The 57,671-nt window shown below is 35.9% G+C and carries 29 protein-coding genes and 1 pseudogene (2 of these 30 running past the window's edge); all 30 read left to right on the forward strand.

The features are described from left to right. Positions 1–1,049, forward strand: the final stretch of a protein-coding gene (locus CDH49_RS09780) for an alpha-N-acetylglucosaminidase (protein WP_100615333.1). It extends 1,138 nt beyond the left edge of the window; 1,049 of the gene's 2,187 nt are visible here — the last part of the coding sequence; its start codon lies beyond the left edge, outside the window; it ends in the stop codon at positions 1,047–1,049. A 63-nt stretch (positions 1,050–1,112) separates the two neighbouring features. Beyond that, positions 1,113–2,456: a sugar MFS transporter gene (locus tag CDH49_RS09785; RefSeq protein WP_100615334.1), complete on the forward strand. Its 1,344-nt coding sequence runs from the start codon at positions 1,113–1,115 to the stop codon at positions 2,454–2,456. Positions 2,457–2,489: 33 nt separating this feature from the next. Beyond that, positions 2,490–4,418 (forward strand): glucosamine-6-phosphate deaminase, encoded by a 1,929-nt coding sequence (nagB, locus tag CDH49_RS09790; RefSeq protein ID WP_100615335.1) that lies wholly within the window; start codon positions 2,490–2,492, stop codon positions 4,416–4,418. Positions 4,419–4,573: 155 nt separating this feature from the next. Further along, positions 4,574–7,582: a SusC/RagA family TonB-linked outer membrane protein gene (locus CDH49_RS09795; RefSeq protein WP_100615336.1), complete on the forward strand. Its 3,009-nt coding sequence runs from the start codon at positions 4,574–4,576 to the stop codon at positions 7,580–7,582. Positions 7,583–7,606: 24 nt separating this feature from the next. Then, positions 7,607–9,220, forward strand: a complete 1,614-nt coding sequence (locus CDH49_RS09800) for a RagB/SusD family nutrient uptake outer membrane protein (protein WP_100615337.1) — start codon at positions 7,607–7,609, stop codon at positions 9,218–9,220. Between the two features lie 213 nt (positions 9,221–9,433). Then, positions 9,434–11,728: a GH92 family glycosyl hydrolase gene (locus CDH49_RS09805; RefSeq protein WP_239970638.1), complete on the forward strand. Its 2,295-nt coding sequence runs from the start codon at positions 9,434–9,436 to the stop codon at positions 11,726–11,728. A gap of 207 nt (positions 11,729–11,935) precedes the next feature. Continuing rightward, a complete protein-coding gene (locus CDH49_RS09810) occupies positions 11,936–14,215 on the forward strand; it encodes a GH92 family glycosyl hydrolase (protein ID WP_100615339.1) in 2,280 nt (759 codons plus the stop codon). Between the two features lie 7 nt (positions 14,216–14,222). After that, positions 14,223–14,789: a hypothetical protein gene (locus tag CDH49_RS09815; protein ID WP_100615340.1), complete on the forward strand. Its 567-nt coding sequence runs from the start codon at positions 14,223–14,225 to the stop codon at positions 14,787–14,789. Positions 14,790–14,818: 29 nt separating this feature from the next. Continuing rightward, positions 14,819–17,782, forward strand: coding sequence for a glycosyl hydrolase 115 family protein (locus CDH49_RS09820; RefSeq protein WP_100615341.1), 2,964 nt, complete (start codon positions 14,819–14,821; stop codon positions 17,780–17,782). Between the two features lie 7 nt (positions 17,783–17,789). Beyond that, complete coding sequence (locus CDH49_RS09825; protein ID WP_100615342.1) at positions 17,790–19,625, forward strand: metallophosphoesterase family protein; 1,836 nt, start codon at positions 17,790–17,792, stop codon at positions 19,623–19,625. 55 nt (positions 19,626–19,680) lie between these two features. Beyond that, on the forward strand, positions 19,681–23,718 hold the full coding sequence (locus CDH49_RS09830) for a hybrid sensor histidine kinase/response regulator transcription factor (protein ID WP_100615343.1): 4,038 nt from the start codon (positions 19,681–19,683) through the stop codon (positions 23,716–23,718). Between the two features lie 121 nt (positions 23,719–23,839). Continuing rightward, the gene (locus CDH49_RS09835) at positions 23,840–24,712 is read left to right on the forward strand and encodes an inositol oxygenase family protein (RefSeq protein ID WP_100615344.1); all 873 of its coding nucleotides are present in this window, start codon (positions 23,840–23,842) and stop codon (positions 24,710–24,712) included. A gap of 74 nt (positions 24,713–24,786) precedes the next feature. Next, complete coding sequence (locus CDH49_RS09840) at positions 24,787–26,367, forward strand: solute:sodium symporter family transporter (RefSeq protein WP_100615345.1); 1,581 nt, start codon at positions 24,787–24,789, stop codon at positions 26,365–26,367. Between the two features lie 37 nt (positions 26,368–26,404). After that, a complete protein-coding gene (locus CDH49_RS09845) occupies positions 26,405–27,547 on the forward strand; it encodes an acyltransferase family protein (RefSeq protein ID WP_100615346.1) in 1,143 nt (380 codons plus the stop codon). Between the two features lie 1,387 nt (positions 27,548–28,934). Then, positions 28,935–30,941 (forward strand): glycoside hydrolase family 97 protein, encoded by a 2,007-nt coding sequence (locus CDH49_RS09850; RefSeq protein WP_100615347.1) that lies wholly within the window; start codon positions 28,935–28,937, stop codon positions 30,939–30,941. Positions 30,942–31,111: 170 nt separating this feature from the next. Continuing rightward, positions 31,112–33,505 carry a glycoside hydrolase family 31 protein gene (locus CDH49_RS09855; protein ID WP_100615348.1) on the forward strand — a complete coding sequence of 798 codons (2,394 nt, stop codon included), beginning with the start codon at positions 31,112–31,114 and terminating at the stop codon, positions 33,503–33,505. Between the two features lie 72 nt (positions 33,506–33,577). Next, the gene (locus CDH49_RS09860; RefSeq protein WP_100615349.1) at positions 33,578–35,812 is read left to right on the forward strand and encodes a glycoside hydrolase family 3 C-terminal domain-containing protein; all 2,235 of its coding nucleotides are present in this window, start codon (positions 33,578–33,580) and stop codon (positions 35,810–35,812) included. Positions 35,813–36,023: 211 nt separating this feature from the next. Then, positions 36,024–40,043: a hybrid sensor histidine kinase/response regulator gene (locus CDH49_RS09865; RefSeq protein WP_100615444.1), complete on the forward strand. Its 4,020-nt coding sequence runs from the start codon at positions 36,024–36,026 to the stop codon at positions 40,041–40,043. 446 nt (positions 40,044–40,489) lie between these two features. Further along, positions 40,490–43,675 (forward strand): SusC/RagA family TonB-linked outer membrane protein, encoded by a 3,186-nt coding sequence (locus tag CDH49_RS09870; RefSeq protein WP_100615350.1) that lies wholly within the window; start codon positions 40,490–40,492, stop codon positions 43,673–43,675. A 25-nt stretch (positions 43,676–43,700) separates the two neighbouring features. Further along, complete coding sequence (locus CDH49_RS09875) at positions 43,701–45,275, forward strand: RagB/SusD family nutrient uptake outer membrane protein (protein WP_100615351.1); 1,575 nt, start codon at positions 43,701–43,703, stop codon at positions 45,273–45,275. An 18-nt stretch (positions 45,276–45,293) separates the two neighbouring features. After that, entirely contained in the window at positions 45,294–46,826 is a 1,533-nt protein-coding gene (locus tag CDH49_RS09880) for a glycan-binding surface protein (RefSeq protein ID WP_157805296.1), read from the forward strand. A 140-nt stretch (positions 46,827–46,966) separates the two neighbouring features. Then, positions 46,967–47,239, forward strand: a pseudogene (locus CDH49_RS15800) (BACON domain-containing protein); the annotation flags it as partial. Positions 47,240–47,410: 171 nt separating this feature from the next. Then, entirely contained in the window at positions 47,411–48,415 is a 1,005-nt protein-coding gene (locus tag CDH49_RS09885; RefSeq protein ID WP_239970643.1) for a glycoside hydrolase family 5 protein, read from the forward strand. Between the two features lie 167 nt (positions 48,416–48,582). Next, a complete protein-coding gene (locus CDH49_RS09890; protein WP_100615354.1) occupies positions 48,583–50,115 on the forward strand; it encodes a glycoside hydrolase family 43 protein in 1,533 nt (510 codons plus the stop codon). Positions 50,116–50,327: 212 nt separating this feature from the next. Continuing rightward, complete coding sequence (locus CDH49_RS09895; RefSeq protein ID WP_239970639.1) at positions 50,328–51,776, forward strand: cellulase family glycosylhydrolase; 1,449 nt, start codon at positions 50,328–50,330, stop codon at positions 51,774–51,776. 152 nt (positions 51,777–51,928) lie between these two features. Continuing rightward, entirely contained in the window at positions 51,929–53,395 is a 1,467-nt protein-coding gene (locus CDH49_RS09900; protein WP_100615356.1) for a cellulase family glycosylhydrolase, read from the forward strand. A gap of 127 nt (positions 53,396–53,522) precedes the next feature. Continuing rightward, positions 53,523–55,301 carry an NPCBM/NEW2 domain-containing protein gene (locus tag CDH49_RS09905; RefSeq protein ID WP_100615357.1) on the forward strand — a complete coding sequence of 593 codons (1,779 nt, stop codon included), beginning with the start codon at positions 53,523–53,525 and terminating at the stop codon, positions 55,299–55,301. Positions 55,302–55,371: 70 nt separating this feature from the next. Beyond that, positions 55,372–55,827 carry a hypothetical protein gene (locus CDH49_RS15745; protein WP_193434727.1) on the forward strand — a complete coding sequence of 152 codons (456 nt, stop codon included), beginning with the start codon at positions 55,372–55,374 and terminating at the stop codon, positions 55,825–55,827. 15 nt (positions 55,828–55,842) lie between these two features. Beyond that, positions 55,843–57,474, forward strand: a complete 1,632-nt coding sequence (locus CDH49_RS09915) for a glycoside hydrolase family 43 protein (protein WP_239970640.1) — start codon at positions 55,843–55,845, stop codon at positions 57,472–57,474. A 59-nt stretch (positions 57,475–57,533) separates the two neighbouring features. Next, positions 57,534–57,671 carry the beginning of a glycoside hydrolase family 43 protein gene (locus CDH49_RS09920; protein WP_100615359.1) on the forward strand. Its footprint extends 1,236 nt past the window's final position, so 138 of the gene's 1,374 nt are visible here — the first part of the coding sequence; the start codon lies at positions 57,534–57,536; the stop codon falls past the right edge of the window.

A 57,671-nucleotide genomic window follows, 5' to 3' on the forward strand; every position in this document is an offset into this window, starting at 1 on the left:
AGGTTCCTGATGACAGATTAATCATTCAAGATTATGCCAATGATAGGTACAAGGTATGGGAACATCAAGAAGCCTTTTATGGAAAACAATGGACTTATGGGTATGTTCATAATTACGGAGGTTCCAATCCGGTTTACGGTGATTTGAATTTTTATAATTATGAGCTTAAGCGTTTATTAGATAACCCAAACAAAGGAAACTTGGTGGGTTATGGCGTCATGCCAGAGGGATTGAATAATAACCCAGTTGTTTACGAATACATTTATGATCTTGCATGGGCACAAGGGAAAGAACCCGTAAACCAATGGTTGAAAACGTACTTAAATGCTAGATATGGGAACACGTCCGATAGGGTTTTTGAAGCATGGAAATTATTAATGGAATCTGTTTATAGTACTAAATATTGGGAGACCCGTTGGTGGGATAGTAGAGCAGGAGCCTATTTGTTTTTTAAAAGACCAACTATAAAGATTACTGAATTTAAAGGAAATCCGGGTGATAAAGAAAAGCTGAAAAAGGCTTTGGATATGTTGATTCAAGAATCTAAAAACTTTGATGAAAATAGCCTTTTTTATTATGACTTATTGGATGTATCCAGACATTATTATTCTTTATGTATTGATGATTTATTGGTAGAATGTGTTAAGGCTTATAACGCAAAGGAATTAACAAAAGGAGATGAATTGTACAAAAAAATAGAGAAACAATCTTTAGATATAGATACCATGCTTTTAGGTCAACCCATAAATAGTTTAAATCACTGGTTAACATCTGCCTACAATTATGGAGATTCTGCGGAAGAATCTAAATTCTATTTAAAAAATGCCAAAATGCTCATTACTTTATGGGGAGGTGAAGGTCATTTAAATGATTATGCCTCCAGATCATGGCAAGGCATGTATAAAGAATTTTATTGGCCAAGGTGGAGCATGTTCTTACAGGCACTAAGAGAATCTACTGTAACTAATCAACCTTTTGATGAATTAAAAGAAAGACAATTGATAAAGGAATGGGAAATAAATTGGTGTCATAGTGATGATATGTATTAATCCAATACTTAAAATTATAGACAGTTAACAAAATAATATCTATTAATAATATAAACTAACCTTATGTCTACAACCAAACCTCATACAATTTCCAATAACCATTTAGTTCCCATTATAATCATTGCAGGATTATTTTTCATTTTTGGTTTTGTAACATGGATAAATGGGGCTCTCATCCCTTTTATGAAAACCATAAACGAGTTAACCGATGCGCAATCTTATTTTGTAGCTACGGCATCCTATATTTCCTTTGTGGTGATGGCGTTGCCTGCTTCTTATATTCTAAATAAAATCGGGTATAAAAAAGGCATGTCCTTAGGTTTAATCATAATGGCGGTTGGTGCTTTAGTCTTTATTCCTGCCGCGGAAGCGCGAACCTATTGGATTTTTTTAACAGGTATTTTTATTCAGGGAATAGGCATGACACTCTTACAAACGGCAGCCAATCCTTATATTACCATACTAGGTCCTATAGAAAGTGGTGCAAAGCGTATTGCCATTATGGGAATTGCAAACAAAACAGCGGGAGCTTTAGGGTCATTGATTTTTGGTGCTTTATTGTTATCTGGTATAGATGAAGTTAAAGAGAAATTATCAAGCGTATCTGTAGAAGAAAAAGACGTGCTTTTAGATACTATGGCAGATAGTGTGTTTATGCCTTATCTTGTTATGGCTTTGGTTTTATTTGTTTTAGGAATATTAATCAGAAAAGCCCCCTTGCCCCATGTTGAAGCCGCTGAAGCTGAAGAGGTAAAGGATGGGGAAACAACCAAAACAAGTATTTTTCAATTTCCCAATTTATGGTTAGGTGTGTTAACCTTGTTTGTGTATGTAGGTGCAGAAGTCATTGCTGGCGACACTATCATTGCTTATGGTATTTCTTTAGGGTTCTCTGCGGCAGATGCAAAATTCTTTACCACATTAACCCTTTTGGCAATGGTGGCCACTTATGCCATAGGAGCTCTTTTAATTCCTAAATATTTAAAACAAAGCACAGCACTTAAGATGAGTGCGGTATTGGGCATAGTTTTTAGTGTGTGTATTTTATTGACTTCAGGATTAACCTCTGTACTGTTTGTTGCATGTTTAGGGATTTCAAACGCGTTGGTTTGGCCAGCCGTATGGCCTTTGACATTAGAGGGTTTGGGCAAGTTCACTAAAGCGGCATCGGCTTTACTTATTATGGCAATTTCAGGAGGGGCTATCATACCACCTTTGTACGGACGCTTGGTAGATACCAATAAGCAGAACCTTATGGCAGAAGGGGTTGGAGAAGTTGAGGCGTTAGCATCGGCAGCCAATAGTAGTTATTGGATATTGATTCCTTGTTATGCCTTTATATTGATTTTTGCAGTATGGGGACACACATATAAAAGTTGGTCTAATAGGAAAAGGTCATTAAAATAATCAAAATATATAATCAAAAATAAATCAAAAACAATGTTAAAGAGTGGTATAGATAAGGCAACAAGTTTTGAAAAACGATTCGAGAATATAGGGACTGTAGTTTACCAAAATTCAACAGAGGCCTCCAGATCCGTTGCCAAGGAAATAGCGGATTTAATAAAAGTAAAACAGGCCCAAAAACAGCCTTGTATATTGGGGTTGGCAACTGGTTCGTCCCCAAAGGGATTGTATGCAGAACTGGTACGTTTGCACCGGCAAGAAGGGCTTAGTTTTAAGAATGTCATCTCCTTTAACTTGGATGAGTATTACCCCATGGAGCCAGATTCCATCAATAGCTATGTGCGGTTTATGAAAGAGCAGCTTTTCAACCACGTGGACATACTTGCCGAAAATTACCATATTCCAGATGGCACATTAACAAAGGAGGCCATTTCAGATTATTGCAGTCATTACGAAGCAAAAATAGAAGCCTTAGGAGGTATCGATTTGCAGATTTTGGGCATTGGCGGCAATGGTCACATTGGCTTTAACGAGTCAGGTTCGCTCCAAAACTCAAAGACACGCTTGGTGGCTTTAGACCACATAACAAGGGTTGCGGCAAGCAATGATTTTTCAGGATTGAATAACACACCGCGTACGGCGATTACCTTAGGAGTGAAAAAGATCATGGAGGCAAAACGGGTGATATTGATGGCCTGGGGTGAAGGAAAATCGAATATTATAAAAGCTTCCGTTGAAGGTACGGTTACCAATTTGGTACCAGCATCATTTTTGCAGGAGCATAATAACGCCATGTTTGTTTTGGATAAAGCAGCGGCATCCAAATTAACACGTATCAATACGCCGTGGCTGGTTGAAAAAGTAAATTGGACGGATAAGCTCATCAGAAAAGCTGTTTTAGGTTTGGCGCTTCATTTAAAAAAACCAATCTTGATGTTAACCGATGCCGATTATATTGAGAACGGCATGAGCGACTTATTGGCAGATTCTGGACCAGCATACGATATTAATATTAAAATTTTCAATAAACTTCAAAATACTATTACGGGCTGGCCAGGAGGCAAACCAAATGCCGATGATATCAAACGACCAGAACGTGCAGAACCAGCTAAAAAGCGAGTACTTATTTTTAGTCCACATCCAGATGATGATATCATAAGCATGGGGGGCACTTTCAAGCGCCTTCAGGAACAAGGGCATGAAGTACATGTAGGTTATCAAACTTCGGGCAATATAGCTGTTGCTGATGATGAAGCTCTCAGGTTTGCCAGTTTTGTTTGTGATTATAATACTAAGTTCAGTATAGAAAGTAAAGAGGCCAAAGCAATATATAAAAAAGCTGAAGCATTTCTTAAGAATAAAAAAGCAAGTGAAATAGATATTCCTGAAGTTAGGTACATTAAAGGTTTGATACGAAAAGGCGAAGCACAATCTACCTGTTATTTTGTGGGTTTACCAGATAACCAAATCCATTTTATGGAACTTCCCTTTTATGAAACGGGTACCATAGAGAAAAAACCGTTGGGAGAGGAAGATATCCAAATAACAATGGATTTAATAGAAAAAATTAAACCCCATCAAATTTATGCTGCGGGTGATTTGGCAGATCCGCATGGCACCCACAAAGTATGCTTGGATGCCGTATTTGAAGCTGTGAAACGTTTAAAACCTAAAAAGTTCATGGATGATTGTTGGGTTTGGTTGTATCGTGGTGCTTGGCAAGAATGGGGCATTGATGAAATTGACATGGCCGTGCCTATGGGGCCAGACCAAGTTCTAGAAAAGAGGAAAGGAATTTTCAAACACCAGTCCCAAAAAGATGGCGTGGTATTCCAAGGAGCAGATAGTAGGGAATTTTGGCAACGTGCCGAGGACAGAAATAGGGAAACTGCCGATTTGTATGACCAATTAGGCCTGTCACACTATGCAGCCATGGAGGCTTTTGTAAGATGGATATATTAATCTTAAAAAATCAAAAAAATAGTGGTGATTTATACTAATAAAATGGCATTATTACAAGGATTAATGAAAATATCCATACAATTGAATAAGATGTCCATTACTTAACAAGTCTTTAACAATAGTTTAGCACAACTAATTAATTAAACAATCTCAATATGGAAAAACTTAAACTTTTATTATTAGCCTTTTTTATAGGCTTCTCATTTAATTCTTGGGCGCAATCGACAGAAGTGTCTGGGGTGGTTTTAGATGAGCAAGGTGTGCCTTTATCTGGTGCCAGTGTGCAAGAAAAAGGTACAACTAATGGTGCTGCTGCAGATTTTGATGGGGCATTTAAATTATCTGTTTCCAATAGAAATGCTACATTACTCATTTCTTATGTTGGTTATGTAACAAAAGAAGTTGCATTAACTGGAGCAACCAGTTATACAATTAATCTACAACCAGACGCTACTGGCTTAGATGAAATTGTATTGGTAGGTTATGGGGAAGGATCTCGTAAAAATCTAACAACCTCTGTTACTTCGGTAAAAGCCGAAGAATTAAATAGAGGCGCCATTAGTGATGTTGGACAATTATTACAAGGTAAAGTTTCGGGATTGAATATTTCGGCAAGTGGCAACCCTAACAGAAATTCATCAGTTGTTTTACGTGGAGCTTCTACATTAAATAGTTCACAAGGGCCATTTTATGTAGTTGATGGTATTCCAGGTGTTGATATCTCGGTTATTTCACCAGATGATATCGCTACTATTGATGTTCTTAAGGATGCTGCAGCAACAGCTATTTATGGTAATCGTGCCGCAAATGGTGTTATTATGGTTACTACAAAAAAGGGGAGTCAAGATAAAGCTCAAATTAGTTACAATGGCTATTTTGGCTTTGAGAGGGTTTCCAATCAACTTGATATGATGGATTCAAATCAATTAAGGGCCTTTTTAGCTGAAAATAATTTAAGTTTTACTCCTGAAAATGATAGAGGAACCAACACCAATTGGCAAAAAGAAATTTTAAGATCAGGTGGGGCGCTTTCAAGTAGTCATAATATAGCTTTAAGAGGCGGAGGCGAGCATGGTAATTATTCTGCAAGTTTAACATCACTAAAAAGAGAAGGTGTTATTAAAACAAGTGAATTTTCACGTATTATAGCGAATTTATCCATTGAGCAATTTGCTTTTGATGATAAAGTTAAGTTTGGTTTGAATGTTACCAATTCAAATACTACCAATAATAATGTTGCCCAGCTTAACACGGTGCTTTTGCAATCTATTAGCCATCTTCCCGTTTCTCCAGTTAGAAATGATGATGGAACGTATTTTGAAAATTTCAATAATTCAGGATATTTTAACCCAGTAGCTCTCATAGAGAATGGAGATGATGATACCAAATCAAATAATTTAATTGGTAACTTCACGATAGAGGCAAAACTTCCTTTTGATCTTACTTATAACTTGAATGTTGCACATCAAAAAGTAAGTGCTTTACATGGTGAGTTTTATAATAGTTATTATGCGCAATATAATACGGCCAATTTTTACAACAATCCAGATCCACCACAAACAAAATCTTTGGTGAATTTTGGTGTAAATGGTTCGGCTTTAAGAAACTTCTATCAAAACACTAACAATATAGTTGAGAGTTATTTAACTTGGGATAAGACTTTAGGAGATCATGATATAAAAGCCGTAGTAGGTTATTCATGGCAAGAAAACACTTTAGGTGATGGTTTTCAGGCAACTACAACTAATTTTCCTGTAGATAATGTAAGCTATAATAACTTGGCTTTAAGTAATTATACTTCGGTAAATGGTTATGTAGTAAATTTTGGAGATAGTAGAGCATATCAAAAAACACGTTTAATTTCTCAGTTCGGACGTTTGAATTATAATTATAAGGATAAATATCTTTTACAAGGAACCATTAGAAGAGACGGGGGCTCCATGTTTGGAGCAAACAACCAGTGGGGTTATTTTCCTTCAGTAGGTGGTGCTTGGAGAGTGGATAAAGAAGATTTTATGCAAAACCAAAATATTTTTACTGATTTAAAATTCCGTGCTAGTTATGGTGTAACTGGTAACTCTTCAGGATTTAATGCTTATACAGCTCAATTTATTTCAGGAAGCCTTGGAACCTTCTATTATAATGGACAACAAATTGGGGCTTATGGGCCAAGTCAGGCTGCTAATCCAGATTTAAAATGGGAAAAAACATCCACCACGAATTTAGGTGTTGATTTCTCCATATTTAATGGAAATTTAACAGCGTCGATTGATGTTTACGATAAGGAAACTACCGACATGATTTTTAATTATAATGTTAATCCAGTACTCGTTCCAGTGGGATCAATTGTAGCTAATGGCGGTTCTATATCCAATAAAGGTATTGAGGTTAGTTTAGGTGCAACTCCAGTTAAAACGGAAAACTTTAGATGGTCTACTAATTTAAATTTAGCCCACAATAAAAATGAGATTACAAAATTAACAAATCCGTTTTTTATAGGTGGAGATTCCATTAGAAGGGTACAACCAGATGGTGGAGGGCAAACTGGGGCTACTTTACAAATTTTTAAAGAAGGTAAACCTCTAGGACAATTCTTTACACTTCATTACGCTGGAAAAGATTCTGATGGTGTTTCTCAATATTATGACAGAAACGGAGATTTAACAACAACGCCATTGAATGGTGTGGATTATCATTATATGGGAAATGCACAACCAAAATTGCTATTGGGTTGGTCTAATAATTTTGAGTACAAAAATTTTGATTTGAACATCTTTATACGTGGGGTATTTGGTAATAAGATTTTTAATGCAACCCGTGCAGATTTATTCAGGCCAAGTACAGCCATGTCCAATAATATTTTAGTGGATGCTGCGAATGAATCCCCAGAGGATCTTAATGCCTATAAATATTCTTCACGTTTTATTGAAGATGGAAGTTATATTAGATTGGATAACATGACATTGGGATACAACATTCAAAATGTTAGCCCATTTATTAAGAAGTTACGTGTATACAGTACGGTAAATAATTTGTTTGTAATTACTAAGTATAGTGGAGTTGATCCAGAGGTAGAACAAGGAGGAACTGCTCCAGGAGTAGATTCAAATAACTTTTACCCGAAAACCCGAACCGTATTGGTAGGTTTTAATGTGATATTCTAATAATAAATATAAATATTTTAAACTATGAAAAAAATACTTAAATATATAGGACTATCAATAGCACTTATTGGTTTGTTATGGTCCTGCGACAATCTGGAAGTGCCAATAACAACGCAGTTAACACCTGATGTATTTCCACAAAATTCAGAACAATACATACAGGCAGCAGGCCCTGTTTATGCCGCATTTCGTGGAGAATTTGCATTTGCTTGGTGGTGGACAAGTACACTAACTACAGACGAAGCTATTTTACCGGCAAGAGGGGGAAACTGGTTTGACAATAGAAACTATATAAGCTTGCATATGCATGATTGGACAGAGGATTCAGGTAACTTGTCAAGTCTGTGGGATTGGACATCTAAAGTTGTGGGCATTAGTAATCAAGCTATTTCAATTTTAGACAAAACCATGCCTGAAGGTGGAGAGAAGTCAACCATGATTTCAGAAGTAAAAACGATGAGAGCCATCAGTTACTTTATGATGATGGATGCCTTTGGAAATGTGCCTTTAGATACTGTTTATGGGGATTTTAGTTCTCGTGCTAAGTCTGATAGAAAAGTGGTGTTTGAATTTGTTGAAAAAGAACTTAAAAAAGCCATTCCTAATTTAAGGGCAGAATCTGATATATCAACCTATGGAAGACCAAATAAGCAAACTGCAAATGCCTTACTGGCAAAAATGTATTTAAATGCAGAGGTTTATACAGGTACGGCACGTTACAATGATTGTATTGCTGCTTGTGATGCCGTCATTAATTCTGGTTTATATGCTATAGAACCAAGAAGTACATATTTACAAATGTTTTATCCAAATAATGGACCACAAATGAAAGAATTTATCTTTGCGGTACCTTTCGATCCTACAGCGTCAACTACTGGTTTTAATGGTCAAATGTTTCATTCTCGTTATGATGTCCCCAGATCTTTACAAGCTAAATTCGGTCTTTCTTTCAGGCCAAGTGCACCAAGGAGTACGCTACCAGAATTTTATGCAAATTTTGATGATCCTAATGATATTCGTAATGATCAATGGCTCACCGGTTTGCAATTTATGAATGATGGCGTAACGCCTGTAATGGTTACTACAACCAAAAGAGGATATGACCAATTTTATACGGGTTCAGATGGGGGAGATTCTTATACTTACCAAGTTGAGTTAACACCAGATATCGTACTTCGTCAAAGTGTTGCTTTGTTTGATTTAGGAAATGACGAGATTGCTTGGAATATGGGTTATAGAAATATTAAGTTCTATCCAGATGCTACGTCAACAAATCGTAATCAAAATAACGATGTGCCATTTTTACGTTATTCAGATGTAATCTTAATGAAAGCTGAAGCTATTCTTAGAGGTGGTACTGCTACTTTGGGAGATACACCACTGTCTCTTGTTAATATGATTCGTTCTAATCGTACTACATCTCCAGCATGGTCTGGTGTTACATTAGAAGATATCTACAAGGAAAGAGCTCGTGAATTTGCACACGAAGCATGGCGTAGAAATGATATGATTCGATTTGGCGAGTTTGAAGGACAATGGGGTTTCAAAACAAATGCAGATACCTATCGTCGTATTTTTCCTATACCAACAAACGCTTTGGTTTTAAATCCTGCTCTAACCCAAAACGATGGATATTGATTAGTCAAAAGTTTTTAAATTAAGTTGATTGGAATTTAAGAAGGAGAGGAAGGCTAAAATTTCTTCTCCTTTTTTAGTTAAAGACAACAATTTGAAATTGATTTTTTAATCCTTTTTTCTTTATCTCAATTTGGGACCTTATCATCTTATTTCCAAGTTTGTTCAAGAAATATTTCACAATGTGAATATAATAGAAGTATAAAATTAAATAGAATGATTATTAGATATATAGGACTCCTTCTTTTTCTTGTTTTTTTTGCGTCTTGTAAAACCAAAAAACAAATTTCTATTGAAAAAGAAACCTTAGTAGATAAGGTATATCCTTTTTTAGATACTGAAAATTCAAGATGGTTTTTCTTTTCATCCGCTAGCCGTCCTTTTGGAATGGTTAATTTAAGTCCGGATACGCAAATTGAAGGCGATTGGGGCACTGGGTATCGCTACAATACGGACACCATAAAAGGCTTCAGTCATATTCATTGTTGGCAACTATCTGGGATTTCTGTGATGCCAGTCGTAACAAGTAATTCAAATAAGGAATCCATTTTTACCGATTTCTACTCAAAATTCAGCCATGAAACCGAAAATGCAACTCCTGGATACCATTCACTGGTATTGGATAGATATCAAATAACAGCGGAGTTAACGAGTACAAAGAGGGTCGGTTTTCATAATTATACGTTTCCAAATTCTGAGGAAAAAGATATTCTTTTTAATCTAAACACTGTTTTAGGACCTTGCGAAAATGTAGAAGGGGTTTTAGAACAGACTAATGATAATGAACTCACAGGGTCTTTGGTAATGGCTCCAACACATAGACGTCCGAAGCCTTTTAAGGTTTATTTTAAAATTAGTATAAATACGCCCATTACAGTAATACAAAAGGATACTACAACGGCTAATTATTTAATAAGTCTAGGGGGATCAGACAGAACAGTATTGATGAAAATCGGGATTTCCTATACGTCCATTGAAAATGCTGCCAATAATATGGAAGCAGAGTTGCCCCATTGGGATTTTGATAAAGTGGTTGATGATTCAAAAACAGAATGGGATGGCATGTTATCGAGAATTCAAGTCGAAGGAGGAACCGATACAGATCAAAAACGATTTTATACTGATTTATGGCATGCTTTGCAAGGCAGAAGAACCATTAGCGATGTTAATGGGGCCTATCCAGATAATACAGGTAAAACGTTTAGAATTGGTCAGTTGCCATTAGATTCAGTTGGTAAACCTAAATTTAACCATTACAATTCCGATTCGTTTTGGGGCGCACAATGGACTATCAATACCCTTTGGGGATTGGCATATCCTGAGATTATGGAAGAGTTTGTACATTCCTTAATGCAATATTATAAAGATGGGGGTATGATTCCTCGTGGCCCATCGGGGGGGGATTATACGTTTGTAATGACGGGAGCATCGGCAACACCATTCATCGTGAGTGCTATTCAAAAAGGAATCATAAAAGAGAATTTGGAATTTATTTATATGGCACTCAAAAAAAACCACATGCTTGGTGGTATTATGGGAAAAGCCGGTTACGAGCATACTACGGATATAGGAGGTGGTTTAAAATATTATTTAGAAAAAGGCTATGTGCCCTATCCGCTTCCTGATGGCGATTTTGGTTTGCATCAGGATGGAGCTAGTCAAACTATGGAATATGCTTATCAAGATTGGACTTTAGCGCAATTGGCTAAGAAATTGAATCACGAAGAAGATTACAATTATTTTATGGCCAGATCTAAAAATTATCAACATGTGTTTGATAACTCCATAGGTTGGATGCGTCCTAAAAATATAGATGGAACATGGTTGGAAAACTTTGATCATTATCAATATGAAAATGGATTTATAGAATCAAATGCAGCACAATCTACCTGGTTTGTTCCACATGATATGGATGGTTTAGCACTATTGATGGGCGGAAAAGACAAAGCTATGGAAAAATTAAATACACAATTTGAAACAGCCAAAGCATTAAAGTTTACTTCAGGGACATCACATGATGCCGAACTGCACCCAGAGTATAGTCGCATTCCAATCAATTTCGGAAATCAACCTTCCATACAAACCTCATTTATATTTAACCAATTAGGTAGACCGGATTTAACGCAGTATTGGACAAGAAGTGTTATCAAAGAAACATTTAGTGGATTAGCACCAAGTACAGGTTACAATGGCGATGAAGACCAAGGCTTAATGGGTAGTTTGAATGTGTTGCTTAAAATGGGATTGTTCCAAATGAATGGCGGTACAGAAGACAATCCAGCATATCAAATAGGGAGTCCTATTTTCAACAAAGTGACCATACAATTACATCCAAAATATTATTCAGGTGAAACATTTGTTATTAAGGCACCTGATAATAGTGCAGAGCAGATTTATATAAATAAGTTAGAACTAAATAATAAACCATTAAGACACCTAAATATATCTCATGATGCCATTACAAATGGTGGTGAGTTGTACTTGGAAATGTCTAGCAAACCGAATCAGTAATGAACTAATCTTGACTTTTTTGATTGAAGCGAAAAATAGAGATTTTTTTCCAGATTTTAGATTTTTAGCACTTCATAGCAGCGCTATGGAGTAAAAAAAAGGTAAAATATGGGGTAAAAAGATCATTTTGCAGCCAATTGAAAAAAGTCAAGATGAGTTCAATAAGAATAAATTTTAAAATCGTTGCCAATTAAAACTTTTAAATAGATGACATTAAAGATTAAACAATTTATTATTGGAATAAACTTATGCTTTGTTATGCAGGGTTATGCTCAAAATCAGTTGCATACCTATGTAGATCCCATGATTGGGTCTGAAGGGGTTGGACGCGTATTTATTGGGCCATCCTCTCCCTATGGAATGGTAAAGCCAAGTCCTGACTGTACCGTAAGTCCGAATAGTGGTTGGTTGCCAATGCCAACGGAAGTAACAGGATTTAGTCAAGTACATGTTAGTGGTACTGGCGGCGGACCAAAATATGGAAACATACAAATCATGCCATTTTCTGGCGAATTAAATAAGATAGACCAAACCTCATTCAGACAGGAAGAAAACGTGAAACTCGGCTATTATGAAACTGTTTTTAAGGAAAATCAAATAAAAACAGAAATAACCACAGGAGAAAAAGTATCATTTTATCGCATTACATATCCTGAAACTGCCACTAAAGAATTGAAGATTGATCCAGGATTTTTCTTGGGAGAACCAAAAGAGCCTGATCCAGATGCAAGGGAAGCCCAGCAGTTTGTGGGATCTCAAATCGAAATAGTTTCAGACACAGAAGTTAGGGGCTATAGCCGAATTAGAGGTGGTTGGAATAACGGTCGTGCCTATACCGTTTATTTTTGGGCCGTTTTTGATCAGCCCATTGCAAAACAGGTCACTTGGAAAGATGGAAAATTTTATCCCAATGCATCGGCTCAATTTGATTCGGGTAAAAAAACAGGTGCTTTATTGTCTTTTGGAAAAGAAGGTAAACAAGAACTTAATGTCAAAATTGGTATCTCGTTTTTAAGTTCGTTAAAAGCAAAAAATAATATAGAAGTGGAAATTCCGCATTGGAATTTTAATAGCGTTTTATCAGTTTTAGAAAATAAATGGGAACAACTGTTAAGTCGTATCACACTATCGACAGACACTTCAGAAGATTATAAAAAAATGTTTTATACGGGCTTATATCACACCATGATCATGCCTGTTGATAGAACAGGAGAGAACCCTTTATGGACCAATGATGAACCGTATTACGATGATTTTTATTGCATTTGGGACACCTTTAGAACCTCTAGTCCATTAATCACACTAATAGACCCAGACCGGGAAGTTGAGATTATTAATGCCATGTTGAATATTTATAAGCGTGACGGCTATTTGCCCGAAGGCAGAAGCGGTAATGATAACGGACGAACTCAAGGAGGCTCTAACGCTGAAACAGTCATTGCCGATGCTTTTGTGAAAAATTTAAAAGGAATAGATTATGAATTGGCATTAAAAGCCATGCTAAAAGACGCCGAAGTGCCTCCAGGTGGTAATGAAGAAAAAGAAGGCCGTGGCGGATTAGTCGCTTATTTACGATTGGGGTATATTCCTTACGGCATCGACCGTGCAGGCAATCGAACTATTGATTATGCTTACAATGATTATAATATTGCCACAGTTGCCAAGGGTTTAAATCATGAGAATATTTACGATAGATATATAAAACAAGCTGATAATTGGAAAAATTTATGGCGTGCAGATTATGAAGATAATGGTTCTATAGGATTTATTATGCCCAAAGATATTTCAGGAAATTGGTTAGATGATGTGGTTTTTGGCGAGTCAAAAATTCAAAAACCAACTTTTAAATATACGCCAACAATTACTGAATCGCCTTGGTATGTTTGCCATTGGTGTGTATTCTTCTACGAAGGCACTTCTTGGGAATATTCGTTAAGTATCCCTCATGATATTCCTGAAGTTGTTGCTAGATCTGGAGGAGATTTAGCTTTTAAAAACAGATTGGATACGTTTTTTGAAAAGGAATTGTATGATGTATCAAACGAACCTTCTTTTTTAGCACCTACCATGTACCATTGGATTGGTCGCCCAGACTTAAGTAGCGATAGAATACATGCCATCATAAAAAATAATTTCAATAGTTCACCAAAAGGTTTGCCGGGTAACGACGATTCAGGAGCCATGTCTTCTTGGTTGGCTTTTCACATGATGGGATTGTATCCCAATGCAGGTCAGCCTTATTATTTAGTAAATACGCCTTTGATTAAAGAAACCACATTGCAATTAAAAGGAGGCAAATCTTTTAAGATGTCTACTAAAAATCTGAGTGATAAAAAGAAGTATATCAAATCTGCGACATTAAACGGAAAACCCTATAATAAAGCATGGATTTTACATGAAGACATCATTAATGGTGGCGAATTAATTTTAGAAATGACATCAAAACCATCAACTTGGGGAACCACTATGTTACCACCAACAAAATAATTAGATTATGAAAAATATTATTATAACTATCATTTTTTGCGTAACATATCACATAGTAATGGCGCAAAGCAACGTGCCAGCAATTAAAAATAACAACACTTTGCATTATATCTGTAAGTTGCACGGACAAACAAGAACGTTGACGCTCACTACAGAAATGACTTCGGATACGTTGGTATTAAACTTGGAAACGAGAGGCGTAAAAAGTAGTATCAGAACGATGCCGGAAGCGGTTAAAAGCGGCACTGAATTGAGTTTTAATCAAGGGGAAAATGCACCCATTCTGGTATTGAAACCAACGGAAACGTTTTTTATGATTTCGCAATCAGCTTATCAGGATTTATTAAAAAACAATCAATTTGTTTATAATAATACAACGTATGTTTTGGATAAAAGTGACGAAAAGAATCCTGTAGTTATTGATGGAAAAGCATTAAACACGTTGCATGTAGTCGCACAAATTGATAATACTGAACTATGGATTTTAGAAAATCCTGATTTTCCATTGCTTTGTAAAGTGGACAAAAACCCATTAGGTATCAATTTTACGCTTACGGAGATTGTTGGTCAATAACGTTTTAATCAAAAGGATAAGGTCTAAATATGAATAAGTTATATGTTTTTCTGATACTGGTTTTATTCCAATTTTCTATTTTGAATGCTCAAAAAAGCAATGATTTTATAGTTGTTAAAGGAAATGAGTCGTGCCAAATAGTCATTGATAAAAAAGATGCCAAAGTCGTTGAAATTGCCGCAAATATATTGGTAAATGATATAAAGAATAGTACAGGAAAAACCATTAAAGTTTCGAATGGTATAGGCTCTAATATCATTTTTGCTGGCACTATTGGGAAGAATAAATTCATAGACCAACTCGTTCGCTCCAATAAAATAACTATCGATTCTATCAAGGGGAAATGGGAACGTTATAGTATCCAAGTCGTTAAAAATCCTTTTAAAGGCGTTAATCAAGCCTTGGTAATCGTGGGTTCAGATAGGAGAGCAACTGCTTATGGTTTGCTTGAAATTTCTAGAATGATTGGGATCTCGCCGTGGGAATGGTGGGCAGATGTGACGCCTGAAAAGAAAGATGAAATTGTCATTTCTGTTGAAAACAAAACATATAAAGGGCCATCCGTAAAATACAGAGGCGTGTTTTTAAATGATGAAGATTGGGGCTTGCAACGTTGGGCAGCATTAAATTTTGAACCGGAAATAGGGGATATGGGTCCAAAAACCTATGCGAAAGTTTTTGAGTTATTGTTACGTTTAAGAGCCAATACCATTTGGCCTGCTATGCATTCAAGCACCAAACCATTTTATTTCTATCCCAAAAATAAACAGGTGGCAGATGATTATGCCATTGTTACAGGCACATCACATGCGGAACCCATGTTGAGCAATATCAATACAGAATGGAACCATAAAACAATGGGTGAATATCGTTATGACACCAATTCGGAGGTCATAAAAAATTTGTTTACCAAACGCATAAAAGAAGCTGCTCCATTTGAAAACATGTATACCACAGGAATGCGCGGGGAACACGATTCTCCTATGATTGTTGGTGAAGATGATACCGATCAACAAGTCAAATTATTGGAAAATATTATTACCGACCAAAGGGCGATTTTAAAGAAAGAACTAAAAAAAGACCCAAAAGAAATACCACAAGCTTTTATTCCGTATAAAGAAGTGTTGACTTATTATCAAGAAGGTTTACAACTTCCAGAAGACATTACACTGGTTTGGACGGATGATAATTATGGCTATATGCGCCAGTTTAGTATGCCCGAAGAACAAAAGCGATCAGGAGGTGCAGGCGTGTATTATCACACCTCCTATTGGGGGCGTCCACATGATTATTTATGGTTAAACTCCACCAATCCTGTTTTAATGTGGGAAGAAATGTCTAAAGCCTATGAATTTCAGTCCCGAGATTTATGGATTCTCAATTGTGGTGATATCAAACCACATGAATATAATATCGAATTGTTCTTAGATATGGCGTGGGATATGGATGCTTTTGAAAAAAGTAGCGCCGTGAAAAACCATATGAATACGTGGGCAGCAAGAGAATTTGGAAATGAACATGCCACAGCAATCACCGATGTTATGTTCGAAAACAACCGGTTGGCTTTTATAAGACGCCCAGAGTTTATGGCGTGGAGCCAAGTGGAACCCATTACAAAATCGGGTGTTACGGAATTGACTCAGTTTCATTATGGTGATGAAGTTAAAACGCGAATAAAAGCCTATCAAGCCATTGAAGATGAAGTAGAAAAATTATATCCTACTATGGCTACTCATCGTAAAGATGCTTTTTATCAGTTAGTGTATTATCCTATGATAGCTGCTTCAAAAATAAATCAAAAATGGTTGTACCGTTTTAAAAATGATTTTGATGCCAAACAAGGTAAAATTAGTGCCAATTATTATGCAGAGGAATCTGCCAATGCTTTTAATCGCATTCAAAAAGAAACCCAATATTATAATGAAACCTTGAGTCAAGGAAAATGGCACCATATCATGACCATGGAACCTAGGTTTCTTCCTGTATTTAGCAAACCATCTTATGTATTTGTTGAACCAAAAGAGGAAGCAACTTTAGGTTTGGCATTAGAAGGTTACGAAATGGAAGTCAATCATAAAATCATTAATAGTTTTGCTGATGTTTTGCCCATTTTTAATAGATATACCGATAGCCAATATTTTATTGATGTGTATTTAAAAGGAGAAGGAGGCGTCACATGGAAAGCGGTGCCAAAAGCCGATTGGATTAAAATTTCAGAAGTTGAAGGGACATTAAATAGTAAATCCGAAAATCCCACAAAACGTTTATGGGTAAGCATCGATTGGGAAGAAGTACCCCAGGGAGAAAATAAAAAAGAAGCACCTTTGGGACATGATTTCCAATTGATTCCACCAAGTTATAAAGTAAATAGTGCCATTGATTTTATTTCGGCCGATAGTACGATAACAGTAGGGGTTTCGGTTTATAATCCGAAATTCAAAACATTGGAAAATTATGAAGGATTTGTAGAAGACAAAGGTTTTGTGTCGATATATGCTGAAAATTTCACGAGAAATAAAGCTGGGAAACAAGCGGAATGGGAGGTGTTTGATGGTATTGGTTATACAGGAAAAGTAATTACGGCGTTGCCGAGAAGCGTTGATTCGGAAACCGAATTAAAATTAATTCAACAAAATAATCCTGTACTGGAATTTGATTTTTATACCTTTAATTTCGGAGAAGCAGATGTTCGGGTCCAAGCAATACCTACACATGCTGATTATGAAGGACGTGGTGTGCGTTGTGCTGTTGCTATAGACGATGCCACCCCTGCTATTATTGATTTTCAAACTTCAGGTAGAAGTGAGGCATGGATGCAAAATGTGCTTAAAAATGCCAGTGTGCAATCGGCAAAACAAATCATTAACAAGGCAGGAAAGCATACCTTGAAAATTTGGATGGTAGATTCGGGTGTGATGCTAGATCAGGTGTTGATTGATTTAGGTGGTTGGAAATCGAGTTATACATTTCCGAAAGAGACTTTTAAAAAATAAATAATTTATGCGATTCCAAAGATGTTTTTTTAATGTGCTGTTTTTGCTTATTCTGGTTTCTTGTAAAACAGAACAGCAAGCCATAGAGAAAAATGAACGTATTGCTTTTATAGCCGATGCGCATTTAAGTGATATTTTTGGCACATTTCAAGATAACGATTATAAAGGCATTCCAAATCCGGTAACGGGTGAGTATGCCAATATCAGAACCATGGGTTCGCAATTACAATCCACCCGAATTTTCAATGAAAATTATTTTGCGTTTATAGCCGCCTTAGAAGATATTTCTAAAAAAGGAATAAAAATAGTGGCGTTGCCTGGCGATTTTAGTGATGATGGCCAACCGGTGCATCTAAGAGGTTTAAAGCGTATTTTAAATGAATATACTGAAAAGCATGGCATGTCATTTTTTATTACCACAGGGAATCATGATGCGGTAAAGCCTTTTTCCCAAGATGCTGGTAAAACCGATTTTTTGGGACAAGGAGGCAAAGAACAGATTATCACTAGTTCAAGAACTCAATTAACGGTTGGAGAAAATGAATTGGAACCGATTGTGACCTCAGATATTCAGAACTGGGGCTACAAAGAAATGACGCAGGAAATGGCGGATTTCGGATTCTTTCCCCAAAAAAACTATCTGTATTGGGAAACCCCTTTTTCTAACTATGCTTACGAAGATTATACATTTGATAAAGCGTTAGAAGAATCGCCATTAGATAAAAGAACGTATGCCATTAAAAACACAAATCTGTTTCTTCCTGATGTGAGCTATTTGGTCGAACCAATTAAAGGCATTTGGTTGATAGCTATCGATGCCAATGCTTACGTTCCTGTTGAAAAATTATCGGGAGAAAAGGATAATCCTAAAGATTTTTCAGGAGCAAGCATCGGTTATAATAATGTGCTTTTATATAAAAGCCATTTGGTTGAATGGGTAAAAAGAGTTTCGGCTGAAGCCAAGAAAAAAGGGAAACTATTAATTGCCTTTAGTCATTACCCTATGGTCGATTTTAATGATGATGCTTCTAAGGAAATGAAAGCATTTTTTGGAACCGATAAAATGCAATTGCAAAGAGTGCCAGTGGAAGCTGTGGCACAATCTTTTGCAGATGCTGGGCTTCAAATCCATTTTGGTGGACACATGCATATTAATGATACCGGTGTCCGTACTACAAAAAAAAGCAACACTTTGTTTAATATTCAAACGCCTTCGTTGGCAGCTTATATGCCTGGATATAAAATTTTGACGATACATTCAAATACAGAAGTTGAGGTAGAAACTGTGATTGTTGCTTCTGTTCCAAAGTTCAGCAGTTTATTTCCTTTTTATGAAGAAGAATATGCATATTTAGAGCAATTAAAAAGCCCTAAAATTTGGAATAAGAATATTTTAAAAGCAAAGGATTATAAAGAGTTTACTGAATGGCATTTAGAGGAACTGACAAGGCTTCGTTTTTTGCCACAAGATTTTCCTGAAGCATTTTTAGCTTCTTTTGCAAAGCTTTCGGGTAAGGATTTATTGTTGATGAATAAAGAGATTTCAGAAATTGAAAAACAATTATCAGCTAATAAATTAACAACTCAAGATTTTGAAACATGGACGGGTTTAGATATGATTTTTGATTTTTATAGGCTGAGGAATGCCGGTGAATTGGCTGTTTCAGATATAGGTTCTATAAGATTAAAACATTACCAAATGGTTTGCGAGCAGCTTGAAAAATCAAATAACGAAAAATTTCTTTTATGGTCTAAAATAGTTCATAAAACCATACAAGGTCAACCCTCAAATCATTTTAAAATCGATTTAAAAACAAATAAAATAGATAGAATAGCACCTTGATAAAGGCCGAGTATTATTTGATCAAAATCAGTAAATTGCATCTGTAATCAATTCCATGAAACAACATATTCTCATATTATTTTTTTCTTTAATTATTTTTTGTGTTTCTAATTCCCAGAATATAAAATTTGAACACTATAATGATAATGATGGCTTGTCGCATAATTCGGTTAGGCACATCGTTCAAGATAAAAAAGGGTTTTTATGGTTCGGTACCTTCTCTGGATTGAACCGATTTGATGGCTATCAATTTAAAACCTATTTAAGTTCTGCTCCAGGTAAAAACAAATTATATAATGACGATATTACTGCGCTGGAATTAGATGAAGAATCCAATAATTTTTGGATTGGTACACGAAAAGGGTTGACCCTCTATAAAATGGATACCAATGTTTTTACCACTTTCTTACCTGAAAAAAACAATCCGAATAGTTTGCCAGAGGAAGAGATCCGTTCCGTTCATGTAGATAGATTTAAAAGAGTATGGGTAGGGACCAAAACCAAAGGGATACACATATTTATTTATGGTGAAAATAGATTTGAACATGTGCCCATTAAAGATTTTGATTATGTAAAAGAAATTTATGAAGATAAGAATGGCAATATTTGGTTGGGGAGTTATGGAAATGCATCAGTTGCAAAAATCACCCTAGATGTTGGTGGTAATGTTGTAAAAACTAAAACATATACGCTGTCCATTCCTTATTCAAACGAGAAAAACCCGTATGTCAATTTTATTTATGAAGACGCAAAGCATGATGTTTTTATTGGAACTCGGGAAGGGCTTTATAAATTAGATAAAACAAACGATGAGTTTGCGACTCTTTATATTGATAATAAGGATATTAGAATTGCTTTGGGCAACCATTTTTTATCGGTTGCCCAAGCTCCAGATGGTAAGTATTGGGTAGGAACTTTAGGCGGTTTACTAGTTTGCAATGCATTAGAAGATATTAAAAATGGAAATTATAAATGGTACTATTCAGTTTTATCAGACAATACATCTTTGATTGATAATTTAGTATCGGCCTTATACTTTGATGCTTCTGGTGTTTTATGGATAGGAACAGAAGATGGGTTGGATAAATACGATCCTTACGAAAACCAATTTGCCTTAAACAAAGATATTTCCCGTTACATTGGTAATCAAGCGCCACGAATTAGAGGTTTTTCTAAAACGTATGATGACAAAGTCATTGTACAAACTAGAAATAATGGGCTTTTTATTTCTGATAATGAAAATTTTGTTCCCTTGTATGACAATAAAAGGGATATGGCAAGTATTTATTCAGACGATGGGAAAATATTTTATTGTGGTCTGTGGAATGGAAATGTACTCGTGTATAATTACCTTAAAAATTCATCTACAGAAATAAACATCGGATTCCAAAACGCACCTGTATTTGCATTTTGTAGGATAGATGAAGCATCTCTCATGGTAGGATCGTTTGGAGATGGAGCCGTCATTTTGGATACCAAAACATTACAAGTACAAAACACTAAATTTCTACCAAGAGTTCAAATTAATGCTATAGAAAATGATACCAATGATCATCTTTGGTTTGCAACCGAAACAGGAGCCGTAAAATATGGTATCAAATCTGGCAATATGGAAACGTATCACTCCCTTTCCGATAATGAAAATCGTTTACCCAGAAACGATAATGTTAGTGATATCATGATCGATTCACATGGAAAGGTTTGGGCATCTACACCAAACGGATTAAGTTTTTATGATGCTTTGAACAACCATTTTAAGGAGTTAACAGAGCCTAAAGAGCTTTCAGGAAAATGGATTACCGATATGTTAACTGATGAAAATGGGGATTTATGGTTAAATATCAATAACAATAGTGTCGCCAGACTTAAAGCTAACCTAAAAGATATAAATATATACCATGTGAACAGTGGTAATAGATTAGATGTTTTTAGTTCAAGTGGATTTTATAATTTCAATAATTCAAACATTTATTTAGGAGGTAAAAATGGGATTATCTATTTTTCGCCACACACTATGACCAAAAACAAATGGTCACCCATGCCTGTTATAACTGAATTTAAGATTCAGAACGAAGAGGTATTTCCGGGAATGAATATTAATGGACAAGTGCCACTTCTGAAAGATTTTAATTATACTAAAGAAGTAACACTAAGCTATGCCAACCGCAATTTTTCATTTCAGTTTTCTGCACCTTCATTTACAAATGAAAGGCTTAACAAATTTCAATACATGTTAGAGGGTTTTGATGAAAACTGGATAACCACAAACAGCAATTCTAGAACGGTTCAATATACAAACCTGTATCCCGATGATTATGTTTTTAAAGTAAGATCCAGCAATAGTGATGGGAATTGGAGTGATACAGCGTCTTACCAAATAAAGATTCTGCCACCATTTTGGTTAACCCCCAGCGCTTTTATACTTCTTTTCATTTTGTTAGCTACTATTTTTTATTTTGTTAGAAGAGAGATTAAAAGCCGTATTAAATTAAAACAAGAACTACTTACGGAAAAAGTGAATAGAGAACACGATATTAAATTAAATGCCGAAAAGCTTCGGTTTTTTACTAATATTTCCCATGAATTACGAACCCCATTAACCCTCATTTTAGGGCCTGCCAAACAACTGATTGATGAGAGCAAAACCAATGCAACCGACTATCAAAAAAGTAGATATAATCTTATTTATCAAAACGCCAGTAGGCTGTTGAATTTAGTAAATCAAGTGCTTGATTTTAGAAAAGCAGAATCTGGGGAATTAAAACTTAAAGTTTCGAAAACGGATATTCTTTCGTATTCAAAAAACATTTTTGATTCCTTTAAGGAAATGGCCAATAACAAGAAAATAAGATTAAATTTTATTTCAGAAGAAGAGAGCATTATCGGCTGGATAGACAATGATAAGTATGACAAAATTCTTTATAATCTGTTGTCAAATGCATTAAAATTCACCAATAAATTTGGCAATATAGATGTGTTTATAAGGTTAAAAGATGGTGCTAGAGAGTTCCTAATAGTTGAGGTAAGCGACGATGGTATTGGAATTCCATTGAAAAGTCAAGAAAAAATTTTCACCAGATTTTATCAGGCAACCAATAGCAAGCCCAATAATACAGGTACGGGCATTGGTCTGTCATTAGTAAAATCCTTGGTAGAACTTCATAAAGGTTCTATAAAAGTAGAAAGCAGCCCCAATAAAGGAAGCATATTTAAGGTTGAAATTCCCATAGAACGCCATTTATATAATGATAAAGAAGTATTTGAATATATTTTAAAAGATGAGAGTTTAAAAGATGTACTTGTTATCGATAAACCAGCTAAAAAAATAATCCAAAGCACCGAATTAAAGCAAAAAATACTGGTAGTTGAAGATAATGCCGAGCTAAGAAGATATTTGATTGATTATTTGTCCGATTATTACAAAGTGTATGATGCAGAAAATGGGGAAGAAGGGTTGAGGATTTGTAGACAAATAAAACCCATATTATGTGTTGCAGATGTTATGATGCCCGTTATGGATGGCCATGAATTTTGTAGCGAATTAAAAAAAGATGAGTTTATTAGCCATATCCCTGTTGTGTTGTTAACGGCACTTTCTGAAAATGAAGATAAGGTAAAGGGCTATGGGCTAGGAGCCGATGGTTATTTGGTAAAACCGTTCGATCCATCTTTATTAAAAACAGTTATAGAGAATATCATAAAATCTAGGTTGGAATTAAAATCGAAGTTCTCTGGTGAAGTAGAAAGCGAAATTAGTCTGCTAACCCATTCGCCCATTGATGAAGAATTTATGGAGAAAGTGACTAATTTAATAAATGAGAATTTAAGTGAATTAGATTTATCAACGGAATTTCTATGTGATAAATTAGCAGTAAGTTCTTCAAAATTATATCGAAAAATCAAAGAACTAACCGATTTAGCTCCTAACGAATTTATCCGGACCATACGCTTAAAGAAATCGGCGCAACTTCTTAAAAGCAAAAAGTATAATGTATCTGAAGTAACTAATCTAGTGGGCTTTAACGACCCTTTGTATTTCAGTAGATGTTTTAAAAAACAGTTTGGTTTTCCGCCAAGTAAATTGATTAATTGATTCTTTTTCTTCAAAATAGCATATCTGTCAAAAAATATCCATGTTTTTGATGTATTAATCCATCCCTTTCCTTTGTCTATATTTTAGTTTCGTTTAAAACTAATTTTTCAATTATAGCATCATGAAAAAGGCATTTGATTCAAACAATCCATTGAATAATTTAGATGAATGGGAAGATGATTTGTTGTCACGATATCCAGACCCATCTGAAAAGAAAAAGGAAAAAGATGAATTTAGAAATTATGTGGATTCAGAACGGGTAGAAACGGTTAAAGAATTTTACAGAATAAATCATACCTATCAAACTTATGACTTTGTTTGTAGCAAGGAAGAAGAATTTCTGAAATTTAATAAAAAGGATATGTCGATTTGGGAAGCTGTCGATTTTTTAAACACGCTTGTTGATGATAGTGATCCGGATATTGATTTAGACCAAACACAACATCTTTTGCAAACTTCTGAGGCCATTAGGGCAGACGGACATCCAGATTGGTTTGTGCTTACAGGATTTATACACGATTTAGGAAAAATTCTGTGCTTGTTTGGTGAACCACAATGGGCCGTTGTTGGTGATACGTTTCCTGTTGGTTGTGCGTATTCAGATAAGATAGTGTATCCAGAATTTTTTAAAGATAATCCAGATTATAATGATGAACGTTTCAATACCAAATTTGGAGTTTATTCTGAAAATTGCGGATTAGATCAAGTGAAAATGAGTTGGGGGCATGACGAATATCTTTATCAAATCATGAAAGATTATTTGCCAGAACCCGCTTTATATATGATTCGTTATCATTCGTTTTATTCCCAGCATAAAGAAAATGCATATACCCATTTAATGAACAAGAAGGATATGGACATGTTTGAGTGGGTAAAAAAATTCAATCCTTATGATTTATACACTAAGGCTCCTGTTAGGCCGGATGTAAAAGCATTAATGCCATATTACAAAGAGTTAGTAGCTAAATATTTACCAGAAAAATTGAATTTTTAATCAAATGGCCATCTATTTTGATTAATGCCTTCAATTCTATTTAATGATATCACATACTAACTAAGAACCAATACATGTACACAGCTATTACTTTTATTGCCTTTACGGCGTTTGTTGCTTTTTATTCTTGGTTCAAACTAAGAAAACAAAAGTTAAGCTCCAAAGACGGTTATTTTCTTGGCGGTAGAAGTCTAACAGGTGTTGTTATTGCGGGATCCATGCTTCTTACCAATATTTCTACAGAGCATCTTATTGGCATGAACGGCTCTGCCTATAAAAATGGATTTATCATAATTGCTTGGGAAGTAACATCGGCTTTAGCCTTAGTGGCAGCGGCCATTTATTTTGTTCCAAGATATTTAAAAATGGGGCTTACCACTATTCCGCAGTATTTGGAAAAAAGGTTTGATAGCACCACAAGAACTTTAGTAGCCCTTTTTTTAATGATTTCGTTTGTGGTAACCTTATTGCCCATTGTACTTTATACGGGTGCTATAAATATTGAAAGTATTTTTAATGTTTCAGAAGTTTTGCAGATATCCAAAGAAGAAGGATTGTGGATAACTGTTGTATTAATTGGTGTCTTGGGTTCTGTGTATGCTATTTTTGGCGGACTAAAAGCAGTGGCTATTTCCGATACCATTAATGGTTACGGACTTTTAATAGGTGGTCTTCTTATTCCCCTTTTGGCACTTATAAGTATTGGTGATGGAAATCCGATAGAAGGATTAAGTAAAGTATATTCAAAGAGTCCGGAAAAATTTAATGTGATTGGTGAAAAGGATTCGGTATTGCCTTTCGGGGTTTTATTTACTGGATTGATTATTAATCAATTATATTTTTGGTGTATGAACCAAACCATTATTCAACGTGCGTTTGGTGCCAAAAATTTAGTGGAGGCACAAAAAGGCTTATTGTTTACGGGCGTTTTAAAAATATTAATTCCACTCATTATCATTTTGCCCGGTGTTATTGGGTTCTATTATTTTGGAGATGCTCTCTATGATAAGCAAGATATGATTTATCCCGAGCTTATTAAAAAAGTATTGCCCGTTGGATTGGTAGGTATTTTTGCGGCCATTATATTGGGAGCCGTATTAAGCACTTTTAACAGTGTATTGAACAGTGCAGCAACCATATTCAGCATAGATATTTACAAACGGCATTTAGGTAAAAATTCTAGTGATAAGGTTTTGGTTAAAGTAGGGAAATTAACCTCTGCCATTTTAGCTGTTTTTGCCATATTGGTCGCACCTATGGTTGCCAATGCGCCAGATGGACTCTATCAACTCTTACAGCAATTAAATGGCATCTTTTTTATACCTATTGCCTCTATTATGTTGGCTGGTTTTTTTCTTAAAAATATATCGGCTGCTGGAGCAAAAGCATCACTTTTTGTCGGGCTCCTATTTTACATATTAACCACCTTCGTTTTTAGGGTCGATTTACATTTTGTGCACCTCTGGGGTATAGAGTTTTTACTAAATATAGCAGTCATGTTTTGTGTGTCCCGTTTTTATCCTCAAAGTAAAGAATATGTCCAGGAAGATTTACATATAGTTGAAATGAATGCATGGAAATATACCAAACCCATGGCTATTTCTCTTTGTGCCATTACGGTACTTATTTATGTTTTTTTAGGAAACAATTATTAATAAAGAATTTATCCATAATAAAATAGAATTACAAATCATGGAAGGAACATTTAATCAGAAGTCTAACCGTTTTTTATCTCTTGATGTTTTTAGAGGACTAACCATCTGCTTGATGATTATTGTTAATACACCGGGAACAGGAGCGCATTTGTATCCTTATTTGGTGCATGCCGATTGGTTTGGTTTTACGCTTGCTGATTTAGTTTTTCCATCGTTTCTTTTCGCCATGGGAAATGCCATGAGTTTTTCTATGGGTAAATTAAAATTTGCATTGCCAAGTTTGGTATGGAAAAAAATATTAAAACGCACCTTTCTTATTTTTCTTTTTGGCTATTTAATGTATTGGTTTCCTTTTTTCAGTCAGGGTATCGATGGTTCTTGGGAATTTAAACCATTTTCTGAAACTCGTATTATGGGTGTATTGCAACGTATCGCCTTATGTTACTTTTTTACATCTATCATTTTTTATTATTTTTCCCAAAAAGTAGCGGTCATTTTATCAGTTGTTATTTTACTCTGTTATTGGATACTACTGTATGTATTTGGAGTGCCAGGAGAGGAATTGGGAACGACAACAAACGCAGTAATACGGATGGATTTGTCACTTCTGGGCCACCAACATATTTACAAAAAAGATAGCATACCTTTTGATCCCGAGGGTCTTTTAAGCACCTTACCAGCTATTGTGAATGTGATTGCAGGATATATTGCAGGGATGTATGTTCAGAAAAAAGGGAAGATTTTAGGTGGAATCACCAAATTATTTATAGCTGGTTTAATATTCGTTTTATTGGCACTAAGTTGGGACTTGGTTTTTCCAATTTCAAAAAAGCTTTGGACAAGCTCATTTGTACTTTATACCATTGGTTTGGATTTATCCATTATGGCTGTTTTGATATATGCTATTGAAATAAAAAACCTAAGGTTTGGGGTTGGCTTCTTTGATATTTTCGGAAAAAACCCTTTGTTTATATATCTGTTTTCTGAATTGTTTTATATCACTTTACGTCTCATTCCAACAAGTTCTGGATTGGATGTATTTGAATGGGTGAGTGAACATGTTTTTCAGAATCTGTTTCCAGGGGCTTTTGGTTCATTGGTTACGGCATTAGCATTTATGTTGTTATGCTGGTCTTTAGGATGGTGGCTCAATAAAAGACGTATTTATATAAAAATATAAACAATTTCTTAATATGTAATTAGGAAGATGAAAATAGAAAAGCTTTAATTTGTTTTGTAGTAGCTAACTATTCAAATTTAATTTGAATAGTTATTTGTATACTATATCAAAAACGGACATTAATACGTCTTTGCTTTGATACAAAAGTCTTATCAAACTTTATCCAAATATTAAGAAGAACTGAACTAAGTTTTCTTAATTCTATTATGATTAATATTTATTAATAAAATTCATGTTAATTTATCTTGCTCTTTACAAATAATACTAAATTAAACCGTTGGGTGTAATTGCTTTATCAATACTAATTTTTATATAAATTGTCGCATTGAGCTTGTAGAAATGTATCTTCTAGTGTATGCGATAGGTTCAGACTGAGACTTGAGTGCTAAATTGACTTTAAATTATAATCAAATTTCGTTATAAATTAAATTTTCTTAATTTCACCCAACGGGTTAACTGTATATATTAATCCGAATTTAATTTTTGTTGTTTACATTTGTATTGAATTCCAATATTTCCAACGACAGAAGTCATACACTTTTAAAACACCAATAGAATTATTTAAATATAAAAACAAATTTTTCCTTTTAATAATCTTCTACATGATTTATTCTGGTTATTTTATAAATAACCCCATGGAATATTTTTTGAAACTTCAACAAATCTACACCTCTCTCAAATTTTATTGGTTATTATGTTTATTAATCCTATATAATGTATTGTTTTCTAGAATATTAAAAACGAATATAATATAAAGGTGAAATCTTAAATCATATTTTTTAAAAGTAAAAGACTACAAAAAAAAATTAAAACTATTTATAGATAATTAAATAACACATTAGTAGCCCTTATAGAATACATATTCTATCGCTCTTTATTTACTGAAACTATAATTTTACATTTATATAACGAAGGTTCAATAATAAAAAATCCTGAACCAAAAAAACCTAAACTAAAACCAAAACTTTAAACAATTAATTATTATGAAATTCAAACAAAAAAATAAAAACAAAATAAGGTTATCTGTATACATTACCGAAACATTATATTAGAACAAGGTTGCACAACAAATTTATATTGTCTTAGTGATAGTTTTAGAAAATATCTAAATGGTCATGAACTACAAGATTAATATGTGATAGGTTTCTTTTCTCTAAGTTGGCAATTCTTAAAACATTAGCCGTTCATATTTTCTGTGTGAACTTTAAGGAATGATAGTGTTTTTTAAGACTTTGGAAAACAACCTATTGTTTTGTGCTTACCATAACGAAAACCCGGTAATTGTCGGGCTAATTAGTAAATTTAGTTTAGTTGTATTTAGTTTTTAACTGGGGGGTTTGTAGTTGGTCTCCCCAGTTATTTTTGTTCCTTATTTAAATTTAAAAAAATGATTCAAAAATTGATAATCCCTATTTTGCTTTTTGTAATAATTTCTGGATGTAGTAAAGTCGAAGATAAGAACGATTTTGAGGTTATTTCACCAAATGGCCTAAACAAAATTAAGTTTAAATTAATAAAAAATGAACCTAAATATGCCGTTTATCATGGTGAAACCGAAGTTTTATCGTTTTCAGATATGGGGTTTTTATTAAAGGATGATGAAGATTTAAGTAAAGACTTTGAAATTGAAAATGTAGAGATATCTGATTTTGATGACACTTGGGAACAGGTTTGGGGAGAAAAAAAGAAAATTCGTAATCACTATAATCAATTAGTGGTTCATTTACAAAAAAAAGACAAAAACAAGCGCAAACTAGATATACAGTTTCGTGCTTTTGATGATGGAATTGCCTTTAGGTACATATATCCAAAACAGGAAACAAAGGACAGTATTTTCATCATGGATGAAAAAACAACCTTTAACCTAAAAGAAGACGGTCAGGCATGGTGGATTCCTGCCTACCGAGAAAACCGTTATGAGTATTTATATGAAAAATCGCCAGTTAGCACTCTAGACACTGTTCATACACCATTAACTATAGAAAGCAAAAGCGGATTGAAACTAAGTTTTCATGAAGCCAACTTAATTGATTTCGCTAGCATGACTTTGGTTAATACCAAAGGCACGCAATTAAAAACAGATTTGGTACCGTGGTCAGACGGAGTAAAAGTAAGAGTAAAAGATACCTTTACGTCATCATGGAGAACACTTCAAATAGGTGAAAGTGCTGGAGATTTAATCGATTCATATTTGGTATTAAATTTAAATGAACCCAATAAATTGGGAAATACACCTTATGTAAAACCATACAAGTACTTTGGTATTTGGTGGGGTATGCATATTGGGAAATACACTTTTTGGGAGAGTGATAAACAAGGGGCAACCACTAAAAATGCCATAGAATATATTGATTTCACTGCCAAGGAAGGTTTTCATCATTTATTGATAGAAGGCTGGAATAAAGGATGGACACCAGCTTGGTATGAAAACCATATGCATATGTTCAGCTTCACTCAATGTGCCGATAATTTTGATATTGATAAAGTTGTTGAATACGGAAGGCTAAAAGACGTAGAGCTTATAGGTTACCATGAAACAGGGGCTAACTTAATTAATTACATGAAACAAATTGACGATGGGTTTGCTTTATATAAAAGACTCGGAATCCATACTGTTAAAATTGGTCATGTTGGTTCAAGATTAAATATGAAAGAATGGCACCATGGACAATTTGGGGTTAATTATTTCAGATATGTTTTAGAAAAAGCGGCAGAATATGACTTAGCAGTATTTTACCATGAATCCATAAAAGATACGGGTGAACGAAGAACCTATCCAAATATGTTGGCAAGGGAAGCGGCACGCGGACAAGAATATAATGCTTGGAGCGAGGGAAATCCTCCGAACCACGCAGTCATTTTACCTTATACAAGAATGCTGTCAGGACCTATGGAATATACACCAGGTGTTTTGGATGTTGAAATTAAACAAGGATTTCCAGGAAAAAGAATTCAAGGCACTACAGCTCAACAATTGGCCATGTATGTGGTGTATTATTCGCCCATACAAATGATGGCCGATCTTCCCGAAAATTATGAAGGAAGACTGGAGTTTCAATTCATAAAAGATGTACCAACAGATTGGGAAAACACCATAGTGTTGAATGGGGAAATTGGAGAGTACATTACCACGGTTCGTAAAGACGCAGATAGTGATGATTGGTATTTAGGAAGCATGACCAATGAAAAAAGTAGGGATTTAACAATTCAACTGTCATTCTTAGATCCGGACGCTGATTATGAAGCTCAGATTTATCAAGATGCAGAGGGAACGGATGAAAAACATAATCCGGAGGCAGTAACTATTTTTAAAATGAGAGTAAGAGTTTCAGATACATTGAATTTGCATTTGGGAGGCTCTGGGGGGACAGCTATCAGATTTAAGAAATTATAAACCAAAAGTATATTAAAATTTCAAGAAAGAGAAAATCGATAAGTCTATAGTAAACGAAACTATGAATCTGAAATACAACAGGATATTTAATAAAATATTCAACATGAATGAAAATGATGTATTTTTCTTAAATTTAAAGAAAATAAAAAGAAAAAGTAAGACCAACTACCATGCTAAAAAACAAAATTAACTGCACTACTTTTTTTACACTATTAAATGTGTTATTATTTGCAAATGTGGCATTAGCCCAACTTCAAAACAATGCGATTTTAAATGAACCGCCAGACATCAGTAAGGATTTTGAAGATTACAGAAACACCTATTATCTAGCGGATGAGTTAACAACCTTCAACCCAGAAACAGGAAAAGGCACTATAAAATATTTACGTCACAATTTTGTTGCTAACCAAGCCTTTGATAATATGTTGAGCAGATTATCGCCAGTTTCACCAAATGAATTCCCAACAACCGAATATGCGGTATCTCCAGAATTACCGTTTTCCATTGAGTTTATTTCCGATAGAACCATTAGAATAAAAACAGCTTCCGGGCCACAATTTAAAAAAGAAGAACCGTCGTTGATGCTGGTTAATGGCGTTGCTAAAAATGCTAGAAACTTATGGGCCTATTCCAAAGTTGCTGATGGCCATAAATACACAAGCAGCAAAGGCTCTGTGTTGATAACCGAAAAACCTTGGCATGTTTATATATATGATGCTAAAGGTAAATTATTGACTAGTACCTTACACTCAAATGACGTTAAAAGCACGTATACACCAGTAACCCCTTTTTCATTCGTTAGAAGAGCGGACGATTATTCGCGTAGCATGAATGCCGTATTTTCTATGTCGCCCGAAGAGAAAATATTTGGTTGTGGAGAATCCTTCACGCAGTTTAATAAGCGTGGACAAAAAGTTATTCTTTGGACTGATGATGCTAATGGCGTGCAAAATGAAACCATGTACAAGCCCATTCCGTTTTACATGAGTAGCCGTGGGTATGGTGTATTTATGCATCATTCTACGCCCATTACAGTTGACTTCGGAAAATATTTCAATGCGGCAAACGCGATGATGATTGGCGATGATGAAGCCGATTTATTCGTTTTCATAGGTGAACCAAAAGATATCCTTGATGAATATACAGATCTTACTGGTAAAGCAGACATGCCTCCACTTTGGTCGTTTGGGTTTTGGATGAGCCGTATTACTTATTTTTCAGAAGAAGAAGGGCGAAACATTGCTAAAAATTTAAGAAAACATAAAATACCTAGTGATGTTATTCATTTTGATACGGGGTGGTTTGAAGTGGATTGGAGAAATAATTATGAATTCTCAAAAAACCGATTTGATAATCCAACTAAATTAATTGCGGATTTGAAGGAAGATGGTTTTAATGTATCCTTATGGCAACTGCCTTATTTCTCACCAAAAAACACGTTGTTCAATGAAATTATCGAAAAAGGATTAGCTGTAAAAGATAAAAAAGGAAATATCCCTTATGAAGATGCTGTACTGGATTTTACAAATCCTGAAACTGTCACATGGTATCAAGATAAAATCGCAACCCTTTTAAAAAAGGGTGTTGGTGTTATTAAAGTCGATTTTGGAGAAGCAGCACCTGCCAGTGGCCTATACAGCAATGGCAGAACAGGATTTTATGAACATAATATGTATCCATTACGATACAATAAAGCTGTAGCCGATATTACTAAAGAAGTTACAGGCAACAGCATTATTTGGGCACGAAGCACTTGGGCCGGTAGCCAACGGTATCCATTGCATTGGGGCGGTGATGCTGCGACAACCAATACAGCAATGGCTTCTACGTTGAGAGGAGGTTTATCATTAGGATTATCTGGTTTTTCATTTTGGAGCCATGATGTGGGTGGGTTTGTAACTAAATCCCCAGAAGATTTATACAGAAGATGGACACCTTTCGGAATGCTAACATCCCATGTGCGCAGCCATGGTGAACCACCAACAGAACCTTGGGAATACAGTGATGCCTTTTTAAAGGGCTTTCGGGATGCCGATAATATGCGCTATATGTTGATGCCATATATCTATGCACAAGCTAAACATGCTTCCGAAAAGGGACTTCCTATGTTAAGAGCCTTATTTGTGGAGTATCCTAACGACCCTGGGGCTTGGTTGGTAGACGACCAATATCTTTTTGGTTCTGATATGTTGGTAGCGCCACTTTTTGAAAATATGACTGAACGTAATGTCTATTTACCAGAAGGAAAATGGATCGATTACCAAACTGGTAACGTCTATGAAAAAGGTTGGCATACCATCAAAGCAGGCGATATTCCTATCATCGCTTTAATTAGAGATGGTGCCGTGATTCCTCATATTAAATTGGCACAATCAACAAAAGATATGGATTGGAGCAACATTGAGCTTAAAGTATTTGCTGCTGATGCCACGCAAGCCTTAGGCAAGTTATATTTACCAAATGATTCGAAACTATATGATTTGATTTTAGACAAAAACGGGTCGAGTTTTATCCTAAAAGACAATCCTGATTTACAACAAATACGTTTTAAAGTAACTAAATAAAGAAAACCGTTGATGTATTAATACATCAACGGTTTTTTACCAACAATCAACTAATCAACTAAACCATTATTTATGAAAAAAAATGCCATCATCATATCCGCTACATTGTTATTAATAATTTCTTGTAAAAAAGAAACCAAAGATACTGTGGGAGAAGTAGTAGTAGAAGCTTCTTACGCGCCTAAAGAATTTGATGCTTCTAAATTTGAATCCAAAATCGATTCATTAATTGCACAAATGACTCTTGAAGAGAAAATCGGCATGCTGCATGGCAATAGTATGTTTACTACTGGCGGTGTAGAACGGTTGGGGATCCCAGAACTTAAAATGGCAGATGGCCCTTTGGGGGTTCGCGAAGAAATCTCTCGGGATAACTGGTCGCCAGCCGGTTGGAACAACGACTTTGCGACTTATTATCCCGCTGGTGGCGGATTATCGGCCACTTGGAACACCGATTTAGCTTATCTTAATGGCAACAGTGTAGGTGAGGAAACCCGTGCCAGAGGTAAAGATATGTTACTGTCGCCAGCAATTAATATCATTAGAACCCCGCTTGGTGGTAGAACCTACGAATACTTTAGTGAAGATCCTTTCCTGAACAAAAAAATATCTGTCCCTTTTATTATCGGGTTACAGGACAATGATGTGATGGCTTGCGTAAAACATTATGCTGCCAATAATCAAGAAACCAGTCGTGATTTTGTAGATGTCCTGATCGATGAGCGTACGCTTCGCGAAATATATCTGCCGGCATACCAAGCTGCCGTAATGGAAGCGAATGCTTACAGTTTGATGGGCGCTTATAACAAGTTTAGGGGCGATTATTTATGTGAGAACGATTATATGTTGAATAAAATATTGCGGGAAGAATGGGGCTTTAAGGGTGTTGTTGTTTCCGATTGGGCTGCGGTTCATTCCACCGTGAAAACCTTGGAAAATGGTCTAGATATTGAAATGGGAACACCAAAACCATTCAATGAATTTTTCCTAGCCGACAAATTGATTGCCGCCGCCAAAGCAGGAGAAATTTCAGAAGAAGAAATCAATAAGCACGTGAAACGTATTCTGACGGTATTGTTTCAAGTAAAAGCCATTGATGGTAAAGACCGTGTAGAAGGCAGTATTGCCACTGAGGAACATTACCAAGATGCCTACAAAATAGCATCGGAATCCGTAGTATTGTTAAAGAACGACAATAATGTATTGCCTCTAAAACTAGATGGTATTAAAACCATTGCCGTGATTGGCAACAACGCGATGAAGAAAAATGCCTTGGGCGGATTTGGAGCTGGTGTAAAAACAAAAAGGGAAATTACACCTTTGGAAGGCCTTAAAAACAGATTGCCAGAATCCGTTACCATTAATTATGCGGAAGGCTATTTGGAGCGCTACACCAAAAATGAAAACAATCAAAAGACGGCAGTCACTTTAGAGGGCCCCGTAACCGTTGAAGAGTTGGATGAAGCCATGTTACAAGAAGCCATTGAAGCTGCTAAAAAATCGGATATCACCATTATTTTCGCTGGTTCCAACCGTGATTATGAAACGGAAGCGTCAGACCGCAAAGATTTATCCCTACCATTCGGACAAAAAGCATTTATTGATAAAATAATGGCAGTGAACCCAAATACCATTGTCGTTATGATTGCAGGCGCTCCCTTTGATATTGAGGATATCAGCAAAAAATCCAAAGCCTTGGTTTGGAGTTGGTTCAATGGCTCTGAAGGTGGTAATGCTTTGGCCGATGTACTTTTGGGAAATGTAAATCCGTCAGGAAGATTACCTTGGACGATGCCAAAAAGACTTGAAGATTCACCAGCTCACGCCACCAATAGCTTTCCAGGGAATGAATCCGTGACCTATGCCGAGGGTATTTTAGTCGGTTACCGTTGGTTTGATACCAAAAACATTGAACCTTTATATCCGTTTGGTTACGGACTTTCATATACGAATTTTGAATTTTCAGATTTAAAAACTGATAAAGAGGTTTACAGTAAAAGTGATATTATTGAAGTCACTTTCAACCTCAAAAATACTGGGAAAATGGACGGAAAGGAAGTCGCTCAATTGTATGTTTCAAAACCGGAATCCAAAATTGAGAGAGCAGCCCAAGAATTAAAGGGCTTTAAAAAAGTATTGGTTAAAAACGGAACTTCCGAAAAAATAACCATTCAATTGCCTACAAAAGAATTGACCTATTATAATGTGGATAAAAAACAATGGATGGTAGAGCCCGGAACTTATAAATTAAAATTAGGAAAATCTTCTAGAGACATAGTTACCGAAACTATTATAACTATTAAATAGCATTATAGTAACAATAGATAGTAAAAGTTGAACCTTTTGTGTGATAAGTAATAAATTAATGAAAGGGTAATTTATTTTTTAAATATACCCTATGTGTTTGTACCACAAATACCTGTCAATAATATCATTAACGTGAGGAGGTATTTAGATAGCTATTAATCAATCTTTTTTATTAAAGACTATGGTTTTTCAAAAAATGATCCAAACTAATATGAAGATAAATAAAGCACTGTTATATTTCACTATAGTATTTTGGATCGTTACTTTCCAAAACACTATAGGTCAGTCTTCATATATTTTTCGTCATTTAAATACAAATGAGGGTCTTTCAAATGCAAGTGTTAAAGCCATCCTTAGAGATAGCTATGGATTCCTTTGGGTGGGTACTGAATCTGGTTTAAACAGGTATGATGGTTATGGGTTCAAGGTGTACAACGCGAATCCGAAGGCACCCCATTCCTTAAAATCAAATGATATTATAGGATTACAAGAAGATGGCTTGGGTAATATTTGGGTAGATCTCGGGTTCATTTCTATGGTTTACAATAGGGAAAAAGATCATTTTATCTCAGAAAAAAAATCTTTTTTTAAAAAGTTAAATATCCAAGCAGTTGATAATAGTAAAATTTATGTTGATAAAAAACAGAATCTATGGGTATTAAATAAGGAAAAAGTATTTTGTTATAATATAAAAAAGAAAACGACATCGACCTTCAATTTAGAAATACCATTTAATGACATTAGTAACGTTAACATAACTGATAATGGGGAATCTTTATTTGTTATTAGTCAGTTAGGGGAATTTTGGCAATTAAATGTGAATTCAGGTAAGCAAACTATAATAAAATTGACAGATTTTGTTATGCAAGCTATAAACAAGTATTTCAATAAAATATATGTGGATAGTAACAATGGGCTATGGTTACATTCGAACATGGCTGATGTGGTTTTTTATAGAAAACATACCAATAGCGAGTGGATAACAATAGAATTAAAATCTGAGATACAAACCGAAGGCAACTCAATAACTAGTATTATAGAAAATGGACCAGATCAAATTTGGATTGTAACAGATCATAAAGGGGTGTTTGTTTATAGTAAAGCTAAAGGTTCCATAGAAAATATTATTAGTGATCCATGGGAAAGTAGCTCTTTGTCAAGTAATAGTATAAAGTGTATATACCGAGATAACAACGAAACGTTATGGCTTGGTCACTCAAAAAAAGGACTTTCTTTTTATCATGAAAGTTTTAGAAGCATCATGAATTTCGAACATCCAGAGTGCTCAGATATTAGCGTGATAATGGAAGACCATCTTGAAAATATTTGGTTGGGAACTGATGGAAATGGATTGTTTGTAAAAGATAAAAAATTAGGAAATGGCGTAATAAAACTCCCAGTTCCCAATGTAGCTGTTGTTTCTATAATAGAAGATAGAAGGAACCGTATTTGGATTGGCACATTTCAAAAAGGGCTTTATTGCTATGAAAATGGCAAAATGGTACAATATACCACAGACAACAGTAAATTATCCAATAACAATATTTGGGACTTAGAGGAAGATAGGTATGGAAATATATGGATAGGAACTTTAGGAGGGAAAATTCAATTATTACCTTCAGAATCATCTAATTTCAATTTATTATTGTCACCTTTTGAAGACAACACGGCTGTGCTGGATATGTGTTATGATGGTGGTGATAAAGTTTATGTTGGCACTGTCTCTGGACTTTTAGAGATTGACATTACAACCAAAAAAAGAGTAACCTATTTTGGTAATATAAAAGGTAATCAGCTTTTTTTACGAGATGCGATTTCAAATGTATATAAGGATAATCGTGACATTTTATGGCTAGGACACAATAGTGGTTTAACCATTTGGGACAAAAAAACAGATAAGATTTATTATTTTAATAAAGCCAAAGGTTTATGTGATGATTCCATTAAAGGCATTGTTTCAGATAATCTCAACAATATTTGGGTAACAACAAGTAACGGGCTCTCCATATTAACTGTTGATCGAGATTTGAATAATAACCTTAGTATTACAAGTAAAAATTATTCGGTTAAAGATGGCCTTATGGATAATTTTTTTAATGCCCATTCCATTAGTAAATTAAAAAATGGAGATATATTATTGGGAAATATAGATGGTTATTCCATTTTTAACCCAAACAAAATGGACGAGAAAAACCAGCCTTTAGCAAAAGTTAAATTTACAGGATTAACCGTTAGCAACCAAAAAATTCAAGTAGATTCCATTTATAATGGGCATAAATTGCTCGAGCGTCCCATGGAATTGACTTCAGATTTAATCTTTAAATATAACGATAAGCTTATTTCTTTACAGTTCACAACAGTAGATTTGTTGAATGCCGATAAAATAAGATATGCTTATCAAATAGAGGGGTTCAACACCGAATGGATTACAACTCAAGAAAATAAAATAGAATTATCTACACTGCATCCAGGAGAGTATAAACTATTAATAAAAGCATCTAATAGCGATGGTGTTTGGAACAACAACCCCACCATATTAAATATAAAAGTGACTCCACCTTTTTATTTTTCTATTTGGGCAATTGTTTTGTATGCATTGGCAACCATGGGCATAATTATTTATTTTATTCTTAGATCAAAAAGGCGGCATCAATTAAAATTAGAACAACATCGTATAAAGATGGATCGTGAAAAAGAAATGCATGTAAATGAAATGAAATTAAAGTTTTTTACAAATATAAGTCATGATTTACGAACGCCACTTACATTGATTATTACGCCTCTTCAAATTTTACTCAATGATGCCATGGAGGCAAACATGAGAAAAAAATTGAGTACCATATATAAAAATGCCAATCAATTACTTTCTTTAATAAACTCTTTGTTGGATTTTAGAAAATTAGATGTTGGAATTGATATATTAAATTTGAAATCGGGAGATTTTGTTATTTTCATCAGGGATGTTTATGCATCCTTTTGTGTTTATGCAGATGAGCGTCATATAGATTTGTCCCTAACCACAAAGGTAGAAAATCTACCCATGCAGTTTGATCAAGACAAAATTCAAAAAACATTCATTAATTTATTGTCAAATGCATTTAAATATACACCAGATGGAGGAACTATCAATGTCCATATTAGTAAGGAAGATGATAATGTTTGTGTTAGTGTGTCAGATTCTGGCCCTGGCATTGGTGACGAAGATAAAGAGCATGTTTTTGAACGGTTTTATCAAGCACACCAAAAACAAGATAAAACAGGAAGCGGTATTGGTTTACATATCGCGAATGAATACGTGAATTTGCATGGAGGAACTATTACTTTAATAGATAATATGCCGCATGGATGTATATTCACTTTTAAAATACCAATCAGGGATATAGAAGACATTAAAGATTCAATGTCTGTTGAGGTGCATGATGAGGATATTATTGATGATGTTGAAAATCTTGTTAATGTATATACCAAACCAGTATTGTTATTTGTAGATGACAATAAAGATTTTTGTGAATTTATTTCAGATAATCTTGGTGATGAGTATTCAATTATAACTGCAAATAATGGGCAAGAAGCTATAGCTCAACTAGAGCAAAGTGATGTTACCATTATTGTAAGTGATGTCATGATGCCGGTTATGAGTGGAACCGAACTTTGCAAACTGGTTAAAACAAATATTCACTGGTCCCATATTCCAGTTATTTTATTAACAGCACGTACAGCAGAAGAATACCAAATTGAAGGATTGGAATTAGGGGCAGATGATTATATCACTAAGCCTTTTAATTTTAACTTGTTAAGACTTCGCATTCGTAAATTCATGGAGTGGACTGAGAGAAGCCATAATATATTTAGCCAAAAAATAGATGTTGCTCCATCTGAAATCACAATCACATCTTTAGATGAAAAACTTATCGAAAAGGCCATCAAGGTAGTAGAGGATCATATGAGTGATTCCGAATTTTCTGTTGAAACACTCGGATCAGCTGTTGGATTGAGTCGGGGGCACTTATATAAAAAGTTAATGGTTATTACTGGTAAAGGCCCAGCAGAATTCATTCGTACTATTAGGCTAAAAAGAGGGCGTCAATTACTAGAAAAAAGCCAATTACAGATTTCAGAAATAGCCTATGAAGTCGGTTTCAATTCTCCAAAAAGATTTACAAAATATTTTCGAGATGAGTTTGGGGTATTACCATCTGAATATTTGCGTATCCATAAGGAACAAGAATAAAACCTTAGTGTAAATATAAACTTATGTTATTTCTATATATGTAATAGCATCTTCACTTTATTTTTCAAATTTTATAATTCTGGAATTAAATTGTCTTAAGCTCAATTCTATTTGACACTTAAATAGAGTCTTTATCATACATTTTTTTTAATTCTATAAGCAAAAACAGCAATTGCAACATATCAGGCTGTTTTCGGATACAAAACGACCACATAGGTTTAAGTCACTTAATATAAGTTTACATACTTAGTTTATTCATCCAATAAGGATGAATGAAAAAATGACACGTTTCATATATAAAATATTAACAAAACATTAACATTTACAAAAAGAACAGTAACTAAAGAAAAACACAATGAATGATTAGATAATTACAATACTAAAAGATTAAAAAAGCATAGCAATTGTATGCTTTAAACCATAACCAAACTAAAATTAAATTAAATATGAATGAAAAACATGTGATTAGATACGTCGTAAAGTTATCTAAAACCCTTATCAAGAAGTATGCTATTATAGCAATACTATTTCCGTTTTGTTTGGCGTCTGCCCAAAATTCCACTGGAAAAATTACTGGTGTCGTTTCAGATGAATCAAACGGTGAACCGCTTTTAGGTGTTAACATTTTACTGAAGGATACCAACCAAGGAGCCGTTACAGATGAAAATGGTGCATTTTCCATTACGGCCAAAATTGGAGAAACACTTACAGTAAGTTATTTAGGGTTTGTGACCCAACAGGTAAAAATTACTGGTAATCAATTAAACATTCGATTAAAAGAAGACATTAATTCTTTAACCGAAGTGGTGGTAATTGGTTATGGTAAATCTAAAAGAGAAGATCTTACAGGTGCTATTTCCTCAATTAGCGGAGATGAACTTCGTAAAACACAACCCACTACATTTGATCAAGCACTACAAGGAAAAGTAGCCGGTGTAGTTGTACAACAAACATCTGGGCAACCAGGAGGTGGGGTTAGCGTTCAAATACGTGGTCTGTCTTCTTTTGGTAATAACTCACCAATGTATGTGATCGATGGTGTTATTATTGGACAAAGTTTTGATAGCGGTGGTGGTACTAACCCGTTAGCGACTATTAGCCCATCGGATATAGAATCTATTGATGTGTTAAAAGATGCATCAGCAACAGCTATTTATGGGTCACAGGCAACTAATGGTGTCATTATCATAACCACAAAAAGGGGTAAAGAAGGACCGCCAAGAATTACTTACGACTATAGTGGAGGCATTCAACAATTAGTAAAAAGGTATCCTACTATGGATTTGCAAGAATATGCCAGGTTTATTAACGATAGAGCTGCTGTGTGGGGTTTTGATGAAAGACCTGAATTTGCAAATGCAAACTACTTAGGGAAAGGTACAGACTGGCAAGACGAATTATTCAGAAGTGCCCCAATGAGCAATCATGTACTTACATTGAGTGGTGGTAATGATAAAACACAGTATTTATTGTCGGGTTCTTATTTTAATCAAGAAGGTATAGCGATAGGGTCAGAATTTACAAGAACTTCTTTAAGGTTAAATTTGGATAACAAAACGACCGATTGGTTAAAAATTGGAACTAGTTTGCAGTTAACCCATGTTGATGAGAATATAAATTCAACAGGTTCAAATGTTATTGCAGAGGCATTATGGCAAACACCAGATATCCCTGTAAGAAATCCTGATGGTAGTTTTGCTGGAGAACAAAGTAATGAAGGATGGATTCAAAAACGTGTAAATCCTTATGCTATGGCACTTATTAATAAAAATAACCCTAAAAGAAATGAGGTATTTGCTAATCTTTACGCAGAAATAGCATTTACAAAGGATCTAACTTTTAGAAATGAAGTGTCTGGTAATTTTTCATTTAGAACTGAAGATCGATTCAACCCTACATATAAGTTTGGGCTAGCAGAGAGATTAACGAATAATGCCTTTTATAGCTATAGTCAAGACTATTTTACCTCTTTTAGAAGTTTCCTTACTTACGCTAAGGTATTTAATAGTAAATACAATGTTAATGTAATGGTAGGACATGAGGCTCAGGTGTCTCAGTTTGAAAATGTTAACGCAGCAAGAAATGGTTTCGTTTCAAACAATGTTACTAATATAGGTAGTGGTGATGCGCAAACAGCAACCAATGGTGGGACTAAAGGAGACAATGCATTGGAATCTTATTTTGGTCGTCTTAATTTTATTTACAATGATAAATACTTGTTCACTGCTAATATTCGTACAGATGGTTCTTCAAAATTTGCGCCAGATAATCGTTGGGTCACTACCTATTCTGGAGCATTTTCTTGGAAGATCAATAATGAAGGTTTCTTAAAAGATATAAAAGGGATTAATGAGCTTAAATTAAGAGTGGGTTATGGTGAAACTAATAATCAAAATATTAGAAACAATGCTTATTTATCACTATTAGGAACTGTACCTACTGCTTTGTCCGGTAGTGCACAACTTACAGCTAATTTGGGGAACGCTGATGTTAAATGGGAAAAAACAGAATATAGCAATGTTGGACTTGATGTAAGACTCTTTAATTGGAGACTTAATCTTACAGTGGATGCTTATAATCGTTTGACAAATGATTTGTTGATGCAAATTCCATTACCTGCTTATTCCGGCACAACTACTGATTGGACCCCAGGAATTGGATCTCCGTATATAAATATAGGGTCTGTTAGAAATATAGGGTTTGACCTTCATTTGAATTCAACAAATATAACCAAAGGTGATTTTACTTGGAGCACAGATTTCACATTATCCCATAACAAAAATAAAATATTAAAATTAAATACAGATGGGGCTTCTTTGACTGCAAATATTGGAAACCAGATAGTTTCTGAAACAAAAGTAGGTGGATCTATGGGTGATTTTTATGGGTATATGGTTGATGGGGGCGTATTTGCAACCGCAAGCGATTTTGAGAATCATGCGTTGCCTGCTACTAATGATGGTGTTCCATTACCAATTACGCCAAACGCTGGAGGTGTATGGTATGGAGACCTTAAATTTAAAGATTTAAATGGGGATGGCATTATCACTGAAAAAGATAGAACCTATTTAGGCTCTCCTATTCCTGATTTTCAATTAGGTTTTGGTAATACTTTTAAATATAAAGGCTTAGATTTAAATATATTCTTTAGCGCCAGTGTGGGTAATGAAGTAGTAAATGAAATGAGGATAAATACAGAAATTCCTTCTACACAATATGGTTTCCAAAAATCATTAAAAAATTATGCGGTACTTGCTTTAATAGATCCAAATGGTTCTCCTTCAGATGTCAACAATGTATATGTTACAAACCCAAACACTACCATTCCAGGGCTTAGGCATACTAACACTAGTAATCAAAACCAACGTTTCTCTGACAGATTTGTTGAAGATGGGTCTTTTATCAGATGTAAGAATATCACTCTAGGGTACACATTCCCTAAAGAACTACTTAATAAGATACATTTAGATAATTTACGTGTATATGCGAATGTTACCAATGCCTTTCTTATTACAAAATATAAGGGATTGGATCCAGAAGTAGGTTCATGGAATCCTTTACGGGCAGGAATTGATAATGGGTTTTATCCACAAGCCCGAACAATTACTTTAGGGCTTAACTTAGGAATTTAACTAAACAAAATTAAACTAACGTATTATGAAATATATAAATTTAAAAAATATTTGTGTGTTGTTTACCCTACTTTTTGCGGTAAGCTGCTCGAATGATTTTCTTGATCGTCCTTCTCTATCAGAGATAAGCACTGAAAATTTTTATCAGACAAAAGAAGAACTCAGGTTAGCTACAGCAGCACTTTATGGTAAACCATGGGCACAATGGCATAATGAAGCATACCTCCCATTCGGAGATATAATGAGCGGAAACATTGTTATACCATATCATGGTGCAGACTTAATACAACTTAACACGTTTACGCTTAATGGAACTAACGGCCGTTTATTTTCCGGTTGGAAAGGGCTTTATATTGTAATTGCGCACTGTAATACTACCATTAAGGCTATTGAAAATGCGCCAGCAACAATTGCTGAGGCAGATAAGAATGCTGCCATAGCGGAAGCAAAATTTATTCGTGCCATGGCATACTATCATCTGGCTTTATTATGGGGAGAGGTGCCTATTATTGAAGATAATACGAAGTTAATAACATCACCTTTAGTAAATAGAAATGTAACAGCTGATGTTTACCGATTCATTACTGAAGATTTAACTTTTGCTGCCGAAAACCTTCCTTCAACTGATGCGCCTGGTAGAGTAACCACTTGGTCAGCAAAAGGTCTGTTAAGTAAAGTATATTTAACGATAGCAGGATTGGGACAATCTGGAGGTACACGTAATCAAGAATATTTGGATTTGGCAAAAAATACTGCAAAAGATGTGATTGAAAACAGTGGTTTAGGTTTGCTTCCTAGTTATTATGATCTTTTTAGAACACAATTTAATGATAGTCCAGAATCATTATTTGCACTACAATGGACTACAGGTGCAGGTTGGGGAGAAGGTAATATGTTATTGACCTACTCACCAAGTATGGAAATTAATCCTCAAAAAGATGGTGGCTGGGGTGGTCCATTAGTTAGTTATGATTTATATTTAGCTTATACGGAGCAGGATTCCATAAGACGTAAAGCGAATTTTATGTTAACTGGAGATCATTACCCTGAGTTAAATGCTGCTGAAGGTGGTTATACTGCTACTTATCCAACTATGAAAAAACACATTATTGGTAATGAAGTAGATAACAATGCGCCTGCAATGACATTTACTAGTTCCATATTGCATACGCAATTACTAAGATTAGCAGATGTTTATTTAGTTTATGCTGAGGCTATCTTGGGCAACAATACCTCTACATCTAATGCGGATGCTTTACTATATTTTAATATGGTGAGAGAGCGTGCAGGTGTAGATCCTGTAATGGAGCTTGATATGGATGTTATCTTTGATGAGAGAAGGATTGAATTTGCTTGTGAAGGCCAATATTGGCATGATTTGGTAAGACTTTCTTATTTTAATCCGGTAAAAGCGATTGATCGTCTTAGCAATCAACAACGAGTAACATTTGAATATGACGGCGATACCAAAGTAGCTGATCCTAATGATCCTATTGGAGTCATTTCTCCTGCTACCTTAGCCACTTTTTCTTTAGAGTTGCCTACATCAGAGGTGATTGCTAATCCTAAATTGGTTGAACCTGCAGTACCATACTATTAATACTAAATAATAAAAGACATGAAAAATATACTAAATAAATACATTCCTTTTTTACTGGCTTTCAGTATGACGGTAATTATTACATTATTTACATCTTGTGATAAAAATGATGACGATGTTACAAGTTCAGGTGCTCCTGTTATTACAGAGATACGGAATTATGCAGCTTCTCCAAACGATACGCTTGTTGATAAAATAGTTCCTGGTCAATGGATCGTAATTCATGGAAAAAATCTGAAAGAAGCCAAACAGATAACTATTAATGGTAGTATTGCTAGTTTTGAACATGGATTGTTTTCAAATGAAACAGCTGTTATACAAGTTCCATGGTCAGTACCTTTTTATAATGTTGACCCTGCGCTTCTCCATACTATAAATTATGCCACTAAAGGCGGAACAACTTCTTTTAAATTTGATGTAATTCCCCCGGCAGCTACTATCACAGGAAATTCGATGTCTTCTGCTACTATGGCAGGTGATTCAATTTATATTTATGGTACCGATTTATACTTGATAGAAAGGCTTACCCTAGCAGGTACAGATGTGTCATCATTTACAACAGTAGATAATGGTAGTTCCATCGGATTTATACTTCCGGCTATTGATGCGCCAATGCCTTGGGCTGGAGAGCTTGTTCTTGCATCTGGTATCTATGAATTTGATGTTTTAATTGTTCCAGAAATTTTTGCTGTATCTAATGCAAATCCTGATCAAGGTGATTTGATACGCATATATGGTAAAAATTTGAATGGTGTTTCAAGTCTTAGTTTTGGTGGTGCTAATATTACAGATTTTACAGAGGATCCTGAAGGTTCTTATGTTGAGTTTTTGGCTCCTGATAAATGGAGTTACTCTAGTGGACCAGTGACCACTATTAGTGAGTATGGAACGGCTACTACTGTTTATGATATAAATACTCAAAATGACCGTTGGTTAGGTCTTTTAGCAAATTTTGAGTGGGGTGATTATTTTGGTTATCATTGGTGGGGAGATATTTCTTTAGCTTTTGGCCCCGTAGCCGATTTTAATGGTTCGATGGGAACAAATAATTCTATGTACATATATTTTAATACGCCTATTTTAGCCGGTGGGGAAAGTAAATACGCCCCATTGGGTAATGCTAATAATACTTCAATTAATAATAGAAATGCATGGATACCTGTGGCAAATCTTTCAGATCCTGTTGAAAACTGGGGGCTTCAATTTGAAATAAGTGTGGCTAACCCATGGAATGGTGGCACGCTTTATTTTAAAACTGAATTTGCAGGTGAAAGTTATGTAGCGCGTTATGAGCCATGGAAAATTAGTGCTTCTAAGACTCTTGCTTTTGAAACAGAGGGTTGGCAAACCGTAACGATTCCTTTATCTCAATTCAAATCAAAAAAGGTCACATTAGGGGATGGTGATTCAGTTACTAGTTTAAACCTATTATTAGGGCCAACTGGTGAGAGTAGTTATGATGCTACCCTTAAAAATTTCGCTTCTTCATCAACAGCAACAGGTTTTTATGCGGCTATTGACAACATTAGAGTGGTGAAAATCAAAGAATAAATCTTTCATAATAAACTTTTTAATAGCTGGAAGGTAACCTGCGGGATTCAATGAAAATTGAATTTTCCGCAGGTTTTTAATCAATAAAAATTAATTAATAACCTTAAATAAAAAAAATGAAGTCCAAACATTTCTACAAAATGTTGCTTTTACTATGTGTTATCGCAACATCGGTATCCTGTTCAAGTAGCGGTGAGGGTGAAGATCCAACCCTAACGGTTTCTGAGACCGAAGTGTCCTTTGAGCCAGATGGGGGAACATCTGATATATCACTTACAACAAACGGCACATGGACCGTTTCTAATCCAGCAACCTCTTGGTTGCAAATAAACAATACGAGTGGTGGTAGCGGAACAGCAACAATAACATTAACATCTGGAATCAATGGTTCTGGATTGACCCGTACTGCTATGATTACAGTGACGTCAAGCAATGGGCAGGCAAGACTTATAAAAGTTACACAAACTGGTAATTTATATCCCTCATACAATTTAACGCCTAAAGCTCCCGACGCAACAGGAATGAGTAGTAATGCCGTTGAACTCGCTGCAAAAATGCATATGGGAATAAATTTTGGTAATACCATGGAATCCCCAGTCGAAGCTGAGTGGGTGAACAGTAAAATTACCGACTCGTATGTAAAATTTGTAAAACAATTAGGTTTCAATACTGTACGACTTCCCACTGGTTGGGTTTGGACTCACTTAAGCGATCCAGATAAAATGAAAATTGACCCTCTGTGGCTTGACCGTGTGCATGAAGTTGTGAAATTGTGTGTGGACAATGGTATGTATGTGGTACTGAATACTCACGGAGATAATGGCTGGCTTGAAAATAACGTCAATGCGGCAAATCAAGAGACCATTAATGCGAAGCTAAAGGCAATTTGGGAGCAGATTGCTACAACCATGCGTGATTTTGATGAGCACCTTATATTTGCCGGCACGAATGAACCTGTGGTTAACGATGCTCAGCAGATGGCCATACTTAATGGTTATCACGAAACATTCATCAAGGCGGTTCGCTCTACCGGAGGCAAGAACAGTTACCGAGTGCTGGTTGTGCAGGGGCCTACCACTGACCCTAATAAAACTTATACTTTGATGAATACGCTTCCTAAAGACGAGATTCCTAACAAGATGATGGTCGAGGTGCATGACTACACGCCTGCTACATTTACGCTACTAACAAATGGAGATGTAAGTTGGGGAACCATGGTTTACTACTGGGGAGCTGGGAATCATTCTATTATTGAGCCAGAGCGCAACGCCACCGGTGAAGAAGAGAGTTTGATCGATACTGAATTCCAAAGGATGAAAGAGAAGTTTGTTGATAAAGGTATCCCTGTAATACTAGGTGAATATGCAGCTTGGAGGAGGAATGCCATTAACAACGCGAATTATCTTCCTATGGATCTGGATAAGCACAACCAGTCTGTAGAGTACTGGACAAAATATGTGACCAAACAGGCGAAAGCAAATGGTATTATACCATACTATTGGGAGATAGGTTTTATGTTAGACAGAGCTAATAATGTGGTAAAGGACCAGCCTATGTTAGATGCCATTCTTGAAGGATATAATCAATAGTATAGTCTCAAAATTATAGCAAAGGTTATTTTTCTTCCCTGAGATTGGTTAAATGTTCGCCAGTCATAGGGAAGGATTAACCTCTTTGTTACAGTAGTTTAAAGAATAATTAATCAATTAAATTAACCCTTAACGAGTATCCGTTTTTTGGGTAAAATAAATAAAACATGTTTAGAAAAAAAGTATTGTTAAGTACAGTCTTTGCTATCTCTTTTTTGGGAAGTCAAAAAGATGTAGTAGCTCAGGCTAATGCAGATAAACCGAAAGTGGTTAATGAAAATTTGGAAGAAAAATTTGCAAATGTTTCACCAAAACTTACCTCCAATAATGCGAATCCATTGTTGGATTTTATATTTACGGCCGACCCAACAGCGGTGGAATACAATGGAAGAATTTATGTGTATGCCACGAATGATCATCAGCAGTATGAGCATGTAGGAAAGGATGGTAAAAATTCATACGAGCATATCCGTACACTGGTCATGATGTCTTCCGATGATATGGTCAACTGGACGTATCATGGGCTCATAAATACTGCCGAGCTGGCGCCATGGAGTCAGAATTCTTGGGCACCTTCCATTACATCTAGGCTGGAAGCTGATGGTAAGACGCACTTCTATTTGTATTACTCCAATAGCGGTATTGGCTCAGCCATGCTTACTTCCACTTCTCCCGTTGGTCCGTGGAGTGATCCTATAGGAAAGAACATAGTCGACCGTTCTATTCCCGGTGTGGATGTCGATGCTCCATTCGATCCTGGAGTTCTTATTGACGACCAAGGTACAGGCTGGCTGGTTTTTGGAGGCGGTTCGCCTAAAACGATTTATATGCCGGATAATGCCAGAATCGTCAAATTAGGAGCAGATATGGTCAGTTTGGCCAGCGATGTTGCAAAGATACCCGCTCCTTATTATTTTGAGGCCAGCGACCTTAACTTTATGAATGGAACTTGGGTTTATACCTATAATACAAATTGGGATGAACGCACTGAATGGCCTTATAGCAACATTGACAAACCAACCAAATGCAACATTTCTTATATGACAAGTAAAACACCGTTAGATCCAGATAGTTGGAAGTATCGTGATAATTACTTTAATAATAGTGGCGAAGAAAAGGTGGGTCCTTGGACAAACAATCACACGCACCTATTCAAATTTAAAGAGAAGTGGTATATTACTTATCATGCCATGTATTTACAGGATTATTTTGGCACTAAGGGAGGTTTTCGCAACGTAGGTATCGAAGAAATGCAGGTGGATGAAGAGAATGTAAATATCTCCATGGGCAAAGCTACTTTTGAAGGTCCGTCACAACTTAACCCATTAAATCCATTCGTTCTTCAGCAAGCAGAAACCACTGCGGGCACTTCGGGACAAGTCCAGTTCGAAGCTGTTGGTAATGTAGGTAATATGGTTGCCAAAGGAAAAGCAGATAAACAATGTCTCATGGTGCGAGGAGCCGATTTTAGCAAACAGACTCCTAAAAAATTCGAAGCCAGGGTAAAAGGAAAAGGTAACATTGATGTGTATGTAAATAACCTTAAAGGGATTCCTCTTGTTTCGCTTACATGTGATGGGAACGATTGGACTACGCTCTCAAAGAAAATAAAACTGAAAATAGATAAAGGTGTAGAGAATATCTATTTTGTATTTAATGGAGAGGATTTTTTGTTCGATGAATGGAAATTCAGTTATTAATTCCGTTGCATATTAATTATAAATAAAAATACGGTTTTGCAGAAGTATCATGCATTGGAACTATTAAGTAGGATTGAATTTAAAAAATCTGTGACTTTTAGGAGTCACAGATTTACTTAAAAACACGGAATCTCAATAAAAACACGGTTTTTAAACTTAATACTTATTAATCTAAAAACAAATAAAAAATGAAACTTAAACATTTCTACAAAATGTTGCTTTTACTATGTGTTATTGTAACATCAATATCCTGTTCAAGTAGCAGTGAGGGTGAAGATCCAACACTAACGGTTTCTGTAACCGAAGTTTCCTTTGATCCAGATGGCGGAACATCTGATGTATCACTTACAACAAACGGCACATGGACTGTTTCTAATCCAGCAACAACTTGGTTGCAAATAAACAATACAAGTGGTGGTAGCGGAACAGCAACAATAACAATAACATCTGGAATGAATGGTTCTGGATTGACTCGTACCGCTATGATTACGGTTACGTCAAGCAATGGGCAGGCAAGAATTATAAAAGTTACACAAACTGGTAATTTATATCCTTCATACAATTTAACGCCTAAAGCTCCCGATGCAACAGGAATGAGCAGCACGCCCGTGCAACTGGCAGCAAAAATGCAAATGGGAATAAATATTGGCAATACCATGGAATCCCCAAACGAAGCTGAATGGGTGAACAGTAAAATTACCTTATCATATGTGCAATTTTTAAAACAATTAGGTTTCAATACTGTACGGCTTCCTACTGGTTGGGTGTGGAGCCATTTAAGCGATCCAGATAAAATGAAAATTGACCCTCTGTGGCTTGACCGTGTGAAAGAAGTGGTTGGATGGTGTGTGGATAATGATATGTATGTGATACTGAACGCTCACGGGGATGATGGCTGGTTGGAACGTAATGTCAATGCGGAAATGCAAGAGACCATTAATGCGAAGCTAAAGGCAATTTGGGAACAGATTGCTACAGAAATGCGTGATTTTGATGAACACCTTATTTTAGCCGGCACGAATGAACCTTCGGTTGACAATGCCCAACAGATGGCCATACTTAATAGTTATCACGAAACATTCATCAAGGCGGTTCGCTCTACCGGAGGCAAGAACAGTCACCGAGTGCTGGTTGTGCAGGGACCTTCAACGGACATTATTAAAACTTCTCAGCTGATGAATCCGACTACGCTTCCTCATGACCCGGTACCTAATCGTTTGATGCTTGAGGTACATTTTTATGGGCCTTGGCATTTTAACCTAACACAAGATGGACTATATAATCCGGACAGCAAAGCGAGTTACTACTGGGGGGCTGGAAATCATTCTACTCTTGAGCCGGAGCGCAATGCGCCTGATGGAGAAGAGGATGAGCTTATGGTAGAAATCGGAAAGATTAAAAAGTTTGTTGATGCAGGTATCCCTGTGATGCTGGGTGAATATGGAACCTGGAGGCGTACTGCTGAGTATAACGGGCAGATTCCTCTAGATACGGAGATGCACAACAAATCTGTGGATGCTTGGGCAACTTTTGTGACCAAAACGCTTAAAGCCAATGGTGTTGTACCATTCTGGTGGGAGATAGGTTTTATGTTAGACAGAGCTAATAATGTGGTAAAGGATCAGGCTATGTTAGATGCCATTATCGCAGGATATAATTAAATAGTAAGACGCTATTGGTATCATTAAGCAAGGACTGAATTTAATAAATCTGTGACTTTTAGGAGTCACAGATTTACTTAAAAATAGAGAGCCTACTGAAACCAAGGGTTTTATAAACTTAATATTTATTAATCTAAAAAAATAAATAAAAAATGAAGTCCAAACATTTTTACAAAATTTTACTTTTACTATGTGTTATCGTAACATCAGTATCCTGTTCAAGTAGCGGTGGGGAGGGTGAAGATCCAACACTAACGGTTTCTGTAACCGAAGTTTCCTTTGAGCCAAATGGGGGAACATCTGATATATCACTTACAACAAACGGCACATGGACCGTTTCTAATCCAGCAACCTCTTGGTTGCAAATAAACAATACGAGTGGTGGTAGCGGAACAGCAACAATAACATTAACATCTGGAATCAATGGTTCTGGATTGACCCGTACTGCTATGATTACAGTGACGTCAAGCAATGGGCAGGCAAGACGTATAACAGTTACACAAACGGGTAATTTATATCCTTCATACAATTTAACGCCTAAAGCTCCCGACGCTACAGGAATGAGTAGTAATGCCGTTGAACTTGCTGCAAAAATGCATTTGGGAATAAATTTTGGCAATACCATGGAATCCCAAGCCGAAGGTGACTGGGTGAACAGTAAAATTACCGAATCGTACGTGAAATTTGTAAAAGAAATAGGTTTCAATGCTGTACGGATTCCTTGTAACTGGCATTGGACCCATTTAAGCGATCCTGAAAAAATGAAAATTGACCCTGCGTGGCTTGACCGTGTGCACGAAGTGGTTAAATGGTGTGTGGACAATGATATGTATGTGATGCTAAATATTCACTGGGATGGCGGTTGGCTGGATGGTAATATCAATGCGGCAATGCAAGAGTCCGTTAACGCGAAGCAAAAGGCGCTTTGGGAGCAGATTGCTACAACCATGCGTGATTTTGATGAGCACCTTATATTTGCAGGCGCAAATGAACCTCCGGCTGAAGATGCCGAGCAGATGGCCATACTCGATAGTTACCACCAGACATTTGTTAATGCAGTTCGTGCTACCGGAGGCAGGAACAGTTACCGGGTGCTTGTTGTGCAGGGACCTAGCACTGACGCTAATAAAACTTATAATCTGATGAATACGCTTCCTGTAGACCCAGTACCTAACCGTTTGATGGTTGAGGTGCATAACTACACGCCTTCTACATTTACGATAGTATTGGATGGAGATGTAAGCTGGGGCAACATGGTTTACTACTGGGGAGCAGGGAACCACTCCACTATTGAGCCAGACCGCAACGCCACCTATGGAGAAGAGGATGTAATCCTTGATGAATTCCAAAAGATGAAACAGAAGTTTGTTGATAAAGGTATCCCTGTGGTGCTGGGCGAGTATGCATCATGGAGGCGGAATGAGCCCGGCAAGCCTATTCCTTTAGATACGGAGAAGCACAACAAGTCTGTGGAGTACTGGGCAACTTATGTGACTAAACAGGCTAAAGAGCATGGTCTTCTACCATTTTGGTGGGAGGTAGGTGTTACTTTAGACCGAGCTAATAATGTGGTAAAGGACCAAGCGTTGTTAGATGCCATTATTGCAGGAGGTAATTAATAATATAGTGTTAATTATAGCATAAGGTTATAGAGGTGGATTTGTTGCGTTCCTAACACCAAAAAATTAAAAACTAAAAATTAGAAAAACTATAATATTTGTTTTTTTAAATCTAATTAAAATAAGAATGAAATATAAACTCACCTTGGTTTTGACAATTGTCTTTAGCGTTATAAATGCACAAACAGCCCAAAAGTATCACGAATGGGCGTCCACACCACCTCTTGGTTGGAACAGTTGGGATTGTTTTGGAACAACCGTTAACGAACAGCAGATAAAAGAACAGGCAGATGCTATGGCAAAATACCTTTTGCCGAGCGGATACAACTGTCTCACAGTGGATATTCAATGGTATGAGCCTGAATCAAAAGGACATTCTTACGACCCGAAGGCGATGCTCACCATGGATGAATATGGCCGCTTAACTCCAGGTCTAAAAAAATTTCCTTCAGCTGCCGATGGAAAAGGATTTAAGCACCTTGCAGACTATGTACACTCCAAAGGACTGAAATTCGGCATTCATATTATGCGCGGAATTCCTCGTCAGGCTGTTGAAAAAAATACGCCTGTACTCGGGACAAACGTAAAAGCTCAGGATATTGCCATTAAAAGCTCTACTTGTGCATGGAATCCCGATATGTACGGTGTTGATGCTACCACGCCTGAAGGTCAGGCATACTATAATTCCATTGTGCAGATGTATGCTGATTGGGGAGTGGATTTTATCAAGTGCGACGATATTTCACGCCCTTACGATGATGTGCAAAAGGCCGAAATTGAGGCTCTTCGTCAAGCAATAGACAAAACCGGACGGCCTATCCTGTTAAGTCTATCGCCAGGAGCAACGCCAGTTAAAATGGGCGAGCATGTTATGAATCATGCCAATATGTGGCGTATCACCGACGATTTTTGGGATCGCTGGGGATTGTTGCAAGCCATGTTTGAGCGACTGGATGTGTGGACACCTTTTCGTGGACCCGGGCATTTCCCCGATGCCGATATGTTACCCATTGGTATTGTTGAATTCACGCGCCCAACCAATTTCACCAAAAACGAACAATATACGCTTATGAGCCTTTGGGCTATTGGTCGTTCGCCACTTATTTTTGGTGGAGATATGACCAAGCTCGACGATTTTACCAAGGAAATGCTCACCAATCCGGAAATGCTCAAAGTAAATCAACACAGCATAAATAACCGTCAGGTGTCGCGCGAAAAGAATCTGATTGTGTGGACGGCAGATGTGCCTAATAGTAAAGACAAGTATGTAGCCCTTTTCAATGCGCAAACCAAGGGAGAAAATCTTGATTTAAACAATGCCGATTATGTCAGTCCAATAATTGCTGGCAAAGGAAGTTCGCAAAAGATAGAAGTATCGGTAAAAGGTGGTAAAAAACTTGTTCTCTTTGTGAAAGATGGCGGAAACACTAATGATTGGGATCATATCGTTTGGGTCGATCCAGTACTTCACGGTTCCAAAGGCGATTTAAAACTGACTAGCCTCAAATGGCTGGGCGCAACTTCGGGCTGGGGAGAAGCGAATGTCAATCGTACCTGCGACAATAACCCAATTATTATAAATAATGAAACACGAGAGGGAATTGGTGCTCATGGAGAGTCTGTGATCGTTTATCAATTGCCAGAAGGATATGATTCTTTTACAGCAACCGGCTACGTAACAAAGGAAATAGGCTCAGTGAATTTTGGGGTTTTGGTTGATAAAGGAACATTAAATATGCCTGACAAGGCCAATGTAAAAGTAAACTTTGAAGCTATTAATATAAAAGGTAAAGTAAAAGTGCGCGATTTGTGGAATCACAAAGATATGGGAACTTTTGATGGGAGCTTTGAGCAAGAATTGCCACAGCATGGTGCGGGACTGTATCGGATAACTCCTTTGCGATAAGATAATAGTTCCCTGCAAGGCGTTGATGTTGTAAAGCCTTTGTTATAATTACACAATAGCATATCGACGAATGAAGCATATAATATCCAATAATACAAATCATAAATATAAGTATAAACACAACAAAGTGAAGATCTTAAATTCATATAAAAGACAATATTTTACAAAACAAATAGTATTAGTATTTATACTATTTATAAGCTTTTTTTCAGGATATGCACAAAATGGCATGGAAAGAAAACAGTTATTTGATTATGACTGGAAATTCTTTTTAGGCGATGCTTCTGAAGCAAAGACAAATGATTTCAATTATTCAGACTGGCGTAAACTTGATTTGCCTCACGATTTGAGTATCGAAGGGAAAATTCATACCGACCTATATGTGGGCAATATCCGCAAAGCTTGGAAGGGACGTGCTTTGGTTGTGATAAAAAGTAATAGAAATTCAGGTGAAATTAAATTATTGGTAACATCCAATGGATTGGAAGAGAAAAGTATAATTATTAAGTCAACGCAAAGCAATTAATATATCAGAATACCAATGAAACAGACAATATCTTCTATTATTAATTTAATCTTTTATCCCATGAAAAAAAATAAGCTCATTTTAACCTTCCTTGTTTTGCTTATTCAGGCCGTTGCTTTGGCGCAAGCCACTAATCCCATTATTTTTGCTGATGTGCCTGATATATCGATAATCAGAGTTGGTAAAAATTATTATATGGCCAGTACGACCATGCACATGAACCCGGGTGTGCCCATTATGAAATCTACAGATCTTGTCAATTGGAAACTGATCAACTATGCCTATGATACTTTGGCAGATTTGCCAGCGCTAAATTTGGAACAAGGAAAAAACATCTACAGCAGAGGTTCATGGGCAAGTAGTCTGCGCTACCACAAGGGGATGTATTATCTAACCACTTTTGCACATGACATACCAGGTGAAACCTATATTTTTAGAACAAAAGATATAGAAAAAGGAAACTGGCAACGAGTATCTTTTAAGCCATCCCTCCATGACAGTTCTTTGTTTTTTGATGATGATGGCAAGGTATATTTAATTTATGACGCAGACAGGCTTAAAATTGTTGAATTAAATGACGATCTAACAGGAATTAAACAAGGCGTTCCGGAGCGAGTTCTCATCGAAAACGCCAGTGCACCAACAGGAAAAGAAGTAGGCCTTGCAGCTGAAGGATCTCAATTATTTAAAGTAAATGGGAAATATTATCTATTTAATATTTGTGCGCCACGTGGTGAAATGCGAACTGTAATTATACATAGGGCAGATAATATCAACGGTCCCTGGGAAGGAAAAGTTGGCTTTCAGGATAGAGGAATTGCTCAGGGCGGATTGATAGACACTCCCGATGGACGTTGGTTCTCTTATCTTTTCCGTGATTTTGCTGCTGTTGGCCGCGTTCCTTATCTCGTTCCTGTCAAATGGGAAGACGGTTGGCCTGTATTAGGAGAAAACGGCCGAGTTCCGGAAACATTAGACCTGCCAGCCAGTAAGGGTTTGATTCCGAATTTGGTTGCTTCTGATGAATTCAACCGAAACAAAAGACAAGCAGCACTACCTTTAGTATGGCAATGGAATCATAATCCGGATAACAAACTTTGGTCAATAAAAGAAAGAAAAGGATTCCTGCGCCTCAAAACAGGAAGAATCGACACTGATTTTCTTCAGGCCAGGAACACACTTACACAACGCACTATTGGTCCAACCAGCTCAGCTTCTGTTGCTCTGGATGTTTCCAAAATGAAAGATGGCGATTTTGCCGGATTCTCAGTTCTCCAAAAAAAGTATGGATTAGTGGGGGTTAAAATTGATGCGGGTCAAAAGTCGATAGTAATGATCACTACTGATAATGATAAACCTGTCGAAGTAAAGCGAATTCCATTGGATCAAGACCAAATTTACTTCAGAATCGATTGCGATTTTACCGGCATGAACGATGAAGCTATTAGCCTTTACACTCTTAATGGGAAAGATGAAGCTAAATTCTCGTACAGCTTAGATGGAAAAGTCTGGAATCCTATTGGAAATATATTAAAAATGAAATATGACATTCCACATTTTATGGGCTATCGTTTTGGCTTGTTTAATTATGCAACAAAAGAAATAGGCGGTTATGCTGATTTTGATTGGTTCAGAATTAAATATTAAGATAAATTATCAATAACTATTCAAACTAACGGAGAATTTATATAAATTAAATAACTAAAATGAAACATACCTATAAACTTATAGCCACACTTATAACTGTCATAAATTCTTCCATTGGAGAAGCACAAAATCCTATTGTGCAAACCAATTATACAGCAGATCCGGCACCAATGGTACATAACGGGACAGTGTATCTT

This window comes from Confluentibacter citreus (assembly GCF_002807055.1).
In the GTDB taxonomy this organism is placed as follows: Bacteria; Bacteroidota; Bacteroidia; order Flavobacteriales; family Flavobacteriaceae; genus Confluentibacter; species Confluentibacter citreus.

Coding starts and splice junctions, on each gene's coding strand:
- CDH49_RS09785 (WP_100615334.1), top strand. CDS start 1,113: ATGTCTACAACCAAACCTCATACAATTTCCAATAACCATTTAGTTCCC.
- nagB (WP_100615335.1), top strand. CDS start 2,490: ATGTTAAAGAGTGGTATAGATAAGGCAACAAGTTTTGAAAAACGATTC.
- CDH49_RS09795 (WP_100615336.1), top strand. CDS start 4,574: ATGGAAAAACTTAAACTTTTATTATTAGCCTTTTTTATAGGCTTCTCA.
- CDH49_RS09800 (WP_100615337.1), top strand. CDS start 7,607: ATGAAAAAAATACTTAAATATATAGGACTATCAATAGCACTTATTGGT.
- CDH49_RS09805 (WP_239970638.1), top strand. CDS start 9,434: ATGATTATTAGATATATAGGACTCCTTCTTTTTCTTGTTTTTTTTGCG.
- CDH49_RS09810 (WP_100615339.1), top strand. CDS start 11,936: ATGACATTAAAGATTAAACAATTTATTATTGGAATAAACTTATGCTTT.
- CDH49_RS09815 (WP_100615340.1), top strand. CDS start 14,223: ATGAAAAATATTATTATAACTATCATTTTTTGCGTAACATATCACATA.
- CDH49_RS09820 (WP_100615341.1), top strand. CDS start 14,819: ATGAATAAGTTATATGTTTTTCTGATACTGGTTTTATTCCAATTTTCT.
- CDH49_RS09825 (WP_100615342.1), top strand. CDS start 17,790: ATGCGATTCCAAAGATGTTTTTTTAATGTGCTGTTTTTGCTTATTCTG.
- CDH49_RS09830 (WP_100615343.1), top strand. CDS start 19,681: ATGAAACAACATATTCTCATATTATTTTTTTCTTTAATTATTTTTTGT.
- CDH49_RS09835 (WP_100615344.1), top strand. CDS start 23,840: ATGAAAAAGGCATTTGATTCAAACAATCCATTGAATAATTTAGATGAA.
- CDH49_RS09840 (WP_100615345.1), top strand. CDS start 24,787: ATGTACACAGCTATTACTTTTATTGCCTTTACGGCGTTTGTTGCTTTT.
- CDH49_RS09845 (WP_100615346.1), top strand. CDS start 26,405: ATGGAAGGAACATTTAATCAGAAGTCTAACCGTTTTTTATCTCTTGAT.
- CDH49_RS09850 (WP_100615347.1), top strand. CDS start 28,935: ATGATTCAAAAATTGATAATCCCTATTTTGCTTTTTGTAATAATTTCT.
- CDH49_RS09855 (WP_100615348.1), top strand. CDS start 31,112: ATGCTAAAAAACAAAATTAACTGCACTACTTTTTTTACACTATTAAAT.
- CDH49_RS09860 (WP_100615349.1), top strand. CDS start 33,578: ATGAAAAAAAATGCCATCATCATATCCGCTACATTGTTATTAATAATT.
- CDH49_RS09865 (WP_100615444.1), top strand. CDS start 36,024: ATGAAGATAAATAAAGCACTGTTATATTTCACTATAGTATTTTGGATC.
- CDH49_RS09870 (WP_100615350.1), top strand. CDS start 40,490: ATGAATGAAAAACATGTGATTAGATACGTCGTAAAGTTATCTAAAACC.
- CDH49_RS09875 (WP_100615351.1), top strand. CDS start 43,701: ATGAAATATATAAATTTAAAAAATATTTGTGTGTTGTTTACCCTACTT.
- CDH49_RS09880 (WP_157805296.1), top strand. CDS start 45,294: ATGAAAAATATACTAAATAAATACATTCCTTTTTTACTGGCTTTCAGT.
- CDH49_RS09885 (WP_239970643.1), top strand. CDS start 47,411: ATGGAATCCCCAGTCGAAGCTGAGTGGGTGAACAGTAAAATTACCGAC.
- CDH49_RS09890 (WP_100615354.1), top strand. CDS start 48,583: ATGTTTAGAAAAAAAGTATTGTTAAGTACAGTCTTTGCTATCTCTTTT.
- CDH49_RS09895 (WP_239970639.1), top strand. CDS start 50,328: ATGTTGCTTTTACTATGTGTTATTGTAACATCAATATCCTGTTCAAGT.
- CDH49_RS09900 (WP_100615356.1), top strand. CDS start 51,929: ATGAAGTCCAAACATTTTTACAAAATTTTACTTTTACTATGTGTTATC.
- CDH49_RS09905 (WP_100615357.1), top strand. CDS start 53,523: ATGAAATATAAACTCACCTTGGTTTTGACAATTGTCTTTAGCGTTATA.
- CDH49_RS15745 (WP_193434727.1), top strand. CDS start 55,372: ATGAAGCATATAATATCCAATAATACAAATCATAAATATAAGTATAAA.
- CDH49_RS09915 (WP_239970640.1), top strand. CDS start 55,843: ATGAAACAGACAATATCTTCTATTATTAATTTAATCTTTTATCCCATG.